The sequence below is a fragment of the Candidatus Dependentiae bacterium genome (assembly GCA_003511165.1).
GTDB lineage: Bacteria > Babelota > Babeliae > Babelales > UBA12411 > UBA12411.
The window spans coordinates 1-57,671 of sequence record DOJW01000002.1 but is presented as its reverse complement, the minus strand read 5'-3'; the positions used below and the strand labels follow the sequence as shown (position 1 = coordinate 57,671).

Annotated in this window: 46 protein-coding genes, 6 tRNA genes and 2 rRNA genes (1 of these 54 running past the window's edge); 24 read left to right on the top strand and 30 right to left on the bottom strand. The window is 32.2% G+C overall.

All coding sequences use genetic code 11. The features are described 5' to 3' along the window. Positions 1 to 131: the 5' end (the start) of an RNase adapter RapZ gene (locus tag DEA20_01120; protein ID HBS47784.1), read on the bottom strand. 772 nt of this gene lie to the left of the window's left edge; 131 of the gene's 903 nt are visible here — the first part of the coding sequence; the start codon lies at positions 129 to 131; its stop codon lies off the left edge, out of view. 19 nt (positions 132 to 150) lie between these two features. Then, positions 151 to 1,932: a hypothetical protein gene (locus tag DEA20_01115; GenBank protein ID HBS47783.1), complete on the bottom strand. Its 1,782-nt coding sequence runs from the start codon at positions 1,930 to 1,932 to the stop codon at positions 151 to 153. A gap of 33 nt (positions 1,933 to 1,965) precedes the next feature. Here DEA20_01115 and DEA20_01110 point away from each other — a divergent pair, with 33 nt between their 5' ends. From DEA20_01110 to DEA20_01090, 5 genes are all read left to right on the top strand, one after another. Further along, positions 1,966 to 3,648, top strand: coding sequence for a hypothetical protein (locus DEA20_01110; protein HBS47782.1), 1,683 nt, complete (start codon positions 1,966 to 1,968; stop codon positions 3,646 to 3,648). Positions 3,649 to 3,714: 66 nt separating this feature from the next. Beyond that, positions 3,715 to 3,790, top strand: a tRNA-His gene (locus tag DEA20_01105). 20 nt (positions 3,791 to 3,810) lie between these two features. Then, positions 3,811 to 3,886, top strand: a tRNA-Pro gene (locus tag DEA20_01100). A gap of 25 nt (positions 3,887 to 3,911) precedes the next feature. Continuing rightward, a tRNA-Arg gene (locus tag DEA20_01095) sits at positions 3,912 to 3,988 on the top strand. Between the two features lie 120 nt (positions 3,989 to 4,108). Next, positions 4,109 to 4,681, top strand: a complete 573-nt coding sequence (locus DEA20_01090; GenBank protein ID HBS47781.1) for a hypothetical protein — start codon at positions 4,109 to 4,111, stop codon at positions 4,679 to 4,681. Positions 4,682 to 4,905: 224 nt separating this feature from the next. Here the strand turns inward: DEA20_01090 and DEA20_01085 are convergent, their stop codons facing one another. From DEA20_01085 to DEA20_01070, 4 genes are all read right to left on the bottom strand, one after another. Then, positions 4,906 to 5,187, bottom strand: a complete 282-nt coding sequence (locus tag DEA20_01085) for a hypothetical protein (protein HBS47780.1) — start codon at positions 5,185 to 5,187, stop codon at positions 4,906 to 4,908. Between the two features lie 222 nt (positions 5,188 to 5,409). Next, positions 5,410 to 8,187, bottom strand: a complete 2,778-nt coding sequence (locus DEA20_01080; GenBank protein ID HBS47779.1) for a hypothetical protein — start codon at positions 8,185 to 8,187, stop codon at positions 5,410 to 5,412. A 44-nt stretch (positions 8,188 to 8,231) separates the two neighbouring features. Further along, positions 8,232 to 9,548: a hypothetical protein gene (locus DEA20_01075; GenBank protein ID HBS47778.1), complete on the bottom strand. Its 1,317-nt coding sequence runs from the start codon at positions 9,546 to 9,548 to the stop codon at positions 8,232 to 8,234. A 163-nt stretch (positions 9,549 to 9,711) separates the two neighbouring features. Further along, a complete protein-coding gene (locus DEA20_01070) occupies positions 9,712 to 10,899 on the bottom strand; it encodes a carbohydrate kinase (GenBank protein ID HBS47777.1) in 1,188 nt (395 codons plus the stop codon). A 431-nt stretch (positions 10,900 to 11,330) separates the two neighbouring features. On the opposite strand from DEA20_01070, the gene DEA20_01065 reads away from it, so the two are divergent. From DEA20_01065 to DEA20_01035, 7 genes are all read left to right on the top strand, one after another. After that, on the top strand, positions 11,331 to 12,578 hold the full coding sequence (locus tag DEA20_01065; GenBank protein ID HBS47776.1) for a hypothetical protein: 1,248 nt from the start codon (positions 11,331 to 11,333) through the stop codon (positions 12,576 to 12,578). Positions 12,579 to 12,687: 109 nt separating this feature from the next. Further along, on the top strand, positions 12,688 to 13,218 hold the full coding sequence (locus DEA20_01060; GenBank protein HBS47775.1) for a hypothetical protein: 531 nt from the start codon (positions 12,688 to 12,690) through the stop codon (positions 13,216 to 13,218). A gap of 67 nt (positions 13,219 to 13,285) precedes the next feature. Further along, positions 13,286 to 14,728 (top strand): hypothetical protein, encoded by a 1,443-nt coding sequence (locus tag DEA20_01055; protein ID HBS47774.1) that lies wholly within the window; start codon positions 13,286 to 13,288, stop codon positions 14,726 to 14,728. Next, on the top strand, positions 14,706 to 15,614 hold the full coding sequence (locus DEA20_01050; GenBank protein HBS47773.1) for a nucleoside-diphosphate sugar epimerase: 909 nt from the start codon (positions 14,706 to 14,708) through the stop codon (positions 15,612 to 15,614). Before DEA20_01055 ends, DEA20_01050 begins: the two co-directional genes overlap by 23 nt. 62 nt (positions 15,615 to 15,676) lie before the next feature. Then, positions 15,677 to 15,763, top strand: a tRNA-Leu gene (locus DEA20_01045). 135 nt (positions 15,764 to 15,898) lie between these two features. Further along, complete coding sequence (gene dnaJ / locus DEA20_01040; protein ID HBS47772.1) at positions 15,899 to 17,017, top strand: molecular chaperone DnaJ; 1,119 nt, start codon at positions 15,899 to 15,901, stop codon at positions 17,015 to 17,017. A 102-nt stretch (positions 17,018 to 17,119) separates the two neighbouring features. Next, positions 17,120 to 18,172, top strand: a complete 1,053-nt coding sequence (locus tag DEA20_01035; protein HBS47771.1) for a hypothetical protein — start codon at positions 17,120 to 17,122, stop codon at positions 18,170 to 18,172. Positions 18,173 to 18,216: 44 nt separating this feature from the next. On the opposite strand, the gene DEA20_01030 is transcribed toward DEA20_01035, so the two are convergent. The 6 genes from DEA20_01030 to miaB form a co-directional block, all read right to left on the bottom strand. Beyond that, positions 18,217 to 19,467: a type II secretion system protein GspE gene (locus DEA20_01030; GenBank protein HBS47770.1), complete on the bottom strand. Its 1,251-nt coding sequence runs from the start codon at positions 19,465 to 19,467 to the stop codon at positions 18,217 to 18,219. 6 nt (positions 19,468 to 19,473) lie between these two features. Then, complete coding sequence (locus tag DEA20_01025) at positions 19,474 to 19,872, bottom strand: hypothetical protein (GenBank protein ID HBS47769.1); 399 nt, start codon at positions 19,870 to 19,872, stop codon at positions 19,474 to 19,476. A 129-nt stretch (positions 19,873 to 20,001) separates the two neighbouring features. Continuing rightward, a complete protein-coding gene (locus DEA20_01020) occupies positions 20,002 to 20,274 on the bottom strand; it encodes a DNA-binding protein (GenBank protein HBS47768.1) in 273 nt (90 codons plus the stop codon). A gap of 226 nt (positions 20,275 to 20,500) precedes the next feature. Next, a tRNA-Leu gene (locus tag DEA20_01015) sits at positions 20,501 to 20,590 on the bottom strand. 54 nt (positions 20,591 to 20,644) lie between these two features. Then, positions 20,645 to 20,718: transfer RNA gene (locus DEA20_01010), tRNA-Cys, on the bottom strand. Positions 20,719 to 20,829: 111 nt separating this feature from the next. Next, positions 20,830 to 22,236, bottom strand: coding sequence for a tRNA (N6-isopentenyl adenosine(37)-C2)-methylthiotransferase MiaB (gene miaB, locus DEA20_01005; protein ID HBS47767.1), 1,407 nt, complete (start codon positions 22,234 to 22,236; stop codon positions 20,830 to 20,832). Between the two features lie 184 nt (positions 22,237 to 22,420). Here miaB and DEA20_01000 point away from each other — a divergent pair, with 184 nt between their 5' ends. After that, positions 22,421 to 23,146: a hypothetical protein gene (locus tag DEA20_01000; protein ID HBS47766.1), complete on the top strand. Its 726-nt coding sequence runs from the start codon at positions 22,421 to 22,423 to the stop codon at positions 23,144 to 23,146. 54 nt (positions 23,147 to 23,200) lie between these two features. Here DEA20_01000 and DEA20_00995 read toward each other — a convergent pair whose 3' ends face one another. Next, positions 23,201 to 24,598 (bottom strand): hypothetical protein, encoded by a 1,398-nt coding sequence (locus DEA20_00995; GenBank protein ID HBS47765.1) that lies wholly within the window; start codon positions 24,596 to 24,598, stop codon positions 23,201 to 23,203. 490 nt (positions 24,599 to 25,088) lie between these two features. On the opposite strand from DEA20_00995, the gene DEA20_00990 reads away from it, so the two are divergent. Next, positions 25,089 to 26,963 carry a hypothetical protein gene (locus DEA20_00990; protein HBS47764.1) on the top strand — a complete coding sequence of 625 codons (1,875 nt, stop codon included), beginning with the start codon at positions 25,089 to 25,091 and terminating at the stop codon, positions 26,961 to 26,963. 53 nt (positions 26,964 to 27,016) lie between these two features. Here the strand turns inward: DEA20_00990 and DEA20_00985 are convergent, their stop codons facing one another. After that, entirely contained in the window at positions 27,017 to 27,790 is a 774-nt protein-coding gene (locus DEA20_00985; protein HBS47763.1) for a cell filamentation protein Fic, read from the bottom strand. A 62-nt stretch (positions 27,791 to 27,852) separates the two neighbouring features. Next, the gene (locus DEA20_00980; GenBank protein ID HBS47762.1) at positions 27,853 to 28,428 is read right to left on the bottom strand and encodes a nitroreductase; all 576 of its coding nucleotides are present in this window, start codon (positions 28,426 to 28,428) and stop codon (positions 27,853 to 27,855) included. A gap of 136 nt (positions 28,429 to 28,564) precedes the next feature. Between DEA20_00980 and DEA20_00975 the strand changes: the two genes are divergently transcribed. Together DEA20_00975 and DEA20_00970 are read left to right on the top strand one after the other, a co-directional pair. Continuing rightward, complete coding sequence (locus DEA20_00975; GenBank protein HBS47761.1) at positions 28,565 to 29,695, top strand: redox-regulated ATPase YchF; 1,131 nt, start codon at positions 28,565 to 28,567, stop codon at positions 29,693 to 29,695. A gap of 10 nt (positions 29,696 to 29,705) precedes the next feature. After that, complete coding sequence (locus DEA20_00970; protein ID HBS47760.1) at positions 29,706 to 32,150, top strand: valine--tRNA ligase; 2,445 nt, start codon at positions 29,706 to 29,708, stop codon at positions 32,148 to 32,150. A 48-nt stretch (positions 32,151 to 32,198) separates the two neighbouring features. Here the strand turns inward: DEA20_00970 and rsmG are convergent, their stop codons facing one another. Continuing rightward, positions 32,199 to 32,834 carry a 16S rRNA (guanine(527)-N(7))-methyltransferase RsmG gene (gene rsmG, locus DEA20_00965; protein HBS47759.1) on the bottom strand — a complete coding sequence of 212 codons (636 nt, stop codon included), beginning with the start codon at positions 32,832 to 32,834 and terminating at the stop codon, positions 32,199 to 32,201. 96 nt (positions 32,835 to 32,930) lie between these two features. On the opposite strand from rsmG, the gene DEA20_00960 reads away from it, so the two are divergent. Next, positions 32,931 to 33,695: a hypothetical protein gene (locus DEA20_00960; GenBank protein ID HBS47758.1), complete on the top strand. Its 765-nt coding sequence runs from the start codon at positions 32,931 to 32,933 to the stop codon at positions 33,693 to 33,695. Positions 33,696 to 33,724: 29 nt separating this feature from the next. Here DEA20_00960 and DEA20_00955 read toward each other — a convergent pair whose 3' ends face one another. Together DEA20_00955 and ybeY are read right to left on the bottom strand one after the other, a co-directional pair. After that, the gene (locus tag DEA20_00955) at positions 33,725 to 33,964 is read right to left on the bottom strand and encodes a hypothetical protein (GenBank protein ID HBS47757.1); all 240 of its coding nucleotides are present in this window, start codon (positions 33,962 to 33,964) and stop codon (positions 33,725 to 33,727) included. A gap of 243 nt (positions 33,965 to 34,207) precedes the next feature. Beyond that, entirely contained in the window at positions 34,208 to 34,666 is a 459-nt protein-coding gene (gene ybeY / locus DEA20_00950) for an rRNA maturation RNase YbeY (GenBank protein ID HBS47756.1), read from the bottom strand. Positions 34,667 to 34,809: 143 nt separating this feature from the next. Here ybeY and DEA20_00945 point away from each other — a divergent pair, with 143 nt between their 5' ends. Then, positions 34,810 to 36,189: a hypothetical protein gene (locus DEA20_00945; protein ID HBS47755.1), complete on the top strand. Its 1,380-nt coding sequence runs from the start codon at positions 34,810 to 34,812 to the stop codon at positions 36,187 to 36,189. Here the strand turns inward: DEA20_00945 and DEA20_00940 are convergent. The 3 genes from DEA20_00940 to DEA20_00930 all read right to left on the bottom strand — a co-directional run bounded on the left by DEA20_00940 (position 36,186) and on the right by DEA20_00930 (position 40,392). Continuing rightward, positions 36,186 to 37,499, bottom strand: coding sequence for a hypothetical protein (locus DEA20_00940; GenBank protein ID HBS47754.1), 1,314 nt, complete (start codon positions 37,497 to 37,499; stop codon positions 36,186 to 36,188). The two genes, DEA20_00945 and DEA20_00940, sit on opposite strands and share 4 nt — an antisense overlap. Positions 37,500 to 37,520: 21 nt before the next feature. Beyond that, entirely contained in the window at positions 37,521 to 38,636 is a 1,116-nt protein-coding gene (locus DEA20_00935; protein HBS47753.1) for a rod shape-determining protein RodA, read from the bottom strand. 121 nt (positions 38,637 to 38,757) lie between these two features. Further along, positions 38,758 to 40,392, bottom strand: coding sequence for a hypothetical protein (locus tag DEA20_00930; GenBank protein ID HBS47752.1), 1,635 nt, complete (start codon positions 40,390 to 40,392; stop codon positions 38,758 to 38,760). A 122-nt stretch (positions 40,393 to 40,514) separates the two neighbouring features. On the opposite strand from DEA20_00930, the gene DEA20_00925 reads away from it, so the two are divergent. The 3 genes from DEA20_00925 to DEA20_00915 all read left to right on the top strand — a co-directional run bounded on the left by DEA20_00925 (position 40,515) and on the right by DEA20_00915 (position 44,157). Next, the gene (locus DEA20_00925; GenBank protein HBS47751.1) at positions 40,515 to 43,235 is read left to right on the top strand and encodes a hypothetical protein; all 2,721 of its coding nucleotides are present in this window, start codon (positions 40,515 to 40,517) and stop codon (positions 43,233 to 43,235) included. A 179-nt stretch (positions 43,236 to 43,414) separates the two neighbouring features. Further along, positions 43,415 to 43,717, top strand: a complete 303-nt coding sequence (locus tag DEA20_00920; protein ID HBS47750.1) for a nucleotidyltransferase domain-containing protein — start codon at positions 43,415 to 43,417, stop codon at positions 43,715 to 43,717. Then, positions 43,705 to 44,157: a hypothetical protein gene (locus DEA20_00915; protein HBS47749.1), complete on the top strand. Its 453-nt coding sequence runs from the start codon at positions 43,705 to 43,707 to the stop codon at positions 44,155 to 44,157. Before DEA20_00920 ends, DEA20_00915 begins: the two co-directional genes overlap by 13 nt. Here the strand turns inward: DEA20_00915 and DEA20_00910 are convergent. After that, the gene (locus DEA20_00910; protein ID HBS47748.1) at positions 44,143 to 44,988 is read right to left on the bottom strand and encodes a hypothetical protein; all 846 of its coding nucleotides are present in this window, start codon (positions 44,986 to 44,988) and stop codon (positions 44,143 to 44,145) included. The two genes, DEA20_00915 and DEA20_00910, sit on opposite strands and share 15 nt — an antisense overlap. Positions 44,989 to 44,999: 11 nt before the next feature. Beyond that, the gene (locus DEA20_00905) at positions 45,000 to 45,284 is read right to left on the bottom strand and encodes an HU family DNA-binding protein (protein ID HBS47747.1); all 285 of its coding nucleotides are present in this window, start codon (positions 45,282 to 45,284) and stop codon (positions 45,000 to 45,002) included. Between the two features lie 353 nt (positions 45,285 to 45,637). On the opposite strand from DEA20_00905, the gene DEA20_00900 reads away from it, so the two are divergent. Beyond that, entirely contained in the window at positions 45,638 to 46,162 is a 525-nt protein-coding gene (locus DEA20_00900; GenBank protein ID HBS47746.1) for a hypothetical protein, read from the top strand. A 17-nt stretch (positions 46,163 to 46,179) separates the two neighbouring features. Here the strand turns inward: DEA20_00900 and DEA20_00895 are convergent, their stop codons facing one another. The 3 genes from DEA20_00895 to DEA20_00885 all read right to left on the bottom strand — a co-directional run bounded on the left by DEA20_00895 (position 46,180) and on the right by DEA20_00885 (position 52,605). After that, complete coding sequence (locus tag DEA20_00895) at positions 46,180 to 48,084, bottom strand: hypothetical protein (protein ID HBS47745.1); 1,905 nt, start codon at positions 48,082 to 48,084, stop codon at positions 46,180 to 46,182. Beyond that, positions 48,081 to 51,533, bottom strand: coding sequence for a DNA polymerase III subunit alpha (locus tag DEA20_00890; protein ID HBS47744.1), 3,453 nt, complete (start codon positions 51,531 to 51,533; stop codon positions 48,081 to 48,083). Before DEA20_00890 ends, DEA20_00895 begins: the two co-directional genes overlap by 4 nt. Positions 51,534 to 51,648: 115 nt before the next feature. After that, positions 51,649 to 52,605, bottom strand: a complete 957-nt coding sequence (locus tag DEA20_00885) for a hypothetical protein (protein ID HBS47743.1) — start codon at positions 52,603 to 52,605, stop codon at positions 51,649 to 51,651. A gap of 428 nt (positions 52,606 to 53,033) precedes the next feature. Here DEA20_00885 and DEA20_00880 point away from each other — a divergent pair, with 428 nt between their 5' ends. After that, on the top strand, positions 53,034 to 53,273 hold the full coding sequence (locus DEA20_00880) for a hypothetical protein (protein ID HBS47742.1): 240 nt from the start codon (positions 53,034 to 53,036) through the stop codon (positions 53,271 to 53,273). Positions 53,274 to 53,318: 45 nt separating this feature from the next. Here the strand turns inward: DEA20_00880 and DEA20_00875 are convergent, their stop codons facing one another. Both DEA20_00875 and DEA20_00870 read right to left on the bottom strand, forming a co-directional pair. Then, positions 53,319 to 54,122, bottom strand: a complete 804-nt coding sequence (locus tag DEA20_00875) for a TatD family deoxyribonuclease (GenBank protein HBS47741.1) — start codon at positions 54,120 to 54,122, stop codon at positions 53,319 to 53,321. Between the two features lie 113 nt (positions 54,123 to 54,235). Beyond that, a complete protein-coding gene (locus DEA20_00870) occupies positions 54,236 to 55,678 on the bottom strand; it encodes a hypothetical protein (protein HBS47740.1) in 1,443 nt (480 codons plus the stop codon). A gap of 260 nt (positions 55,679 to 55,938) precedes the next feature. Here DEA20_00870 and DEA20_00865 point away from each other — a divergent pair, with 260 nt between their 5' ends. Then, positions 55,939 to 56,400: a hypothetical protein gene (locus DEA20_00865; protein ID HBS47739.1), complete on the top strand. Its 462-nt coding sequence runs from the start codon at positions 55,939 to 55,941 to the stop codon at positions 56,398 to 56,400. A 62-nt stretch (positions 56,401 to 56,462) separates the two neighbouring features. Here DEA20_00865 and rrf read toward each other — a convergent pair. Beyond that, positions 56,463 to 56,577, bottom strand: a 5S ribosomal RNA gene (gene rrf / locus DEA20_00860). A gap of 81 nt (positions 56,578 to 56,658) precedes the next feature. Continuing rightward, positions 56,659 to 57,671: ribosomal RNA gene (locus DEA20_00855) — 23S ribosomal RNA — on the bottom strand; the annotation flags it as partial.

Below are 57,671 nucleotides of genomic sequence, written 5' to 3'. Positions count from 1 at the left end.
TTATCAACACAATAAAAACCAAAATCTTCAAAAGCTCGCATAACAACATTTTTACCGGCGCCAGAAAGCCCCGTAACTATCAAAACTTGTCTTGTAAATTTTTTCTCAAAACTATCTATCATATAATTCATATCTATTCCTAAACAACCCTCATGGGAAACAATGAGGAAATTTACTTGCCACCGAAAGCTTTGAACATTTCATATCAAAAGGCCAAATAGCTCCAAAATAAAGTGGATAAAGCTGCGGTATAAATGATCTTACAACAAAAACTCCACTTTTTTCAAATACCTTAGGAGTAGTATCCACTAAATACCAATTAAAACCCTGTTTTTTCACTTTAACTTTCAATTCATCAAAGTTTTTGGGCCCATCACATTTAACATTTTCTTGACTCTTTGAATTTAAAATAACTTTTAAAAACTTTAAATGTGGCAAAACTTCTGGATGCTGATAAAAATAAAAATGATCTTCTGGGATATCAAATTTTTTAAAACTTTCTAAATCAATTCCTTTTTCAAGCCATTTTGGATCTTTTTGAAATCGTGCAATAAAGTTTAAAATACCTATTTTAAGCTCGCTAAATGCTTTCGTTTTTGCTGATTCGAGATCAAAATCTGCGGATGCCCCAACAATTATTGCCGGATATCCATCCTTTTGAGAAGAGGATAAATAAGCTAAAACTACAGGAACATTGAGTGGGGATGATAAAAGTAGAAATTTTATATAAGTTTCAACATTTAAATTGTCTTTAATAAAATTAACAATCAGATCCATCTCTTTTTGTAGCTTTTTTGCCACTTTCAAAACGATACAGTTTTCAGGTTTACTCCACCAGCGAATAAATGCATCTCGCTCGACAAGCTCCAAAACTGATTTTTCTGCAGCTTTTTCAAAATTTGAATGTGCCGCAAATCCATTACTTGTAGAAGAAATTGCACATTTATTTAAATCAAGTCTATTTGCCGTCAAAAATTTTTCACTATTAAAAATTGTTTGTAAAGGAATTAAAACAGCCTTTTCCGCAGTAACATCAATCGCTATAGTCGTATATTTTTCAAGATCATTTTCAAATTTTTTATCTACTAACTCTTTTTTAAATTGTTTTTTAAAATCACCCATAGATGCAAAATGCAAATCTTTTTCATCTTTATAAGATATAAAAATTGGCGAATTTAAAGATAAATTGCGCAAAGCATATCGCTCTACAAACTCCATCACAGCTTTTATAGCCGCAATCTTTTCATCTTTATCATGTCCACCACAAAGCATCATACTATCTTGCTGTGATTTGGCAGGTAAAACAGCAAGCAAAGTTGATAAATAACTATCCTTTAAAAAATCATTTTCTAAACCACTTCCACAAAAGGTCGCAAATAACAGACTATAAGGAGAACTTTTTGCTAAATATTTTTTTTTGAAAACTTCTAAATCAAATTGAGTTTCTTTTTGAGACAATTTTTGGCTAAAATTTTGCAAAGCACGTTTTGCATATTTTGGATATATCTTGTTTTGCAGATTTAAAATTTCTCTTTTGCTACACACACTACAAAAGTCTAAAACTACATCTTTCACTTTATCGATTTGCTTTGTATGCAAATCCAATATTGTCCAATATTTATCGCTAATTTTGTAACTTTGGAAAAATTCTAAAACTTTTTTCAAAACTTCTGCATCAATTTTTTTGCATAACTTTTTTTTGATTTTAATGTTTGGGTTTAAAAATGATTTTTTATTTTTTGAAAAGAAATAAATTTGATCAAAGCAGCAGCTACAAAACTTATTTTTCCCCTTCTTTAACCAAACCTGATCGCAATCACAAATAACAGATATCTCGTTTGGAATCATTTTGCCGCGAATCTTGAAATAATTATTTTGAAATCTTTCTAGAAGATATGAGTTTCTGTTAAAGTTAACTTTTAAGTTTTGCATAGTTAAAAACCAATTAAACAAAAAGGAAAGTGTATGAAGAAAATAAGAATTATTTTATATATTGCCGCAATTTTACTTTTACTGCAAAAAAATACCGTTTTTGCCCGAAACTTAACACAAAGTAGCGATTCGATAAAACTTAATTTATCAAAAAACAAGCTTGATAAAGACACAATTTTAAAAGAAACAGAACCAAAAACGCCACAAAATATTATTCTCCAAAAAGTTTCAATAAATAATGCTAAATTGCCTAAAATTCTATCTCAAAATAATAAACTTTTAGCAAATCAATCTAAAGCTAAACAACCTCAAACCGATAATAATAGCGAAATTTATCAAGGCCTACGGATGACAAGTGAAATCGTAGGAATTATTGAACGTAAAGCATTCCGAAAACCGCAGTTTCTTCCCTTTTTTGAAGAATGTTTCAAATCAGGAGTCCCTTACTGTGACCCACATTCTTCATTTTTTACAAAAAAAAGCTATGGCGAAATCATGGACTCCACGTCAGGTGAATTTAGTGGAATCGGTGTTAGCACAATCAGCAAAGATATTAGTGATGACTGGATTATAGTTACCGATGTTATCGAAGGTAAACCTGCCGACAAAGCAGGGATAAAACCTGGGGATAAAATAGTAGAAGTCGATGGTGAAAAATTAAAAGGATTATCATCTGACGAAGTAATTGCAAAATTAAAAGGACCTCAAGGATCTAGCGTCAAAGTTAAAGTAATTCGCAATAATAAATTAATGGAAAAAGATTTCGAGATAAAAAGAAATATAATCAAAAACGAAGTAGCAACCTGCTACCATTTCAAAAATTCAAATATATTTTATATTTCCTTGCGATTATTCTCTGAGAACGCTGCAGAAAATAGCACTAAATTCCTAAAAAAAGCTGCTGCATCCGGATGCAACGGAATAATTTTTGATTTAAGGAAAAATCCAGGTGGTATTTTAGAAGTTGCTGTCGACATGGCCGGACTTTTTGTAAAAAAAGATTCACTTGTCGTAGCAACCAAAGATCGTGACGGCGTAGTAACAGGGGAATACAAAACCTCATCCAATCCTGTTTACAAAACCTCTATTCCACTATTTATTTTGATCGACAATTTCTCAGCATCAGCATCCGAAATTTTGGCAGGAGCTCTAAAACATTATTCCGAAGAATATACACAAGAAAAAGACAAATCGTATCCATTGATGGTCTTTTTGCTAGGCACCCAAACTTTTGGTAAAGGTTCAGTTCAAGAAGTTATTCCTATAAGCAATGGTTGCGCTATCAAACTTACGACAATGCTCTATTACCTTCCCGATGGTACATCGATACAAGCAAAAGGAATCGAGCCCGATTTTCTTGTAAAATCAAAAATAATTTCTGAAGAAGAGTCCAAATGGTTCACAGCTTTTTACGGCAGTGAAAGCTCACTTAAAAATTATATAACACAGCAAGAAGCATCGGGTAAAAAAGAAACTGTTGCAAAAAAGGAAAAAGAGAAAGAAAAAGATGAGAAAGATCTTTCTTGGGAAGAAAAATTTAGAAAAGCAATGCAAAATGACACCCAGATAAAAACAGCGATAAATATGATAAATATTTTAGCTTTAGCAAATAAAATAGAACCACAGAAAATTTCCACAAGAAAAGACGCTATAAAATATATAAAAGAACATTTCTTGACAGATGATGAAATCGATATAAAAAAAGTAAAAGATTAGTTTGATTTTTGAATTATTGTAGGTATAATTACTTCATTAAATAAATTCTTTTATTGAAATATCTTGGTGGGCGTAGCTCAGTTGGTAGAGCGCCAGATTGTGGTTCTGGTGGCCGTGGGTTCGAGTCCCATCGCCCACCCCAAAAGAATCAAACGCTTATGTCGGGGCGTGGCGCAGTTGGTAGCGCACTCGCTTTGGGAGCGAGGGGTCGCCAGTTCGAGTCTGGCCGCCCCGACCATTTTTTCTTCATTATTTTAAATCTAGTGCCCGTAGCTCAGCTGGATAGAGCAACGGATTTCTAATCCGTAGGTCACAGGTTCGAGTCCTGTCGGGCACACCAGTCTTCGCTAAAGCTTTAGCTGGCAAGGCCAGTCATACTAAGAAATTAATTATAACTCTGACAGCAAAAATAAAGCGAAAGCTGTCCGCCGAAGCATAAGGCGAAAATCGTGGAACTTTTATGAAAAAAGAAATTTTTTATGCTACATCAAATCCCGGAAAATTCGATGAAGTTAACCGTTTTCTAAAATCTCATGTTTCTTCTTCGATAAATCTAAAACAATTCGATGGCGATCTTTTTGAACACCAAACAACAGATGCAAAAGCTATAGCAATCTCAAAAGCTAAACAAGCTTTCGAAATTCTCAAAAAACCAGTTCTTGTTGACGACGCTGGAATTTACTTCAAATGTTTCAACAATTTCCCTGGCACTATGACAAAATTTATCTTGAGAGGAATTGGATTCGAAGGCGTATTTTCTCTTTTGGGTAAAAATATGGAAGCATATTTTCTTTTGTATATGGTTTATATCGATGAAAATAATCTTGAAGTTTTTGAAGGCAGATGTGATGGCAAAATAGTTAAACCATCAAATTTTGATGCCCCAAAAGGGCTTCCTTGGGATGCGATTTTCGTTCCAGATGGTAGCGATAAAACTTATTCGCAAATTAGAGGAAGTGAAGATGAAAAAGAATTTGCTTATAGACTTATGGCTTTAAAAAAATTTATTAAATGGCTTCAAAGTCAATCATAAGGTATAGATCATCCCTTATTTATATCCCTATTTTTATAATTCATATTTTTTAAACTTAATTAATCAACTCTACTTACGATTATTTTTCTTTTTTATTTTATCAAAGATGTTACCCGCATGGGCCAAGGGTGCTGAATTTGAGCACCCTTGGATCCCCAAAACAAAGAGGTTTCTTTGTAATCTTCCTCCTTCGTTAAAACTTCGGCGGACAGGCTCTACGTAAATCAAGATGGACAGCAGCCAGCCCGCCATAACTTTAGTGACGGCGGGTTCAAACAGGTAGCGCTAATTTGGAATCCTACACTCTCATAAAGACGTTTTTCTAAATTTTTCAACACTTCAAATTTAGAAAAATAAAGGAAATATAAAATAGATTTTCGCAAATGTTCTAAACCCAGTAAATAAAATTTGTATATCCTTATTGCAACGCTACTATCGCAGTGCAACGTAGTTGCATCCAGATAGTTTAGCGTTGTAGGAAATCCAAAAGTGCTCTTTTGGCGCATGGAGGATGCAAGGAGGTTTTTGCGACAAAATCTCCTTGCCCCTCTGCGGGAGCAGGTAAAAATAAAATTAATAAAATAAAGAAACGGAAGAAGAAATAAATATCAAAAATTTTAAAATTTAAAAAATATTTAATTAAAAATTAGACAAAACATGGATTGTAACAAATAAATAGAAAGGGGCGGAAAATTCCGCCCCTTTCTATTTATTTGTTTTTTGCAAAACTATTCTAAGGAAATAACTCCGTTATCAGTTCCTGCTAAGATTGTTCCAATTCCTGAAATATTTTCAATCCAGTGAATTCTAGAAATATCTGCATTTACACCAATTTCTGATGGGGCAAATGGAGCCGACATATTCCACTCTGCTGAATTGTATGGAAGTGAATCTAATGAACTGTAAGTTAATGTTTCAGTCGGATCGAACCTTGTGAATAATCTTCTACCACCATCTGTGTAGAATGATAGTGAACGATCAAGATAGGTGATCGAACTGCTTGAGTTCGTATAATCACTTCTTACAACTGGAGAAGCTGCAAATGGTGAATTGATTATATTAAACTGACTGTTTTGATAGTAATTTTGGAGACCTGGATCCGAGAAGCTTATTCCAAATAGTTTTGTAGATTGTCCATTATAGTCCGGAATGCTTGATGTTGGTGTATGTTTTGGCGCATATAATGAATGATAACATCTTGTACTATCTATAGTAGTCCAACTATGTGCAAGAACGCCCATATCAAATCCAGTTAATGACACATTTGAATCAAAAACTCCGGCATTTGTAGATAGAACTCCGTAAACAAGTTGGCCTGTTGCATTAGTTACAATCTTAAATCCAGAAATTACAGCATTTGTAGGAATACTACGGGTTGCGCCTGATTCTGCGATTTTGGTTACAGTTGTCATGGCGGTAACATCATTTGCAAGAGTTATTCTCCACAATCTGCTCTTCAAGCTTCCAATGGATGTAATATCCTGTTCAACAACATAAATATAAACACCGTCACTTTCTATTTGAGAGACTGTTCCTTCAATTGAACTTGAAGACATTTTACGCCATGCATAAGTATCAGGGGTTGAGAAGAAAGTACCTAAATTATCAGAAATACCACCCGATCCTCGTGAAGTATCAAATCCTGCATAAGGACTAGCTGTTTTTGCATAAACATATAAACCATTATCGGTTCCTGCAAAGAAATATCCTTTTGTAGCAGCGGCTTCCATCATAGGTCTCGAGAACTGCAAACATCTTACCATTGCTGAATTTGGAAGAGTTGTTTTACTATAATACTGTAAAGGAGTTCCAAAATTATAATCCTCATAATTAGTTTCTCTTTGATTACCAAAAGAGGTCAAAGCCATAGCAACTTGCTGATAACCACCAAACAATGCCATTGAGTTATAAGGATTGCTTGGATTATAAAGAGATGTTGTACCTGCAACTAAATCCAAGCAACAAGAAATTCCATAATCGTTGAAAAATGAATCTTGATTTAATTTGTAAGGCAAAGAATCAGCGGTAAAACTTGAAGTTATCCAGCTTGTTCTATAAACAATTCTTGGATTTGTATCTGTAGATTCATTTACAACTTCCCAAACTTTTCCAGTTTTTGCATCAACAGAGAAGAATCTAGCTTTATCTTGATAAATATTTGGCGTATCGAAACCTCCAAAAGAAGTCATTACTCTTTCCCATTTTGTCCAGCCAATAATTGTTCCATTGTTATCAAAAAGAGCTTGCGAAGACCAAACACCAAAGTCATTATTTGCATCACGAGCGGCTAAAGAACTATGAAATGATACATAAACAGTATCGCCGACCACTTCCATATCAGAAGCATATGATGTACTTGCCCAAGGAGCTGTGCCACCACCAACAGTTAATGAATATGCAGAATCACCAGCCAATGTAACTTCGTTAAAGTTATTTGGTAAATTTACATAGTATGATTTGTTTTGTATGACTTGATATTCAGTTGTACTGTAACGTAAACAATAAATATTGTTACCAACAGAAGTTGTTGCTCCATACTGTTCAATTCCGCCATTAACAATTAAATAATTATTACCAGTTGATGTAGTCATTGTACGTATTTTATTAATATTAATAGAAGCTATACTTGCATTAGAGGCATTAGTATAAGCAAAAATTGTTTTTAAATTGCTTGCAGCAGGATTTACACCATAAGGCAAAATATCTCTTAAAACAAGAGTTCCTCCTGCTATTGTTGCAGTAGAAATAGCAGAATAATAATCAGTCGTTGCAGCGCCAACATTTCTTGCATTTACAGTTCCCGTAATAAATAAAGTTGCAAATGTTGGATTCCAATATAAATCATTTACATGTGGAGACAATGTCATAACAGAGTCAGCACTTGCAATACGCATAGGTGAACCATCACCATAATATGTTCCTTTAGCTGAATTCCATTTAACAGCATTGCCCATCAAATGAGGTGCACTTGTTCCACTAAACCAAACGGCGGTAATTCCAGATCCTAATGAATCAGTTCCTGGAAATCCATGAACACGCAAAAATGCAAATTCTGTAGAACCTACAACTGTATCAAAACTCGATGCATTACTATCAGTGCCGGTTAAACGAACAGCTAAACCTGTAGTTACATAATTTGCATCGGTAAGAACTACTGCATTCAAAAATGGGTTTGTTGTTGTAAATACCAAATGAGTTGCAGCTCCACCGCCATTATTTATTAATCCTAAACTTGTTGTGGTTATTGCATAATTGAAAGCATCATACGCTGCAGTTGCAAGCGGCGTAAATACAGTAGCATCACGACCAGCCATTGCAAGTGAGTAATTAAAATTTGGCTGCTGTGTTCCCAGATAAAATGTACCCGTATAACGGTCATAAGCTTTTGCAGATATATTTTGTGCAAAATTGGTAACACTGCTACTTTGACTAACCTGCACAACCGCTGCAAGCGATGTGAACAAGCATGCAGCGCCAAGCAGCGTCAAAATCTTAAGTTGCTTCATATTATTCTCCTTATTTTTTTTCATTAACTAATTAACATTTTTATTTAAAATTTCCAGCGAATATCCATGCCAAGTCCGGCTCCAATCATATCTGTTTTAAATGCATTCTTACCATCAAATGGATAGTTATAGAAAACATTTAAGCGAGGTGCCCATTTCGAATCTGACATGTGAACACTAAAGTCATAATCGACCATGAAGTGAATTACATGCATCGTAAAACCTTTAATCAAACTATCGCTATTGACTGCTGAATGATCAAAGAGTGAAGAATCTTTTGGAGTCAAAGTATCTTTTTCTTGTTTGTTGTAGGAATATCCGACAAGGGCTGAAAGACCTTTTAAAATATGGTCAAATTTGATATCGGTACCAAGATGCCATAATGTTCCTTTTTCTTCTTTTGCATTTCCTTGTGCTAGGCGAATATCACTTTGTTGTTTTGAGAAAGTTTTCATTCTCTTATTCATTGTTTTGTCGAAGAAGAATGCTGCGCTAGCTTGGCCGTCAATTGTAAGCCAATCATTTGGAATCATGTCAAATTGTACAAACAGAGGAATAGCCCAGTGGCCATTGTATCCAGTTGGAACTGAGAAAACATAATTTGTCTTCTCTTTGACACCGGTTGGGAATAACACTCCAGCTTTTGCTGTCAAATTAAATTTAATTGGGTCTTTGCCTTCAGTCTTGAAATCACCTTCCCAGCCAAGAAGTAAACTTACATCACCAAATGATGTCTTTTCATATTTTGAGCCATAAGAGTTATAGCCATAAGTGTTTAAAATCGTATTTAATTGATTTTTGAATTGAATCCACTCATGCGTTGTCTTTGAATAAATTCCATTGTCTGGTGAAAGATCTGTATAAGAAATGCTTCGTACACTTACACTACGAACTGGAACCTGTAAATTTACAAAGAATTTTGATACCAAATTCTGACGAAGATCTATGTTAACATCATGAATTCTGAATTTGCCATGGAAATCTAATTGACCAAAATTGTCGTTTGTTCCTGCATGGTTTGCTACAGCCATTGAAAAGAAATCGGCATAATATTGAAATGTTGAAAGTTTAGTAACATTTTCAAATAGATACAACATGTTGTGCGTACCGACTCTATTTAAAAGTGAGCCTGTGTGACCGTTTTTGTCCCAAGATGATCTTGCATCTCCATATGCATATGACAAATCTAATTTAGTAAACCAATTATAATTTTCATAGTTTTCTACTTTATCAAATACACTTGTTGTTGATGATCTATGCAGATGTGCAGCTTTATAAAAATGCGCGTTATCAATTGCTGCTGCGCTTGTCGTTAATCCTACTGCTAGGATCGTTATAAGCAGTTTGCGATTTTGTTTCATCGTCATCCTCTCCTTCTTTTTTTCTTTACTATTCTACCTGGCTTTATTTGAACTTTTAGCAACAAAACTACCTTTTCAAAAGTCCAAAACTTTTGCAATAAAAATATTTTTTTACTTTTTATTCTTTTTGCTACTTAATTTTGTCAGATTAAAAAATTAAAAATCAATAAATCAAGAACTGTGAAAAAAAATCTCTTCTAATTTCTAAAGATCGCTCTTCGATTTCCTTTTTTGACAAAAGACCACTTTTTGCATCTTCGACTCCAACCACCGATGCGCTATTAATTGTCGCAAACCTCATAGACTGCTCTATATTTTTCCCACTTAAAAAAGAACCTACAAATGTAGATCCAAAAGCATCCCCCGCGCCTATTGTGTTCACAACATTTACTGGTAAAATAGCATGATAAAAGACAGCCTTTTCACTAAAAGCATATGCTCCCGCGCTACCATTTGTTACCAAAACAATCTTTGGTCCCAGGGCGATTAAAGAGCTACAAAAATCTGTTAATGAAACCATCCTTTCCCCTTTTGCAAAAATCGGTTTCTGCAAAAATTCTGGAATATTTTTATTGTTAGAATTTTCTAATTGTTTATTAGATAAATTGAATCCACAATTGCAAAAAGTTTCTGCTAAAACTGCAGCTTCTACTTCATTCAAAATTAAAATATCTATAAATTTTAATCCATTCAAAATGCAATTTTTACCTCCCTTCAGCTGCGCAACTCCAGGATTGAGCGCAACCAAAATATTTTTTTCATGCGCCATTTGCAAAATTGGAAGCAAAATTTCCGCCGACTTACCGCTTAGCGCTGTTATATATATTCCATCAACTTCTTCAAGCACCGAAGACGCAAAGCTTTCCAATTTAATATTGGTATTAGCTCCACGATTAACAAGAATCGTCCGCTCGCCACTCTGTGATGAAATAATAAAAGAACTAGCTGTTGTAAGCTTTTCATCAACCAAAACATGTTTTGTAGATATTCCAAAATTGTTAAATTCTTCTAAAATAGATTTCCCAAAAGAATCGTTTCCTACTTTACAAAAAACTGCAGTTTCAACCCCCTGCTTGCTAAAAGAAACAGCCGCATTGCCCGCTCCACCGCCACTGTACTGATGCAATCCTGTCAAATCAACTTTATTCCCCTCATGAAATGCTATAAAAGAAACCCTTTTACCCTCATCAGTTAAAGAAATATAATCTAAACCCTTACCATCCATTTCAAGAAAAAAGTCACAAGTGACACCACCAACTGTTAACACTTTTTTAGTTTCAACAGTTGCAATCAAAAAAGATCCGCCCAAAAAGATTGTTGCTAAGCCTACTTTTGTAAAAAAATATTTCATAAATTTTCCTTTAAAAAACCATTTTATTATTTTAATCAATGGGGAGTTTAAAATAATTGGTATTAAAATTTAAAATTAATAAAAAAATAGTTCTTTTTATTCTTCTATAACTTCTTTTTATTATTTTTAAGGAATTATTATTTAATTTATTTTTATTAATTTTTTGAATATTCACCAACTCTTCTCTCGTTTATTTTAGTCTTTAATTTATTTTTTGATTTGCTACACGCAAGGTGACAGCTAGAGATAGAGTGAAAAATAAAGAAACTAAAGAAGAATGGAATTAAATTAAATAATTGGAATAATTTTTAAGGGATGATTAATCTCTTAAAATAACCTTTTAAAATAACAAAAACCTCAATGAAATTTATAACTAATGAAAATAGACTTCTTTATCAATTAAACTAGTTGATATAAAAAGGATAAAATTAGTGAAATTTAAAAAATTAATTCGAAAAAAAGTTTTTATTATTGCAATCGCAATATCAATAATACTTCACTTAATATTTCTATTTTTCTTTCTACAAACAAAATTCAAATCTGGAACCTTTTATTGGCCTAGAAACGACAAAAAGGTTGAAACCAAAGTTATATTTCTACCTGATGAAAATTTAAAAAATGAAACTAAGTTGGCGGAAAACAAGCTTCCTCCAAAAAAAGAAACTCCACAAACCGCTCCGTCATTACCACAGGAAGCTCAAAAACAAAAAGAAATCCCCCCGCTCAAATCAGATCCTAAAGAAAAAAAATACAAATTAGACATCATGTTTACACCAAATGGCGAAGTGGTAAAAGGATCAACTCTTGAAATAGCTCACAAAAAAAATGATACTCCAAATAAAGAATCCGAAAAAGAAACATTCGTTGAAAATGAAGATTTAAAAGAAGAAATAACACCAAAACAAATTGAAGAAAAATATTCTTCAACAAAAGAAGCAAAACTTAAAGAAAAAAAAATTAACCCTAGCAAATTAGAATTTGAAAATTTGAGCGAAAATGGAAATATCCCTGCTTCAAAACCTTCCAAAATAAAAAAAGAAACAATACCGCAAGATCAAGAAACAAAAGAATCAGAAGTCTCAGAAACAAAAGATGATCATGAGATTAAACTAAAACAAATGGCTTTAAGCAACCTATTCAAAAGTAAATCAATCCCAAACAAAACATCTAAAACTGAAAAACCCAAACTTTTTTACGATGAAAATGATTTTGTAGCAGAAAATGAAAAAACAGTTTTACCTCTGCCAAAAGATAGTAAAAAACAGATAATTAAATTAAATAGATTTAATGGAATAGGAAACATAACTCAAGATGGAGATGAAGATGCACCTTGGGAAGTAATACAGGAAAAAATACGTTACATGAATTATTTAAATAAAGTAGCAAATTCAATGATGCATTCTATCCGAATCGAATGCAGAAATTTAAACATCACTCATATATTAAGCAAGCCAACATCTGTGCAAATAACTTTTAATGACAAAGGGGAACTAGAAGATTCGCAAAAAGTAGAATCTTGCGGCAATGAAAATATAGATAAAACCTTTTACAAAGCTATAAAACATACCTTTCCGGTTTTAAAAGTTCCAGCAGACCTTAAATTAAAAAAATTATGTTATCTAATCGAATATGATTTTTTTAATTTTTCAATTTATGCCCTATCTTTAGAAAAAGCCTAGAACTTCCACCTCTAAAAATCTTTTTTTTATTTTTATTAAAATTATTTCTTCTATATTGCATCTCTTTGATAAACTAAATAAAAACATTCAACACAAAAGGTAGATTGAGATGAAGATGCTAAAAGTCGTAAAAAAAAGCGAACTAAAAATCTTAAAAAACTTAATAATATTTTTATTAAGTTTTCAAATTCAAACCAATCTAAACAGCCAAATATTAAACGAAAAATTTAGTCTCAAAACCACCTCCTTGTGGCAAGATCTAGGTGAACAAAATATCAAAACTTGCAACATCAAAGAAAAAAGAGCTTTAATTTTTGAGCTAATCTTTAGATCAAAAAAAGTATTAAATTTAAAAAAAATAACTTTAAAATGGAGCGGTGAACATATCGAAAACATCGCTGCTTCTCTTTATCAAAAAAAAGAATATGACCCTTTAATGTTAATCGAAAAATATTTTGTAAGTGATGGAATTTGGAATAAAAAAAAGCAAGAATTTACATTCTTACTTGATGAAAAACTTGTTGCGATAAATAAATATTTTCTTGTTCTAAACTTTGCAAAACAATTTGAAGAAAGACTCAAAAATGGACGATTCAATCTACAAAACGACAATGCAATCAAAATTTGTTATCTACAATAAATTTTTTTAAATTTTTCTTTATAAGTTCAAATAAAAAATTTATCCTTATCAAATCTATTAATTCAAAATAGAAAAAGGAGGCGTTGTGGCAAAAGTAGTAATCCTTGGAGCCGGCCTGACAGGACTGTCTACCGCATATCATTTAGAAGAAAAATTTTTTTTTGATTACAAAATATTTGAAAAAGATACACATCCTGGTGGCCTTTGCAGATCAATAAGCGTTGATGGTTTCACATTTGATTATACAGGTCACTGGATTCACATAAGCAATCAATATTTTCAAGAATTTCTAAATAAAATCTTAGAGAAAAATAAATCCAATTTTGAAAATACATTTAACCACTTCTCCCGCAAAGCCTTTATCTACTCGCATGACACTTTTGTTAAATATCCATTTCAAGTAAACCTTTCGCCTTTACCACAAAAAGTAATAATCGAATGCATCAAAGGATTTATTAATCGCAAAACAAATTTAAAACAACCAAAAAATTTTCATCAATGGGTTTTAAAATATTTTGGAAATGGCATTGGTAAACATTTTCTCTTTCCTTACAACGGCAAATTACTTGCAACAAATCCAAAAACATTGCATCACAGCTGGACCGGAAGATTTGTTCCTAAAATTACACTTGATGATATTCTGCAAGGATCTTTAGACAAAAATTTTGAAAATCAATTCGGCTACAATCAAAAATTTTATTATCCCAAAAACGGCGGAATTCAAACGTTAACAGATAACATAAAAAACTGTATTCAAAACAAAATTGAAACAAATTACAAAGCAACAAAAATAGATTTAAAAAATAAAATTGTTATTTTTGAAAATGGTCACAGCGAAAATTTTGACATATTAATAAACACCACTCCACTTAAGAATATGCTTTTAACACTACAAGAAAAACCTAATTCTAAACTACAAACAGCTGCTCACAATCTAAAAAATAACTCTGTAATAAACTTTAATTTGGGAATAAATAAATCAAACTTAACAGACAAAAATTGGATTTATATACCACAAAAGCAATATCCATTCTATCGAATAGGATTTTTTAGCAGTGTAGACGCACAACTAACTCCCAAAAATCAAAGTAGTCTTTACGGCGAGATTTCGTTCATAGCTGGAAAAAAATCAAAAATCCAAATAAATAATTTAACCCAAAAATCAATCAATTTAACTTTAGATTTTTTAAAATTAAAAAAAGAAAATATTTCATTAGAAAAAAATCTTTTCATCGAAAATGCTTATGTAATCTACGACAGCTGGAGAGAAAAAAACTTACAAAATGTTATTACAAACCTTAAAGAATATTCTATTTATTCAATCGGAAGATATGGAGAATGGAAATATTCAAGTATGGAAGAAGCTATACTAGATGGTAAAAATATAACGGATCAAATTTTTTCAAATTCAAAAAAATTATTTCAAGGAGCTACCAAATCAACAATCGACCGTAATGAAGAATTTTCCCAAAAAAAGGAGATAAAAAATGAACGCGTTTTACAAAAATAAACATGTTTTGGTTACTGGGGGTGCTGGTTTCATCGGATCTCATATAACAGAAAAGCTGGTTTCTTTAGGCGCAAAAGTTACAGTGCTCGACAATTTATCCAGCGGAAATGAAGATAATCTAAAAAATATAAAATCTAAAATTAAACTTATAAAAGAAGATGTTCTCTCTCAAGAAGCTTGCGAAAAAGCCACAAAGCATAATGATATTATTTTTCATTTAGCTGCTTTAGTTTCCGTTCCATATTCCATTGAAAATCCTTCAAAATGCTGGGAAATAAATGTTATGGGAACTTTTAATGTTTTATCCGCCGCTGTAAAAAACAATGCAAAAACCTTAATATTTTCCTCTTCTTCAGCTGTTTATGGAGATAAGCAACAACCTTGCAGCGAAAATGACGATACAAACCCAAAATCTCCTTATGCTGAAAGTAAAATTCAAGCCGAAAATATCTGCAATGAATTTTCTTCAAAATATGGAATCAAAACCGCATCTTTACGATATTTCAATGTCTTTGGTGAGCGCCAAAAATTTAACAGCGAATATGCTGCCGTTGTCGCAAAATTTGAAAAAGCAATCAAAAATAATGAACCCCTTGTTATTTATGGAGATGGCAAACAAACTCGAGATTTTATTCATGTAAGTGAAGTAGTAAATGCCAATTTATTTATCGCTATGCAAAATCAGATAAGTGGAGACATTTTCAATATCGGAAGCGGAAACAGCATGAACTTATTTGAATTAATAGAATATTTGGAAAACAAATTAAACAAAAAAAATAGCGGTATCTTTTTTAAACCTGCAAGAAATGGTGACATCGTATATTCAGCTGCAATCTGTGAAAAATATGAAAACTTAAAACAAACTTTAAATCAAAAACAGCTTTAAAATAAATAAAATCTAGGCTTTTACATCCAGCAAAAAGGTGTTAAAATTGCTAAAAACATTTTGCCGAAGTGGTGAAACTGGCAGACACGCTAGGTTCAGGGTCTAGTCCTAGAAATAGGGTGGGGGTTCAAATCCCCCCTTCGGCACCAAAAAACTCAAAAAAATATTAATTTTCTATATTTTTAATAAAATACCCTTGTTTTAAGCCGTTCATCTAGTTATAATTAATTTTCAAGATCTGAGTCGATTTGACTCAAATTTTTAAAAATTATTAAGAGGTAAAAATGCAAAAAAAAGATTTTTATGAAATTTTAGGGGTATCCAAAAACGCTGCTGCCGATGAAATAAAAAAGGCTTACAGAAAATTAGCTTTAAAATATCACCCTGACCGAAATCCTGGAAATAAAGAAGCTGAAGACAGATTTAAAGAAGCTGCCGAAGCTTATGAAGTTCTATCGGACGAACAAAAAAGAAAAAAATATGATCAATTTGGCCATGAAGGATTAGGACAAGGAGCCGGTTTTAGCGGCAACATGAACATGGATGATATTTTTGAACATTTTGGTGATATTTTTGGAGATTTTTTTGGCGGTGCTGCAAAAAGTCGTAAATCAAATAAAAGCGGACTAACTCCAAGAGCTGGTCACGACCTTTCAAAAAACATTGAAATCTCTTTAAAAGATTCTTATTCCGGTTGCCAGCAAATAATAAATGTTTATCATTACATTCCTTGCGAAAATTGCAATCAAACAGGATGCAAAAATACAAGCAAACCAACTAAATGTAGCAAATGCAAAGGAAGCGGCGAAATTAGTTATCAACAAGGATTTTTTGCATTTTCCCAACCCTGCAATCAATGCCACGGAGAAGGTTTTACAATTTCCGATCCATGTCCAAGCTGCAAGGGTCAATCTCGAATTCAAAAAACAGAAAATTTTACAGTCAACATTCCAGAAGGTATTTTTGATAGCGCCGAACTTCGCTTAAGCGGAAAAGGCGATGCCGGAATGTTCGGTGGCCCAACAGGAGATCTTTACCTGCGAGTAAACATCAAAGAAGATAAAACTTTTTATAGAAAAAACAACGATCTCATTCGCCACATCACACTTTCTTATCCAGAACTAGTTTTGGGCACAGAGATCGAAATTGAAAATATAAATCAAACAATCGAAAAGATTAAGATAAGCGCAGGAACTCCAGTCGGAAAAGAAATATCTATAACTGGAAAAGGTTTTAAAAATCTCAAAGGTTATGGACTCGGCAATTTTGTAATAATTATTGATTGCGATATTCCTAAAAAACTTGATGCTGAAAGTAAAAAAGCGCTGCAAAATTATGCTACAAAATTAGCCACTAACCAACCGGGTGGTTTTTCTAGCTTTTTTAAAAAAATATTAAATTAATTTTTTCAAAAAATTGCAAAATTAATTCATTTTATACTAGCTTTTAAATGCACAAATTTTAGACTTTAATAATTTTCTAAAATTACTTTAAAAGGTTTAGTTATGAATAAAAAAAGATTAGTAGTTCTACTGTTTTTATTAGGGTCATTTTCTGAAAATCTCATTTTTGCAAAATTCTCAATCATAACCTGCAATGTACTCCAAGATAGTGCATATCGTAGTTCATTTAAAAAAGAAATTACAACTTACGGAGAGCGATACAAAACAGAATGGGAATTAAAAAAAGAAAAAAGAATTGAACTGTTTAGAACATTTCTTTTCGATCAAATATTTAAACCAAATGTCGAAGTAGTTTGCATGCAAGAATGGCCTATCGTAAGAGATTCTTTAGACCCTCAGCCAAATGAAAAAGATATAAAAACAGTAAAAGATATAGAAAACGAATTTATTAAACAAGACTACCATTTCACAAAACAAGATTACGATACCTACTATGACAAACAAGATCCTGAAAATAAAAGTTTACGATTAAAACTTTTTACCGCATGGAAAAAAGTTTTTAAATTTATCTCTAACCAACCAATTTATATAAAGACCCCAACAACCGGAAATCAACCACGATGTCTACATGTCAGACTTCAAAATGCGCAAACGCAAAAATATCTAAATGTCATAAATTGTCACTTTCAAGAAACGCAAGATACCCAAAACTGGCAAGAAAATACAGCTCCACAAATAAAATCGCTCAAAACTTATATTAAAGAAAACAATCTTCAAAACGAAGCTACTATAATATGCGGTAGTTTCAATTATGACACTTATAATAACGCCACTAATTTTTCTATTTTGGAAACAGAATTTAAAGAATTAAACTTCATACCTCTTGATACAAATATAAAAACGTACTCATCTGATGTCACACATCCAGAAAAACTTAATAATATAGTTATTTCTAAAGAATATTTAAAAGAAATCGCACCACTAGAAAAATATTCTGAGCTTGATAATTTATTAAGTCACAGAAAAGACAAGAGCCAATCTAATTATTTTTCTGATAATATCTGGATAAAGGCTCATTTAGATTTTTCAACACCAAAAGAATCAACTTCATTTTGGGAAAGTATTATAAATTTCTTTAAAAATTTGTTTAGTTGATTTGTAATTTTTTAAAGTTTAAGGGATGTTTACACATCCCTTTTTTAATTTATATTGTTCAAAAATTCCTCAAGGGAAATCAAGCCTGATTCTAACTTTGACAATAAATCGTTTTTCATTAAAATCATTCCGGCTTTAGTAGCAATTTTTTCTATTTCGCTAGCATGCGATTGCTGCAAAATTAAATTTCGAATTTCATCAGTAATTAAAAGTAATTCAGCGCAAGCTATCCGGCCAAAATAACCAGTATTTAAACAATCTCTGCAGCCTTTTGCTTTAAAAACCTTTTTTAATTTTATATTTTTGTTTTCTAAATATTGTCGTTCTTTTTCATCGAGCTCTACTTCAACTTTGCATTTATCACATAATTTTCTAACCAAAGTCTGCGCAATAATTCCACTCACTGAAGCATTTATCAAAAAAGGCTCAACCCCCATTTCTATAAGTCTTACAATAGCACCCGAAGCACTTGATGTATGCAAAGTACTCAAAACTAAATGGCCTGTAAGAGCAGCTTCGATAGCCATTGATGCTGTCGGCTTATCTCTAATCTCTCCTATCATTATCACATCTGGATCTTGCCGTAAAATTGTACGCATTCCATTTGCAAAATCAAAATCAATTTTACTATTTACCTGGCTTTGACAAATTCCATCAATATCATATTCAACAGGATCTTCCATAGTTACAATATTCAGTTTTCGTTTATCCAAACCGGAAAGCATAGCATAAAGAGTAGTTGTTTTTCCGCATCCGGTTGGACCTGTTACCAGGAAAAACCCGTTTAATTTACCCAATAAATTATTAATGCCATCTAAAATATTTTTGTTGAATCCAAGTTGTTGTATGGTTACAACTTGATTAGATTTATCCAGCACTCGAATAACCACTTTTTCACCATAAATAGATGGAAAAGTCGATATTCGTAAATCAATAAAATTTGGATTTTGATTAATAGAAGATTTTGCAATAGAAACCATCAACTTCCCATCTTGCGGACGTCTACTTTCAGCGATATCAAGCCCAGACAAAACTTTTAGCCTAGATAAAACCAAAAAACGCTGCGCAAAACTCACAGCAGGTTGATCGTACAAAATACCATCAATTCTATATCGGACTCGAAGATCTGATTTAGTTGGCTCCAAATGAATATCCGACGCTCTACTCTCTATAGCTTTGTACAAAATTGAATCAACCACTGAAATAACCGGATCCTCTTCAACACCTTCAAGAAGTTTATCTTCATGCTTTTTTAGCTGATAGGTAATCTCTTTTTCATTTAAATCATGTTTCATGAAAAATCATCCCAATTTATAGCCGAATAAAAAAGCAACTGATGTCAGCAAAAATAAAATAATATTATTTTTTACCCAAGCAAAAAAGTTGATAAAAAGATTTTGCAATGTGGTTTTAGACGGATCAAAGTGTAATAAAGTTTTTAGCGCTTCAACATTTATTGACAAAATATTTTGCGAATGCAAAATTACTCCGATCAAAATCATCACAACCGCGCAAACAACAATAAATTTAAAATATTTTTTAAAAAAATATCCCACAAAAAACGCTATCAAAAAAAACTTTAAGTTGCGAATAACTTCTGGCGATTTTATTCCAATTTTTTCCAACCAAGAATTAATATCAATTTTATCCCAAATATATTTCATATTGCTCCCCATTCTTCCTAAAAAATTATCTTCCATAACATTCCCCCCGTTATTTAGAAGTTTAAACCTATTTTAGGATACAATAATCAAAAATTGGTTTTCAATAATAAAAAAATAAGGGGCTAATAATTTAGCCCCTTATTGCATTAAATTAACTAAAAGTTATTAAAGAACAACTTCTTTTAATTTCTTTCCAGGTTTAAATTTAGGAACTCTTTTTGCTGGTATTTGCATCTTCTTACCTGTTGATGGATTTATTCCAACTCTTGCTTTTCTTTTCATGATTGTGAATGTTCCGAATCCTGTTAAGATAATTGATTTACCTTTTTTCAAAGAACCTTCTACAGATTTCATGAAAGCTTCTAAAACATTTTTGCATACTGTTTTTGGAAGCTTAGTATGTGATGCCATTTGTTCAATTAACATCGCTTTATTCATAGTCAACCCTTATTTGTGAAATATTGTTTTTATTTAATAACATTATATAACATACGTTCGTTTAGATAAGGGAATCAATACAATAAATTAAGTAGCACTATTGAGGATTGTTGATACAAATTGTTTTGTCAAGTTTTCTGAACAATTAAATTTTTTTGAAGGAAAATTTAAAGTTTTTTTGACAGAGAATGAAAAAAGTTTTTTTAGAAATTTATTTTTTTAAATATGGTGCCGAGGGCCGGACTCGAACCGGCACGAGTTGTTCAAACCCGAGGGATTTTAAGTCCCTTGCGTCTACCAATTCCGCCACCCCGGCAACCAAATATTTCAAATTTTTATAACCAATTTTTTAAAAAATGATTTCAAATTTTGGAGGCGGCACCCGGACTCGAACCGGGGATCAAGGTTTTGCAGACCCATGCCTTACCACTTGGCTATGCCGCCATCTTAACAAACTATTTTTTAAACATCAAATTTAAAATTGGGATATATTAAAAATTTCAATTTAAACAGCTAATAGCATAGCTTTTTATAAATTTGTTTACAACTATTTTTTTAAACGATCTGACCATCTAAATTTGCAACATGCGCATCGATGATTTTAACATTTACAAACTTACCAATATTTTCTTTGTTATCATTAATAGATACAAGAATATTTCCGGTTGTTCTAGCTGCTAAATTACCATTTTCCATTTCACTTTCTACAAGCACTTTTAAAACTTTTCCAACATGCTTTAAATTATTTTCAAGATTTATTTTTTTTGACATTGCTTGTAGTTTTTCAAGTCGTTCCAGCTTTACAAGATTTGGACAATCGTCTTTCATAGCAAAAGCCTTCGTATATCTCCTAGGTGAATAGATAAAAGAATAAATCATATCGAATTTACACTTTTGCACTACATCAAATGTTTCTAAAAAATCATTTTCTTCTTCGCCTGGAAAACCAACAATAATATCTGTAGAAACAGTTGCTTGTGGCAAATATTTTCTTATCGTATCCACCAGTTTCAAAAAATGTTCTTTGGTGTAAGGACGATTCATTGCTTGCAATACGCGGTTCGAACCAGATTGAATTGGCAAATGAATGTAAGAACATAATTTATCTTGATACTGCTGCATAATTTTTAAAACATCTTCTGACATATCTTTTGGATGAGGACTTATGAAACGAACCCAAAATTCGCCTGGAATTTTTGCAACGTTTTCTAGTAATGCCGCAAAATTCGCACCAGTTTTTGGATCACAATAAGAGTTAACATTTTGTCCGATTAAAGTAATCTCTTTTGCACCGCTATCAACTTCTGTTTTCACCTGCATTAATATTGCGTCCATTTCATAGCTTTTTTCTATGCCACGAACAAAAGGTACTATGCAGTATGAACAGTAGTTGTTACATCCGGTCATTATGTTTACAAAAGATTTTTTAAACGCATTTTGTTTTATTTCAATCTTTTGCGGATTAAATTTATTTTTTAAAAATAGATTTAACGATTTTCTACTTTTTCTAAGATCTAGGATTTTTTTGATATCTCGATCCTGACCAACTTTATTTTCAAATTCTGTAGGATTTTTTTCATAAAAAGATTTTGTAGAAAAAATTGATTCAACAACATTACTTAAATATTCTTTTAATAAATCAATCTCTTCCCGCGAACCATGTACAAAATTTATATGATCAAAACGACTAAAAAGTTCATCTTTTTTGTAACTTGCAACACAACCAATTACCCCAATGCGAAGATACGGTTTTTTGCGCTTTAAATCTGCAAGTTGTCCTACATAAGAAAACATTTTTTGTTCAGCTTTATCACGAATCGCGCAGGAATTTATTATAATTAAATCCGCATCTATTTCGCTTTCAACAACACCTACTCCCAAACTTCCCAAAAACGACTGCAAATGCGCCGAATCTGCGACATTTGCTTGGCATCCATAAGTCTTAAAAAATAGATTAATCATATTCACACCTACCAAATAACTTTTTTAACAATATTTCTAAGAATACTTAAAGCTAAAAAATAGGCAATTTTAAAGTAGTTTTGAAGAAAAGCTTCATTGTTTTTTTTTATTATTAATCATATCTTAATAAGAACTTTTTTATTAAAAGTGTTGTTTTATGGGTTATTTTTAACTAAAGGACGCGATGAAAAAATATTTAGTTTTTTTGATATCAATTATTTTTTTTACAAGTGATTTAAAGCTACTAGCTATTAAACCATTAACTCTAGGAAATCGACTATATTGGACCATAAAAGTATCTGCTGATCTAGACGAAGCCAAACAATATTTACAAGCTAATCCCGAATTCATAGATTTGTCTTTAGATTTCGAGAGCTCGCTAATAAAAATCCCAGAGGATTTTTTTTCAGAATTAAATCTTCTTGAATTTTCTGTTATGAGATTAGGCACTAAGCTGCCAGAATCTATAGGAACCTTAAGACATCTTAAAGTGTTGTATGTTGTTCATTCCCGAATAACAAGCCTACCAGAATCAATAGGCAATTTGATACAGCTTCAAGAAATCCATGTTCATAATAACGGCCAACTTCTTAGCATACCAAAATCAATAGGAAATTTAATTAATCTTTTAGTGCTTGATTTTGGTATGAATCGTCAACTAACTACCGTACCAGAATCAATAGGTAATCTAATTAATCTTGTAGTGCTTGATCTTGGTAACGATCGAATATCTGTTCTGCCAGAGTCAATAGGTAATTTAAGAAGCCTTAAAAGACTTCTAATTCAAAACAACAAACTATCGAACCTGCCTGCAACTTTACCAATCTCATTGGGGCTAAAAATGCAAAGCGGTCAACTAATAATAAAAATGGATCACCAGAACGAAACCGACTTTTCACCATGGTTTTAAAAAACATCGAATAAAAAAGAATTAGGGGCCAAAATTTTGGCCCCTAATTCTTTTTTATTCGATAATCTTATTTTCTTTTTGCAGCTGATTAAATTTGTTTCCAACATATGTAGCAACAAATATCCAGAAAGCTACAAGCCCAAGAGATGCAAATGTTCCAAATATGAGTAAGGTTGAAAAATTACCCCTAAGAACACCGGTCACCGTTGCACCGACACTTTTAGCTGTTCTTCCGCCAAATCCATCAATCCAGCTTTTTGCCTTAAACCTGATATCTTTGCTTGTTGGAATATACATTATTTCAAATGATGGTTTATTTAATGTGTAACTAAGCCCTTTAAATAAAACTGCCGCTACGAAAAATGACCACATCAAGAAGTAAAGACTTGCTCCTACCATATAAAATACAAAAATCGATGCAATCACTATACCAATCATTGTAGGATACGAAATTATACAAAACTTTAGACCAAATCTTCGCATTAAAAAGCTTGTTCCCAGTAATGCAAACAACAAAGACAAAATTCCAAGCGACAAACCATTCATAGCCGAAAACCACCCGAAGGCTACTCCACCATCTAAGTTTGCTGGGTAAACTTTAAGTGCGCATGTATTCATCTGAAATTCAACAATCGTATTAATAATTTCGTACATTGTTGTAACAACCAAAAGTCCTGCAACGTATGGACGACTTAACAAAAGTTTTAATCCTTCCAACATGCCTGTTTTTGGAGGTTTGGGTCCTGAAGCGTCTGCTTTTTTTACTTTAACTACTGGTGAATGTTTTACATAGCACTTAAGAAAAAATGGCATTAAACAAATTGATAAACCACCAATTGCAAAAAGTACTCCGAATCCTAATGTTTTAAGATAAGTGGCAACAAGTCCCGTTCCTAAGATTAACCCTAGTTGGGCAAAGGTAAAAATCATTCCATAACCTTTTTTTGCCAACTCTGTCGTCATTGTACTTGCAACAATCGAAAGAAACAAAGCCGGCATAATTGATCCATAAGATTCAATGAAACAATACATAAACCATCCCAAAAACTTACCTGGAATGAATGATGTTACGCTGCTGAGAATTGAGCCTTGCGAGATGCTTATAATATCGGGGTGTACAACTAAATATCCAAGACCAAGAAAACTAATTCCAAAAAAAGTAGCGAAAATATAAAAAAGAGTGTCTCGCTTCAAAAGGTCGACCAGTTTGTTATAAAAAAGTACCGCACAAATAACGAAAACAAGCGATACCATTTTTGCAAACGGCTGATATCTACTATAACCAACAAGATTTTCGAATACTGCGTTTTTCATTGAACGAGTTAGCCAGTAGGCGCCTATCAATAAAAAATATGTTATTGATAAAATCCCAAAACGCTTGAGTTCATCTTTGCTCATTTCGCCCCAAAATAAACCTACCGCTTTTGACATAATTGAATTGATACTAAACATAGTAAAACCTTTCCATCAAATAAAAATACATCTTCACCAACGACTAAAACCGCAAGCTTTTGAAACTATGCAACTTTTCCGCTTGCACACTTACATTTTTTGGGTCAGCCCGCAAAAGATTTTGAATGTATTTTTAATGTTGATTTCTTTACGGGTTTTACCCTTGTAAAGAATCTTTTGATTTTAACAACATTTTGAATTGTTTTTCTGATAAGAATCCCAAAAAAGATTCCTTACAACTTATTATACTTCTCAAGACTTAAAAATCAATTACATATCGGAAAATTAAGGGAAATAATGAAAAATTTTTATAAAACCTAAAAAATCCGTTTTATAAAATTCAAAAAAACTAATAAAAATGCAATTTTCGCACATCTACCAGCAAACCAGTTGCAAATATAAATTTATCAATTTATATTAATGCATAATTAAAATTCAATTAGAACTTATAAACAAAGATGAATTAAAACATAAAAATGAGAGGTTTTTTATGAAAAACATGTCAAAAATCATTAAATTTACGTTACTTGGTTTTATTTTTATTACAAATTCAATAAATGCAGAATTATATTCCATCGAAAGTGCACAATCTCAATGGTCAATGTCTGTCGATTCCGAAATCTTATCCGTTTCCCCCGTGCTACAAAAAATGATGTCTAGCGGTTTTAGAGAAAGCATAAATAAAAGAATTTCTTTAACTTATTCAAAACAAAATATTATTATTTTTTTAAGCTTTTTAAACAAAATTCATAACAAATTAGAATCAGAACTTCTAGAAGAAATCAACTCTATTCAAGATCCAAATATTCTTCGAGATTTATTCTTAATGAGTGATTTTTTCCAAGTAGCTCAATTAAAAGAATTGCTATACAAATCACTCGCAAAAATTTTATGTTCTCAATCAATTTTAGATGCTTTTAAACAAAACCCTGAAGCTTTTGCTCCTAACCAATTTTTACCATCAAATTTCGATCAACAGTTAGCGAACAAAATAAAAGCACAAATTGCTTTATTTTCAAATTTCGAAATTCCAGGCCATCGTCATAAAATTATAGATGCCAAAATTGAAAACAATTTTCTTATTGTCTTGTTGGACGATCATGCCTACAGAATTTGCAAAATTAATGATGACTCAAGCTTACAACCTCTTATAGTTGAAATCCCAAGTCATCGAATTAGCGCTACCGAGATTAGTGAAGGATTTCTTATTGCCAAATTGGAAAATGATACCTTCAGAATTTGGAAAATTAATGACGACTTAAGTTTGCAACGAATCATAATTGAAACTGCTGGTCATCAAATTATATATGCAACAATTAAAAATGGATTTCTTATTGCCACATTAGAAGATGATACCTGCAGAATTTGGAAAATTAATGGCGACTTAAGCTTGCAACCAATTATGGTTGAAATTGCAGGTCATCAAATTATATATACAAATTTTGAAAATGGTTTTCTTATTACCACATTAGAAGATTATACCTGCAGAATTTGGAAAATTAATGACGATTATAGCGTACAACCAATCATAATTGAAGCTGAAGGTCATCGAATTATGTATGTAAAAATTGAAGATGGTTTTCTTATTGCCGGATTAGATAATAACACTTATAAAATTTGGAAAATCAACGACGACACAAGCTTGCAACCAATCATAATTGAAACTGATGGCCATCAAATTATACGTGCAACAATTGAAGATGGATTTCTTATTGCCCATTTAGAAAATGAAACCTATAAAATCTGGAAAATTCATGATGATTATAGTTTACAACCAATTGTAGCTCTCGGCCATAGAATTAAACAACCCAGAATTAAAGATAAAGTCCTTATTGCTGAATTAGATGATACCCCCAGAATTTGGAAAATTAACGACAATTCAATCTTGCAACCAATTATGGTTGAAATTCCCGGTCATCAAATTAAATATGCAAGATTTGAAAATGGTTTTCTTATTACTACATTAGAAGATTATTACACCGAAAAAATTTGGAAAATTAATGACGACTTAAGCTTGCAACCTGTCATGCTTGATGTCGATAAACATCATATTAGAAAAACCATTATCTGCAATCAACTTCTTATTACTCAATTGGACGATTATACCTACAAAATTTTTACCGATATTATTCCAAAACAAAACCTAACATCACAACAAATGCTGTTTATTAAATCTTGCATGCAAGAACCTATATATCTAGAATCAAATCCAGAATTTAAAACAATTTTTGATTCGTTAACACCTAAAATAAAACAAGTACTTTTAAAAAAGAAGTTTGTCAGACCCTCAATAATAATGAGGCCAATTCCAGCATTAGAAATGCGTAGCGATTTAAAAAGAACGAAACCATTATTTAGCAAATAAAAATTACTTATTAACCTTATCTTAAAAAAAGGGGACAAAATTTGTCCCCTTTTTTATTCAAGCGAATTAATCAATCTCAAATAATCTTTCATCGCTTCATAAACCATATTTGAAATAAAACTTACAAAAAGAGAAGAATCCCCTTTATTTGCTGCCCTTAAACAATCCATATAATCTCGACGTAAAACTGGAGGAATAATCGTAATAACATAGCCAGTTTGCATCAAAACTAAATTCATGAGTAATCTTGCCGTCCGCCCATTACCATCGACAAAAGGATGTATTTCAACAAATTCTTTATGTAAAATTGCTGCAAATTCTACAGGATGCATTGATTTGCGCAGTTGTGGGATTTGTTTAATAAATTGGGACATTAATTGTGGAACTTTATCAGGAGATGGTGGAATAAAGTCTGTGCCAGTAATAATAACTTTTATTTTACGATAAATACCCGCATTTTTCTCATCAATGCGATAATAAAAAAGCTTGTGTAACGTTAAAATATCTTCCTGAGAAATTTCATCCTTTTTTATCAAATCATATAAAAAATTATATGCTTCTCCATGACCAACAACTTCAAAATGCTCTTTTAGGGTTTTCCCACCGATTGTGATTCCATCTTCTAAAATTATTTTTGTTTCTGTTTCCGTTAAAGAGTTTCCTTCGATAGCATTACTAGAATAGGTCAAACCGATCTTAAAATATTCTTTTAACATTTTTAATGTTTCAAAACTTAGAGGTTCAAGCCGTTCAATTTGTTTTTTTAATTCATCAATTTTTTCGATTGTTTTTTGACAGATCAAAGAAACCCTTTCGCAAACTCCCATTTTAATTTAAGAAGATCGGTACACTATTAAATATAAATTATTCGATAAATACAAACGACCATTTATTTGCTAAATTCGCCTTCAAATACAATTTCTTTGAGTTTTTTACGGTCCGACATTACCTCTCGCTCTTGCATCTCTTTTGGTAGATCTTCTACTTTTCCCGGCTTTCCAATCGCAAACATTGCATTCACTTCGAATTTATCTGGCAGATTAATTGCTTTTGCTGCCCCTTCATAATCAAAACTTCCCATCGCGTGCACAACTAACCCATTTATAGATCCTTGCAAAGCCATATTTTCGCATGCAGCACCGGTATCAAAAGAATGTGTAACTGAAAATTTATCGTTGAATTCAAAATTTTTGCGCGAAACGACGATTATCAAAACAGCTGCATTTTTGCACCAGCCTTGATTAAAAGGAATTAACAGATCAAAAAAATTTTGCCAATTTTTACTATTTCGTTTTGCATAAATAAATCTCCAAGGCTGTGCGTTGTAGGATGATTGTGCCCATTTTGCAGCTTCGAACAAACTCATTAGCTCATCATTTGTGATTTCCTCACCAGACATAGCACGAGATGACCATCGGTTCAAAATTATTGGTGAAATTTTATACTCTGGTTTTCTTGAATTCATTTTTATCTCCTACATTTAATAAAAACTTAAGCAATCGACGCTTAAAAAATATCTAAAAGCTGCTAAGCTAAAAAAAGCTTTTAATTTTTCACAAAATTAGTAAATTTCACCTTCATAATGAAAGGTTTTTGAACTTATGGCAATTCAAGCTGGACTCGTTGGGCTTCCAAACGTTGGAAAATCAACTTTATTTAACGCGCTTACAAAATCTAGTATCCCTGCCGAAAATTATCCTTTTTGCACCATCGATCCACATTTAGCTATCACAGAAGTACCAGATGAACGCTTGGACAAACTTGCAAAAATATTTGGCTCCGGTAAAAAACTACCAACTGTCGTAAAATTCGTAGACATAGCAGGTCTTGTAAAGGGCGCATCCAAAGGCGAAGGACTTGGTAATCAATTTCTGAGCCATGTAGCAGAAGTTGATCTTATTTTGCACGTTTTGCGTTGCTTCGAAGACAAAAATATTACCCACGTCCACAACAAAATAGATCCGATCGAAGATTTTGAAGTCATCAACGCGGAGCTAATGCTAAAAGATCTTGAATCTCTAGAAAAACGTGAAGATAAAATTATAAAAAATATCAAAGCCGCTAAAAGCAAACAAAGTAATAGCCAAGAGATCGAAAAACTAGAAAAAGAATATGAACTTTTCAAAAAGATGAAACTTGCTCTAAGCGAAGGAAACTTAAAACAAATTCAGCAACTTTCACTTGAAGCAAAAGCTGAAGGCTTTCATTCACTTTCACCAATAAGTGGCAAAAACTTTTTGATCATCGCAAATGTCGCAGAAGATGAGTTTGGTGGAAAGGGCTATGAAAATAACCCGCACTATCAAAAATTAGTTGCAACATTTGGAGAAAAAAAGGTAACAGCAGTTTCTGCCAAAATCGAATCTGAGCTTTCACAATTAAGCGATGAAGAAGCAAGCGAATTTAAAGAATCTCTTGGCATAACAGAAAACGGCCTAACAAATATTATCAAAAAAAGTTACTGCGCTCTCGGTCTAATAACATTCTTCACATGCGGTCCCAAAGAAGCACATGCATGGAGCATTGTAAATGGTACCAAAGTACCACAAGCTGCAGGCGAAATTCACTCAGATCTACAACGAGGATTTATCTGCGCAGAAGTTTATAACTGTGAAGATATTTTCAAATACGGCAGCGAACAAAAATTGAAAACAGAAGGTAAACTTAGAACGGAAGGTAAAAACTATATCGTTCAAGACGGCGACCTGTTAAACATAAAATTTAACGTTTAAAAGGGAAATAATGGAAAAGAATTTTGATCATAAGATTTTTGAACCACAAGCAAGAAAGCTTTGGGAAGAAAATAAAATTAACGAATTTGATAAAGATTCAAAAAAAGAACTTTTTAGCATCGATACTCCTCCGCCAACAGTTTCCGGCAGTTTGCACATGGGACACATGTACTCTTATACCCAGCAAGATTTGATTGCCCGCTACAAGAGAATGCGCGGATTCAATGTTTTTTACCCAATGGGATTTGATGACAATGGGCTTGCAACAGAGAAATTTGTTGAGAAAAAACATCAGATCAAAGGCAAAATGATGAAAAGATCAGATTTCATCGAACTATGCCTAAAAGAATCACACGAAGCTGAAAAGCAGTTTGAAGAACTTTGGAAAACTATGGGGCTTTCAATTGACTGGAATTTAATTTATTCCACAATTTCTCCAAAAAGTCGTAAGATTTCTCAAATTTCATTTTTAGATCTTTATAAAAAAAATCTTGTTTATCGCAAAGATGAACCATCACTTTACTGCACAACTTGCCAAACAACAGTTGCTCAAGCAGAACTTGAAAATATAGATGTTTCATCAACTTTCAACGACATAGAATTTGAAACAGAAACCGGCGAAAAACTTACGATTTCTACCACAAGGCCAGAACTTCTTGCTGCATGCGTTGCTATTTTTTACAATCCTTCAGATTCTCGTTATTCACATTTAAAAAACAAATATGCAATCACACCAATCTACAACCAAAAAGTACAAATTTTACCTGATGAAAAGGTAAGCGTCGAAAAAGGAACCGGTCTAGTAATGTGCTGCACGTTCGGTGATCAAACCGACATCTGGTGGCAGAAAAAGTACAATTTACCGTTTATTCAAATCATCGGCTTCGATGGTAAATGGACAGCCAAAAGCGGACAGCTTGAAGGATTAAGAGTTCACGATGCACGCAAAAAGATTTTAGAATTACTCAAAGAAAGCGGAAAACTTTTAGCACAAAAACAAATTACACACCCTGTTAACACTCACGAACGTTGCAAACAAGAAATCGAATATTTAATTTTGACACAATGGTTTATCAAAATATTGGACCACAAACAAGAGTTTATAGACGCTGCAAACAAAATTGAGTGGAAACCAAAATTTATGCAATCACGCTACAACGACTGGGTAGAAAACCTAGCTTGGGATTGGTGCATCTCACGCCAGAGATTTTATGGCGTTCCATTTCCAGTTTGGCATTGTCAAGATTGTGGTTGCACATTGCTCGCACAAGAAAAAGATCTTCCAATCGATCCACAAGAAACTACATATCCTGCAGGAAAATGTGATAAATGTGGCAGCACAAATATAAAAGCTGAAACAGATGTCATGGACACTTGGGCGACATCAGCATTAACCCCCCAGCTAAACGCAAACTGGCCGCAAAATGATGTTGGTATAAAGATGCCTATGAGTTTACGACCACAAGCACATGACATCATTCGCACTTGGGCTTTTTATACAATCGTAAAAGCGCATTATCATAACAAAACATTACCATGGACAACCATTGCTCTTTCGGGTTATGTAACGGCGGATGGCAAAGAAAAAATTTCAAAGTCCAAAGGCAATGCAAAGTTCACTCCACAATCTATGCTCGAGCTTTACCCAACAGATACTATTCGCTATTGGTCAGCAAACGGAAGACTTGGATGCGATACAATACTAAATGATACACAGCTAAAAATTGGAAATAGACTTGTAACAAAACTTTGGAACGCATTTAGATTTTGCAAAGAACATATCGCAAATTATGAAAAATCAGAAAATATCAAACATGGTAAATTAAATCAGTGGCTTTTACACAAATTTAGCCAAACATATGCGCAGTACATAAAACAATTTGATACTTACGAATACACAGCAGCGCTCCAAGAAATCGAAACATTTTTCTGGCAAATTTTCTGTGATAACTACCTTGAACTTGTTAAAGACCAATTCTTTAATCCAGATAAGTATTCAAAAAAAGAGATTGAAAGCACACGCTTTGCACTTTATGAAGTTGGATTTGGAATATTACAACTTTTTGCACCATTTGTTCCTTACATCAGCGAATCTATCTACCAAATTATTTATAAAGACAAAGAAGATCACATCTCACTGCACCAAACAAAATTGGATGCTAAACGCTTTTCTTATGAATTTACAAATAGCGCAACTATCTTCGATGAATTAGTAAACATAATTGGTCAGGTAAGAAAACTAAAAAGTGAAAAAGCGCTCTCGCTCAAAACCGAGCTTAAAGAGTTACAAATCTTTGGAAGTGATAGCAAAACATTCGATCTAATTAAATCTGAAGAAAATGTGATTTTGGGTGTAACAAATGCAAAACAGATAATATACAAAGAAGAAAAACTAGAAGCTCCAAGTTTGCTACAAGAAGGTGAAACTTGGATGGCAAAAGTCTGTTTAAAATAAAATCAAAAGCATAAAAAAGGGGTGATAAAAATCACCCCTTTTTCTTAACTATTTTTTCAATCCAAAAAAGATTAATTTTCGATCCGCGTAACCAAGACTGTATTCTTTGGTATCAAGCACAAATTCCTGCAGTTTTTTATCAATTTCAAATTTGCTGGTTGCCCAGTAAACAAGCTTACTATTTTTGTATGGGCATGAAGGTTTAAACATTCGGCAAAGTTCTGCCGGATCCATAGTTGCACGGGAAACAAAATATTCGACTTCGCTTTCTGTTTTTCGCAAAAATGTTCGCCAATCAAGATCACAAATTTCAATGTTTTTTAATCCCAACTGCGCAATTAAAGCTTCTAAAAATTGAATTTTTTTATGATTTACTTCGATCAAAATCACACCCAAATCAGGATACACAATATTTAGAGGCACACCCGGAAATCCTGCACCCGCCCCAATATCACCAATAGACTTTACATTGTTCAAATCAACATATTTTCGCAAAGCTAATGAATCGATAAAATGCTTTGTCACTATTTCTTGTAAACCGGTAATGGCTGTCAAATTAAACTTTTTGTTCCATTCGATAAGCATATAAGCATATTTTTGAAACAATTCAAGCTGCTGAGGTGTCAATTTTTCTCTTTCAGCAAATATGTTCCAAATGGTTTGTTCTTTTTTATTTATTTCCATGTAAAAAGCCTTTTCAATCAAAATTTAATTTTGTAGAAGAATAAAAAATGTATTTGTTAAAATTTATAAATAAACCGTTAAATTAGGAGAATAAAAATGAAGATATCAAAGATAATCTGTTTTGTAATTATTTGCCTATGCATTGCAGTAATTTTCAAAATAAATTGTGACCCAAATATAATTTTGCAGTTGCAACAACCAAATGAAAAAGTCATCAAAGCGATACAAAAAGATCTTGAAAAAAACAAAGCTCAAAAAGTTGAAAAGTATTCAAAAGAGCAAATAGCTCCTCAAAAAATAAATAACAAATTAATAAAAGGAAATTTAAAAAACTCTATTGTGCCACCACTTAGCGGCGTCATGGCAACCTATGCCGGTTACACAGATTATTCCAGCACTGAAGGTTTTATAACATTCCTTTTGCGCCACACCCCGCCAACCAAAATCTATCTATTAATTACCGATCCGATCACATTAAACAAAATCCGCAGCAACACTTTTTCCACAGCGCAAATTGCATCTGACCAAGCCGTAATGTATTCGTATGAAAAGAAAAAAGACAAAAACGAGATGCTTTATTGGTCGGTAAAAAAGATAGCTTTACCAAAAGATAATAAAATTAGCGATTTAACGCTCACTATACTCACTAAGCCTAAAAATATTTTTGTTTTCGAAGGAGATTTGCCAGCACAAGAAAATGCTAATCTTTTGCTCCCAAACAATGTTTATTTAATTAGCAACGACGAAAACGCAAAAATGATAATACAATTTTTTGATATAAACAGATTTTTTGAAAATATAAGAATCGAAGAAAAGAAGGCGTCTGATTTGGTAAATCAACAAACTATTATTAACCAATAGCGGGCCGAATAGATTATTCGTGAATTATTTTATGCTTCTGCAATTTCATCAAAACCTGGGAAATATAAGATATCGGCAATCTCTTCAAAACCATCTATTTCATCATCCAAAGAGCTTCCATCTTCAATTTCTTCATCAAAATTGTCATCTTCTGAAATATCTGTTTGATGAATTACTGTTGCATAATTTGGATCATAAATAATGCTGTAAATTGGTTCATACCCACTCTCTAATGATAATTTTTGTATGTTTTTAAGTGCGATATTCATTTTTGTCCCTAAAGTCTCAACTTCTATATATTTACATGGAATTTTTATCAAAAGATCTTCAAATAAACTTGCTTCTAAAACTCCGTGGGGGGACTATTTTGGAAGAAATTTATTTGAAGACAATATTTAGGTTACTCGCTTTTATAGCTTTATCAATATTTATTTCTCAATTTAAAAAATTGTTTCTGCCGGAGAATTACCCCATTTTCAAAGGCTATTTGATTTGCTGCTTGGAATAGAATTTTAATTTTTTCCACAAATTTCTGACAAAAGACTTTTTTCAAACTTTTGCATCACTTTAAAGTCGCTATCAGTTTCATGATCATACCCAAGCAAATGTGCTATTCCATGAACAAGTAAAATATTTATATACAAATTGAAATCAACCCCATCCAACTCCGAATGTTTTTTCACAAATTTTAGCGAAATTATGATATCCCCGAGATTGTTATCTTCCTCAGTTTTTATCTCTATTTTTTGACCAGGTTTTAGATGAACATGGTAAGGAAAAGATAAAATATCGGTCGCTTTATCTTTTTTACGATATTTTTTATTAAACTTTCTTATCGTTGTGTCGGTTGTGAACCAAAGTGAAACATCAAAATCCTTCATTTTTAGAAAATTAAGCAGTTTTTGCAGCTTTTGTTCTATCTTATTTATGTCGATTTTGATCTTTTTTTGACTATTTTTTATAAAAATCATACTTTTACTTCCAAAACGTTAATTGCTATACCTACCCTTTTGACAAAAAAACACGATTTCTACATACTAAATTGAAATAAAATTAAATACAAAACTTTCAAAATATTTATATCTGAATCGACTATAGATGGAAAGGTTAATTAATGAAAAATTTAACAAATAATAAAAAAGTAAGAAATTTAGTACTTTTATCACTTTTTTGTGCATTTTCAACACAACAAATAAAAGCAGAATATTCAACACAAGCCAAAGTGGTCGTACTCACCGCTGCTGCAGGAGTTACAACAGTTTCAGCGGCAATAGCTGCATTTATTTATTCAAAATTTTCAGCTCAGCCTCCAAAGGAAATAATTGAAGCAGGGAAAAAAAATACTTCGCCACAACAATATGCTGTAAATAACAAACCATTACTCGGTTCTCAAAATCCAAATTTCGATTTAATACCGCAAACACAGAATGCTAGAACAGAAGAAAGTTTTCCAGCTAACGATCAAACTAAAAAAAATCTAAAAAAAGATACCGAAGGCCTAAAATTTTTAGCTAATTCACCAAAAAGTGAATATGAATTTCAGCAAGAACAAGAAGGACTTAAAAAACAACACGCCGAAGAACTTAGATTAAAAGATAGAAATTTAGCAGCTTTACAACAACAAGAAAAATTACTAAAACAACAAATTGAAGAAGAGCGACATAAATCTGTAATGCTCCTGATAACAGAACAAGATAAAAAAACAGACGAGCTATCAACATTGCAAGGAAAACTAGAAGAACAAGCACAAAAACATGAAGATGAATTATTTTTTCAAAAAAGAACTCTCCAACAAGAATTACAAAAAAAAGAGCAACAACATAGAACAGAACTACAAAGTCAAAAAGAAGAAGTTGTTAGAAACGAACAGTCAACTCAAATTAAGTTAAAAGAACTTAAATCAGAACAAAATGAACAATTAGGCATGCTAGAAGAAGATTTATTAGCTCAACACGCCAAAGAAACGGAGGCTTTAAGACTTCAACATCGAGAAGAATCACAAAAGCAAGAGCAACAACATAAAGAAGAAGATATCAGGCATGCTGAAAACCTAAAAAAATCGGAAGAGCTTCGAGCAGAATCTGAAAAAGATACTCAAATGGCAACTCTTTTACTTAGCGCAGTTGTACAACAATCAAAAGAACTTCAACAACAATCAACAGAACAGTTAGGTATGCTAGGAGAAGATACAGCTGCACAAAATTTAAGATCCAAAGATGCATTAGAAGATTTAATGTCGCAACGTGAACAAGATTTACAACAACACCTACAAAATGTTGCAGATTTATCTCAAATTGCCCAAAAAGATCTTATTACAGTTAAAAGAGAACAACAAAAATTATTAGAACAGAGGCTACAATATTATCAAAAAGAAATGGACGAATTGATTTCCTCTTCGCCGGACAAACCGCTTTCAGTATTTAAAGCACGCGTAATATCCGGGCAACTAGCACTAGATCTATTAAAAATCTCATTAGCAAAATTAGAAGATTAAACAAACTTCTCAACCAAAGATTTGATCCCGCATTCAACCCTTGCAGCTTCATCTGCAAGCCAATTTTTGGCTTTATCACCGCAAGTTTTGATCTGTGCTGAATCATTCAATAAATTTTGAACTTTTACAAAAAGATCTTTTTCATCACAAACGTCAAAAGCAGCATTTGCTGACAAAAGTTTTTTGGCGGTTTCTGCACAATTTTGAAAGTTTGGACCAAATATGGAAAGCTTTCCCCATGCAGCAGATTCCAAAAGATTATGTCCACCGACAGGTACGAATGTACCACCCAGAAAGAAAATATCGCAAAGCGGATAAAGCTTGAAAAGCATTCCAAGTCTGAAAACAACAATCAGATCCAAATCTTTTGAATGCAAAATTTCGTTTTCATCAAAAACTGTTTGCTCATTCCAAACTTTGAATTTTAAATTTTGCATTTTTACATTTGCTATAAGTTTTTCCTGCCATATGAGATGACGAGGAACCAAGATAAGCTGCAAGTTGGCAAACTGCTCTTTTAACTTTTTAAACATTTCAAGATAGATCAAATCTTCAGAGGGATGGATCGAACCTGCAAGTAGTACAATTTTATCTTGCGACTTTAAACTAAAAATTTGATTTTTCGTATCAAGCAAAAAATCTCTTTGTTTTTCAAAAACATTGTAAGATTTGATATCGCCAAGAACTGTAAGTTTGTTTGGATTCACACCAATTTTTTCAAATCTTTGTTTGTCTGCATCGCTCTGCGTATAAACAAAATCAAAAACATTTATAAGCGGCAAAAAAAATTGGCGCAAATCATAATATTTTTTTTCGGACTTTGGTGAGATGCGCGCATTGATCAAAAAGTTTTTCACTTTTTTCATCTTTGCAACAAGTAGCAAGCTCGGCCAATACTCAGCCTCTACCACAATAAAAAAATCCGGTTTTATTCTGCTAAAAGCAAGCCAAATAAAACCAATAAAATCAAAAGGTAAATAGCTGATACAATCTGCATCCAAATATTTTTTGGCCATTGCCATGCCGCTATCAGTTCCACATGTAACATAAATAGCCAAGCTAGAATTACTATTCTTTATCTTTTTTATTAAATTCTGAATCGACAAAATCTCGCCAACAGAAACAGCGTGAAACCAAACCACTTTTTGATCTTTTTTCAAACCAATAGATGGAACCAAACCTACCCTTTGCCAAAATGATCCAAAAACAACTTTGCCTTTTATTTTGCGTAGCAAAAGATAAAACAGCAGAAATGGCAATGCTATTATTTGAAAAATTTGATAAAAAATAAAAATTACAAAAATTGGCATTAAATTTTCCCTAAAAATTTTCTAGTAATAAAAACGCCTGATGGCAATGTTATTTAACCATCCAAGCGCAGCCATAGAGACCCAGAGATTACTACCCCCATAACTAAACAGAGGAAGCGCTATACCGACGGTTGGCAAAATCCCGACAACCATGCCAATATTTATAAAAACGGCGAGCATAATCGGCGCAAGTAGCCCAATTGCAAGAATCTGAATGGTAGGATCGATAATGGTAAGAATAATAATCAAAATTCGAATAAACAAAAGTAAGAATAAAAAAATCACAAGCAGTGAACCAAAAAATCCTAGCTCTTCACTCAAAACTGAAAAAATAAAATCTGTATGATCTTCAGGCACAAAAGCTAATTTATTTTGCGTGCCGTTCAAAATACCTTTTCCAATAATCCCACCGGAACCTACCGCGATTTTCGCTTGCTCGATCTGATATCTTTCTTTTCTAATATCGCCATAACCAAGCAAAACCAAAACTCGCTGCTGCTGATATGGTTTTAACGTTTTCCAAAGTATGGGTGCCCCCAGCACAGCTAAAAGTCCAAAAATTACAAAAATCTTTTTATCAAGGCCCGCAACGTACAAAGTAATCATTCCAGAAAACAAAATTAAGAGTGCTGTACCCAAATCAGGTTGCTTCAAAACCAATACAAAACTTAAAAGTAAAATCGAAAGTGGAAATAATGATTTTTTAAAAGAAATTGTTATATTTTTTTGAATTTTTCCAACCTTTGAAATCGTTGAAAAATAACATGCTATAAATGTCGGTAAAAATAATTTAGCAAGTTCCGAGGGCTGAAACTTCATAAAATATAGATTTACCCATCGTTTACCTCCCATTGCAACATGTCCCGCAACATGTGTATAAATCAAAAGTAAGATAATAATAAAATATGTCAGATAACCAATATCAACTAATTTGCGAACATCTTTGAGCGAAAAAGCAAAATATAAAACGAGACCTATGATTGCCCAGTAAAACTGTTTTTTAAAAAGAGGTGAAATAGGATGTTCTGGCGAGTAGGTCGCACTAAAAACAAAAAGCAACCCTAGCGACAAAAGAGCCATGATCAGACCAAAATTAATCCAATCAAAACATCGAAAAAATCTTTTACCTAAAACCATTTGTAATAAAACCTAATTTTTAAATTTTAAATAACTGCTAAATAATATAGCAGTGTTGTAGAAAATTACAGCACTGCTATTAAAATTTAAGCGTATTTTTAAATTTATTTCTTACTTTTAACTATTTTCCAGGAAAATATGGCAACGCTTTGTAGGTTGAAGCGGATGGTTTAGGTACATCGAGAACCTGTGCAAGCGAGTTAGCTAGTTGTGGTACATAAACTCTTTTTGCAACCTTTTTATGTTCAAATTTATCTTTTTGAAAAACAACAAGCGGTACCTGACTACTGTAAGCATAAGGAGATGTATGTCCCGTACCTGTGTCATATTTCTCTATGTACATGTAAGGATAAATGTGACAAAAAACTTGCCCGCTTCGCCCTGGAAACAAATCGTTTTTGTAAACGCTTTCTAAAGAATTTTCTGGGTAGTAAGCAGAAGATATCTCAGAAGCAGTCCAACATTGTTTTATCGCAGGATGCTGCCTCAAAATAGATTTTATAAAGCTTAAAATTTTTGCCCTTTTCTCCATATCAATATCTTTTAATTTTGATTCATCCAAATAAAATTGAGGAAATTTAAAATCTTTAACAAGTTCTTTGATCGCAAACTCTTTTTCAATTTCTACATTTAAATTTTCAATAATTTTTTTGATATCAAATCGCTCCGCATTCATTCCTTTTTTCTTCAAATTTTCTACGATCGACATCGTACCATGGTCTGCTGTCAAAACAAAAAGAACTTTCTGTGGATTTACTTTGGAATAAACAAACTGAATAAAATCAAATATCTGTTTATCAAGTTGGTAAATCGTATCAATGTATTCAAAGCTATCAGGTCCGAAAATATGCCCTACTTTATCCAAACTGCTGAGCGAAATCCAAAGTAAAAATTTAGTCTTGGGTTTATTTTCAAACTCTTTGTTCAAACATTCACGTGCAAGACCAAGCAAAACATCATCCGATTTTGGAGATTGTAAAAAAGCGTCATGTCCACTTTCATCTTTAGCCGCCTCATCAAAAAATTGTATTTTTTGACCAATCAGGGGTTTTTGAGCAACTTTGGCATAGTTACCAATATCATCAAAATTGTATGCGCCGCTATTTTTGTGATAACAAAGCGTCCAAAAATAATCGGCTACTGGAAATACTTTATTGTTAAAAGCATCAAGCCAAGCAGGCAACTCATCAAAATATGCTTTGCTAGAAGTAAATTTACCCACAACTGAGTCAAACCAAATAGTTTTTCCAAGCTTGCCACCCATCCCTATCGCAGCTCTATCTTTCATCGAAAGTGAAAACACTTTGTTAAATGGACTATTTTGCATAATCATTTGGTCTGATAAATTATCAACCATAATATTTGCTGCAGATTTAAATTTTGTATTTTTTTCATCTCGATAAAAAACTGGATATTTTTTGGAAAGGTCAGAAATAGATTTTATTTTTTTACCTTTTTCATCATACCAATAATTTGCAACAATCCCATGTTCTTTTGGAGTAACACCACTAGCAAGCGTCGCATGACCTGGTGCTGTAGAAGTATTCGCATATGGATATGTTGCATCTTGATAATAAATTCCATTTTCTGCCAAAAACTTTATCCCGCCTTTTAAAAAAGGTAAAAGCTGTTGAACTTTATGATTTGCAAGTTGATCGATAACTATGACAACCGTTAAATTTGGATAATCTTGGCAAAAAATATTACCTATAAAAATTAAACTTAGTAAAAATATTTTTTTTGAGACTTTAAGCATATAACTCCTTATAAAAGTTAGCTTTGGAAAAGTTAAAACCAATGTTAAGATATAGCCTACGAAAAAGTTGAAAAATAAATCTACAATTTAAGGTTTTATATTTGTAATAATTACTAAAAACTATGATTCCAAGAAAAATTGAACTAAAAAATTTTTTAAGCTATGGCAGTGAAATTCAGACAATTGATTTTAAAGATCATAAATTAATCTGTTTTTCAGGTAAAAATGGAAATGGAAAATCTGCGCTTTTGGATGCACTAACTTGGGGCATTTGGGGATGTGGGCGGAAAATTTCTACCGCCGCAAAAGCAGATAGCGGACTTATAAGACTCGGGCAAACTCAGATGATGGTTTGTGTCGAGTTTGAATTTAATAGCAACATCTATAGAATTCGCCGCGAATTTGCCAAAACTTATGGCCGCGACTATCAAGCTTTGGATTTAGAAATATTCGATAATGAAAAAAATGCTTTTTCATCTCTCTCCGACAAAACGATCAAAAAAACTCAGGAAAAAATAGAAACATTACTCGGGCTTGATTTCGAAACATTTGCAAACTCAGCATTTCTGCGCCAAGGACTTGCAAATGAATTTTCACAAAAAAATCCCCGTGAGCGAAAACAGATTTTGTGCAATATTTTAGGCTTAAATAAATATGAAAACCTCAAAAATATTGCTCAAGAAAAAGCTAGAAATTTTACGGTTGAAAAAGAAAAAATCCAGACATTGATCGACCAATTAAAATCTGAAATGATACATGAAGAAAAGCTCAAAGAAGAGCTTAGTAATCAACAACTTTTGCTAAGCAAAAACAACTTGGAATCACAAGCTACAAAAAATGAAATAATCTCGCTCAATAAAAAGATCCTAGAGTTACAATCAAAAGAACATGAACTCAAAACGCTGCAAAATAAATTAATAGAAAACAAACAGCTATCAGAAAACAAAAAAACAAAATACTTTGAACTTGCAACAGTTTGGCGAGATATTCACAAAAAAAACCTGCATTGCGAAAACACAGCAGAACTAGAAAAACAAAAAAATGAACTTTCAAAGATAGAAAAGCAGCTTCGCGGACAACAACAAGAAGATCTAAAACTGCAAGAAGAAATATTTAAAAATCAGATGCTTTATCAACAAAAACTAGATCTGATAAAGAAAAAATGTGAAAAAGAATTTTATGAAGAAAAGTTAACTCTAGACCGCAGCAATTTAGAGTTTAAAAATATAACATTCATCACGAGTGAAAAACTAGGACAAAAAAAAGATTTAGAACTCAAAATAGAACTTGCAAGAAATGAACTGCTTGAAGTAGAAAAAGAGCTTAAAAAACAGGACGATTTTAAAATCAAATTTGAAAAAACAGTAAAAGATTTTGATAAGCGCCGAACCTTTTACAATGTCTGGATCCAAAAAGGAAACTGGGTTAAAGAGTCACTAGTACAACTAGAACGAAAAAAACATGTGATGCATGATGAAAAGAATCCATCATGCCCGCTGTGCGACCAACTATTAACAGCAAGTCGAAAAAAGTATTTAATTTCCACTTTGGCAGAAGAAGAACTCTTCAAAAAACGTCGTCTTAAAAAGTTCTCATTTTTGATTTCAACGCTAAAAGATCTTTTGTTTGCACAAAATGAAGAGATTCAAAAATTAAAAGCTCAAGAAGACCATTTTAAAAAATTAAATTCATTGCAAGAACAATATCTAAAACAAATACTAGAACAACAAACAACTCTAAACATAATCTCAAGCGAAATTGAAAAACTTGAGAAGAACAAACAAGAAATTAAAACAAATATTTCAAACATTTCTATTCGCGTAGCACAAAAAGAAAAAGAGCTGCAAAACATCGATAAAAATGAGATCGAATTACAAGAAATCACAAATTTGATAGTGCAACTACAAAATCAAAAAACCGCTCTAAATTTCGACTACCAAAACTATCTAAAAGTAAGTGAACAACTTGAAAAAATAGAAAACTCTCTTAAAGCGGTCGATGAACTAAAAAAAGAAACCCAATCGCAAAAAGAACGTCGAATTAAATTAACGGAAATTTATCAAGAGTTAAAAGAGTTAAACAAGTTATCACAAAGCTTAGAAAAACAGATTTTAGAATTCGGTAATATATTTGAAGCAAAAATAAAATTAGAAAAAGAGCTACAATTTTCAAACGAAAATTTATTACTGTTCGACAATGAAAAAAATAAGATTTTGCAAGAAATTGGAAGTTTAGAAAATTCGATAAAAAGAATTTCAAATCTAAAAAACGAAAATGTTGAAAAAGAAAGTCGCTTAAACTTTGTTTTCCAAGAAATAAATGATTATCAAAAGCTTGCAAGCTATCTTGGAAAAGATGGAATTCAAGCAATTTTGATCGAAGAATCAATCCCAGAAATCGAAGAAGAAGCTAATTTGATATTGTCCAAACTAAGCGACAATCAAGCACAAATTTTCATTGAATCTCTGCGCGATTTAAAAAAAGGCGGCGTCAAAGAAACATTAGACATAAAAATATCCGATGCAACAGGAATCAGACCGTATGAAATGTTTTCTGGTGGAGAAGCTTTTCGTATCGACTTTGCACTTCGAATTGCGATTTCCAAAATGCTCGCACGTCGAGCAGGCACCGCGCTTCAAACATTAATTATCGACGAAGGTTTTGGCTCACAAGATGAAGAAGGATTAAACAGGCTAATGGAATCAATTTATTCAATACAAGATGATTTTTCTAAAATAATCGTTGTATCACATTTGAATTCGTTCAAAGATAATTTCCCAGTGCATTTTGTGGTAGAAAAAACACCAAGTGGATCCGTGGTAAATGTTGTTGAACGTGGATAAAATAAATTAAAGTCGAATATAAAAATAATGATTTTGCAAAATAATAACAAAATTAACTTCAATAAATTGACTTGATATTCTTTATTTTGTAATTATTTGCTTGGTTAATTAAATAAAACAAAAAACATAAGCGATAAAAAACGGTCCCCATGCGCAATTATTAAAATTATGGGTAAAAAATGGAATCAAACTCCTCTGCAATAAAGTATAAAAATGAAATTGTTAAAATAATTGAAAAACATTGCCCTGCCTGTAAAATTTATCTTTTTGGATCACAGGCTAAAGGAAAATTTAAACAAACATCTGATATAGATATCGCTTTAGAAGATAAAAATAAAATCGAAAAAATAACAATATCAAAAATAAAAGATGATTTGGATGAATCTAATATTCCATTTTTAATTGACTTAATAGATTTAAATGAAATTTCAAATGAATTTAAAAATAACATAAAAGGAGATTTGGTTTTATGGAAGCTCTAAATGGAAAGTATGAAACATGCATTCAAGCATTAAAAACATTAAAAGAAGGAATAGACAGCATCGATATTCTAAAACAGCAAACTTTTACAGGTATATCTAATGAAGATTTAAAAAAAATTTTTAGAGATTCCATAATTCAAAGGTTTGAATATTCTTTTGATTGTGTCTGGAAATATTTGAAATTATTTTTAGAAAATCAGAAAATAATTTTAGAAATAAAATCTCCTAAATATATATTTAGACAACTTATGGCTATCGGAATTATAAACGAAGAAGAATGCCTAACGGGCATGCAGATGGTTGATGATAGAAATCTTACGACGCATCTTTACAACGAAAAAAAAACAAACGAAATTGCCATAAACATTCTCCAATATCATAAATTAATGAAAACGATTATGGAAAAATCAAAACCCGAACTTTGTTTAGGAAGTAACTAATTTTTTATAATTCCTACAAATCAAAATTATAATAATCAATATAAAAAACAGATGTACCAAAAAAGATTGTCGCAAATCTGCGCTTACCCAAAAAGGTAAAACCTCTTCCGATGCAAAAACGATAAAAGGTGCACGTCTAAGAAGAACTTTGAATGCCACAAGTCCCATATGAGATGCGATTGAAATGTACAATTTCCCAGATAAAACAAAAATCAGATTTAGTAAAAAACCAAGTAAAAATAAACCAAGACCTAATTTCCAATTTTTTGTAACCAAATTCAGCGGATTTGTAAGATCGTGCGCTAACATAAAAATAAATGATGTAACAAAAATTGATCGAAGTGGTGTAAAAAACTGATTGAAATAGTTATAAACCATCCCTCTAAAAATTGCCTCTTCGCTCCATGCAAGCAAGAATACTACGAAGAATGCAAACGATATTTTCCAAATTAATTTTAAATTAAAAAATCCCCACTCGGGGTTGTAATGTGCAAAACCTAAAAATAAGAAAATAAATTGAGTTGTCGCATGCAAAATAAAAAATATAGAAAAGAATAATAAAAACTTTTTTAACATTCCTTTGTCAGCAAATGAAAAAATTGCAGCATCAAGAAATTTATTTAAAAGGGGTTTCGAATGAAAAAGAAGCATCAAAATAATTTGATACAAAACCATAACGGAAAATGCAATTTTCCCACATCCTCGATTTGCAAGCAAATTAAACGAAGGATCAAGATAAATTGCAATTGGTTGAACAATAAAAAAAGAGATTATAAAAGAAAGGGCCGATAAAATTATCGGCCCTAAAATCGTGCTTATTTTTTTAAGCATATTTAAGTTCTTTAAACCTTAGCTGCTCGAACTTCTTCTCTCAAGCGCTTGCCTGGTTTAAATCTTGGAACATTTACTGCTGGAAGAGTAATTCTCTCTTTTGTTGCAGGATTAATTCCAATTCGAGCTGGTCTTCTTGATAACCAATAAGTTCCAAAACCTGTTAATGCTACTTTGTCACCTTTTCTCAAAGATCTTTCTATGATTCTTGTGAATGAGGACAAAATTTTTGTGATATCTTTTTTGCTAAATGCTGTTTCTTCGCTTAATGCATTTATCAATTCGTTCTTATTCATAATATAAGACTCCTATTTATTTTATAATGGTTGAACAACTGCGTTAAACGAAAATTTAGATATTGTTACATTCTTTGTCAAGAAAAATAAGTTATTCCTAAGGCACTTTTAACTTCATAAAAAAATTTTATATTCAATTGCATTAATCTTATGACGCATTAATAAAAGTAAATTTTAAATTTTTTATTTATGCCTATTTAAGAAGTAAATTTTTTAATGTAATTAATTTTTATTGATTTTAATAACCAATATTGTTTGTAATATATTTTTAGTTAAATATCATATATTGATTTTATTTTTCTAAATGTAGAAAATATCAGAAAGGAAAAATGTTCGAATAAAAGGAATTAGGAATGCAAGCAAAAGAAAAAAACGGAGCTTCGAGTATCGCGTGGTTTAAACTTGCTCAATTTGTAACCACGAAAGAGAAAGAAAAAGCTTTAGGTCTTTATAAATTATTATCTTATTCCATTGATAACAAAGCGTATTCGCTTCAAGTAGAAGCGGATTTATTTTTAGCGTTTGAAGATTATGAGGTTGCCATGACAAAATATCAACAAGCCGCACTGCTTTATAAAAAAGAAAAAAATCTTGTTTTAGCCGCATCTGTTTATGAACATTTAACAACTCTACAACCAGAAAATCCACATTTTTTAAGTACGCTAATCGAGGTTTATGCAAGATTAGAATGGGAAGAAAAAGTAGAAGAACGATTTAATAAATTAATTGAAAACTATAAAAACAATAAAATTAATAAAGACGTTTTATTAAATACTATAGACCAAATTCGCAATGTTTTTGCTGACGAAAACAAAGAGTCTTCACTTAAAAAATTTGTAGCCTTTGTAAATATAAAAGCACCAGAATTTGCAACTTAAAAAACAAATAAATTAAATCAATTATTTAACTCTTCGAATAGTTTCTGCCACATCTCCAACTGTTGCAGAAGTTGTTTTTCTATCTCTTGCAGCTTAGCTGTTACAGAATCAAACTCACGAGTTCCATATGGAAACTTTTCAAAAAGCTGAACCGTTTCAGCTTTTTCTTTTTCTAAACTGGCAATTTTCTTTTCAAGATTTAAAAGTTTATGTTGTTTGGATTTTAAATCTTTAGTTTCTGAAAAATCTTTTTTGTGATCTTCTTTTTTACTAAAACCTTTTACTTGCAAGTTTGACTCTTTTATAACTTTATCTTTTGATTGATGTTCTTTTTGATAAAGATAATCTTCATAATTTCCGCTGTAGCCGAATAAACCATCAGGAGTCAATTCTAAAATTTTTGTTGCAAGATTATCCAAAAAATTGCGATCGTGTGAAACAAATAAAACCGTTCCAGGATATTGTTGCAAAGCTTGTAATAAGTTATCTTTTGATTCCAAATCCAAATGGTTTGTAGGTTCATCTAAAATTAAAAAATTTGCATCCTGAAGCAGAACCTTTACCATTGCAACACGATTTTTTTCACCACCGCTCAACACTGCAATTTTTTTATAAACATCATCTCCGCTAAAAAGAAAAGCTCCTAGCATCGAACGAATTTTTGCTCGTTGCTGCGATGTTTTAGTAGCCTTTTCACATTCTTCTAAAACTGTATTTTTTTTATCCAACACTTTCTCTTGGTCCTGTTCAAACGTTACAAATTTGACATTATGACCAAATTCAAAAGATCCACTATCGGATTTTAGTTTTTGGGAAATCAAATTAAGCAATGTAGTTTTTCCAACTCCATTTGCGGCAACTATTGCAGCTTTTTCATCTCGTAAAAGCTCAAATGAAACATTTTTAAAAATATAATGATCATTATATTTTTTAGATAAATTTTCAGCTTTTAAAACCACTTTTCCAGGTTTTACAAAGTCCTGAAAATTTAATTTGATTTTACCTTGCTCGGTACCTATTTGAATTCTTTCAACTTTTTCTAAAGATCTGAGCATACTCTGCGCCATTGAAGCCTTGCTTGCTTTTGCTCGGAAACGATTGATCGTTTCCATTTTCTTTTTTATGTCGCGTTGCTGCTGCTCAAATGCAACTTCCAATGCTGCTTTTTCACCTTCTTTTTGCTGCAAAAATTGTGAGTAGTTTCCTTGAAAAATTCGACCTTTTCCCCTATCAAGTTCATAAATATAATCACAAATATTATCCAGAAAATATTTATCGTGACACACAAGCAAAAAACCAAATTTCGCATTTTTTAAAAAATATAAAAACCAATCTTTTGTAACAATATCCAGGTGATTTGTTGGTTCATCAAAAAGATAAAAATCTGCATTTTGCAAAAGCAATTTAGCAAGAACGACTCTCATTTTGAAACCGCCACTAAGATGTTCTACCGATTTTGTAAAATCTTCTTGTTTAAACCCTAAACCTATAAGAATTTTTTTTGCATCTACAACCAAACGATCAAAATCATTGTTAAAAAGCTCTGATTGAATAAAAGCCATTCGTTCAATAGCATGGCCTTTTTCGTCTTCTTTTAAATTTTCAATCCGATTTTCAAGCTCATCAAGCTCTTCTTTTAATGTAAAAAGTTCCTCAAAAGAATTGAGTGTTTCATCTAAAATTGATTTATTAGAAACTAAAACAACCTCTTGCGGCAAATAAGCAATTTTTGTTCTACTTGCAGTAGTAATTTTACCTTCATCGATTATCTGCTTTTTACTAAGAATTTTCAAAAGAGTAGATTTTCCACTTCCATTTCTTCCGACAAGTCCGATTTTATCTTCCGAAGAAAAGTTGAAAGAAATGTGATCAAAAATTATTTGCTGCCCAAAATTTAAACAAAGATTTTCTGCTTTTATCATACTAAGTTACACTTTACTGCCAACCCGGCATCCTCTAATTTTTTAATATTTTCTATGTTAACTACAATTTTATAACTCGATCGCAATTGCAATCTTTCATTATTCTCTCTGAAAAACAGATTAAGCGGAACTCCTACGGATCCAGTAAGTTCTTTAATTTGTTTACATCCTTCTTCATGAATATCTTGCTCGAAATCAATCTCCACATTTTGCAAGTTTTTGTTATCATCAAAAACTTTTTCTAAAGGTATAATACTATTTGCTTTTATTTTACATTTATTAATACCAGCTAAATCAACAAATCCTTTAATAATGAACACTTTGTGGTCGGAAAGATGTTTTTCAAATTCAGCAAAAACTCGTGGGAAAATAATAATTTCACTTATTCCTGACAAATCTTCTACTTGAGCAAAAGCCATTCGATCACCTTTTTTGGTATTTATTACTTTAAAGGTTTGCAAAATTCCGCAAGTCGAAACTTCAAACTCTTTTTGTCCTTTAAAATTTTGAACTTTTAACAAAGTATCTGCAAAGGACTCGAATTTAAAAAGTTTTAAAAACGAATTGTACGCTTTCAGTGGATGTGAACTTAAATAAAAACCTGCTATTTCTTTTTCTTTTTCAAGCTTCTCTTTTTCGCCCCACTCTTCACATGGTTCAAAAGAATAAAATGTTTGCATTTGAGAGTTTGTCTCTTTTGCAGTTGCACCAAAAAGGGACATTTGACCAGTTCTTGCAGCTTCTTTTTTCAAAATTGCAAGATCAATAATTTTATCAAGCTCATTCATTTTTTGCGCACGATTTCCCGGCATGCAATCCATAGCTCCGGCACAAACCAAACTTTCAATAACTCGTTTGTTAACAACACGCAAATCAACTCGCATGCAAAAATCTAAAAGATCTTTGAAATCTCCTTTTTTTCTTTCTTCAAAAATATTTTCAAGCGCAGCAAGACCAACATTTTTTATTCCCTGCAAACCAAATAAAATACCGTTGTTAACTGCTACAAACTCTCCTTGCGAAATATTTATATTAGGGGCTGTTACTTCAATCCCCATCTCACTAACTTGTTGCAAATAAAGTGAAAGTTTATCGGGATCATTGGTTTCAAACGAAACTAATGCAGCCATAAATTCATGTGGATAATTTGCTTTCAAATATGCAGTGTGATAAGCAATTAACGCATATGCGGTCGAGTGTGATTTGTTAAACCCATATCCTGCAAAATAAGCCATAAGATCGAAAAGATCTGCCGCTTTTTTCTCATCCAGATTTTTCTCTTTTGCACCTTTTACAAACTGCTCTTTTTGGGCAGCCATAACATCTGCTTTTTTCTTACCCATTGCTCGGCGAAGTAAATCTGCACCACCAAGAGTATATCCCCCAATGACAGATGCGATTTTCATAACCTGCTCTTGGTAAACAATAACACCATAAGTTTCTTCTAGCACTTCTTTGAGCGCATCAAAAATATATGTTACCTTTTTTCTACCATGTCGACCTTCGATAAAGTCGTCGACCATTCCAGATCCAAGTGGACCCGGACGATAAAGCGCATTCACAGCTATCAAATCTTCAAATTTATCAGGTTGCAGTTTACGTAAAACATCTTTAATACCATCCGATTCAAATTGGAACACTCCAGTCGTATTACCTTTACACAAAAGACTAAAAGTTTTGGGATCTGTTAACTCTAACTTATCAAGATTTATTTTTACGCCATGATTTTTTTCGATAGATTTCAGTGCGCGCTCAATCAAAGTTAAGTTTTTTAAACCCAAAAAATCCATTTTCAAAAAACCTAAGTATTCCAAATCGGTCATTGTGTATTGCGCAACGAGTTCATCTGTTTTGGGCGGAATATAAACAGGAAGCATTTCTTCAATTGGTTTTGGAGAAATCACAACGCCCGCCGCATGCTTTGAAGCATGTCGAGTTAAACCTTCAAGTTTTAAAGCTACATCCATTAATCTTTTTACATTTGGATCATTATCAATCATTTCTTTGAGGCGAGGCTCTTGAGTAATAGATTCTGCAAGCGTAATTTTTAATTGCTCAGGGATAAGATCTGAAATTGCAGCTGCATCTTTGAAAGGGAAACCAAGTGCTCTTGCAATATCTTTTATGACACCTTTTGCCATCATGGTACCGAAAGTAATAATCTGACATACACAATCAACACCATACTTTTGGCGAACGTAATTTATAACATCTTCGCGGCGCTCTATGCAAAAATCTATATCTATATCAGGCATGGATATTCGTTCTGGATTTAGAAATCGCTCAAAAAGCAAATTGTATTTTAGAGGATCAACATTTGTGATGGCAAGTGCCCATGCGACAAGCGAACCTGCTGCGGAACCTCTTCCTGCGCCTACCGAAACTCCATTGTTTTTTGCCCAGCGAACAAAATCACTAACAACCAAAAAGTATCCTATGAATCCCATGCTTGTTATAAGATCGACTTCGATTTTTAATCGTTGATCATAAATTTCATATTGATCTTTTGGGATTAAATCTTTTTGCTTTAATTCTTCTAAACCTTCAACGCACAAATGTTTAAAATATGATTTTTCGTCATGCTCCGCCGGAATCTCAAATTTAGGAAAAAACAGTTTTCCAAAAGTGAATTTGAACTCGCATCGATCGGCAATCTCTCCAGTTTTCCAAACTATCTCTTCTCTACCAGGAAAAGCATCTAACATTTCTTGTGTTGTTCGCAAATAGCAGTTTGCATCACCAAAAGTATATCTATCAGGATCAGAAAAAAGACCTCGCGTTTGGACGGTAAGTAAAATTTCATGAGCTTCACGATCTTCTTTGTGCAGGAAATGAGCATCACATGTTCCTATGATTGGCAAATCATATTTGCTAGCAAGCTCGAAAATTTTTTCATTTGATGCTATTTGCTCTTTATAATCTGGAGGCTGAACCTCCATCAAAAAATTATTTTCCCCAAAAACATCCAAAAACCACTCCACTTTATCTTGCGCAGCCTCCCAATTGTTTTCACTAAGCAATCTTGGAATCTGTCCACCGATACATGCAGAGGATGCTATCAGACCTTTGGAATATTTTTTTAAAACTTCATAATCGATTCTAGGTTTAAAATAAAAACCTTCTTTGTAAGAAAAAGCCATTAAATGGCAAAGATTTCTGTACCCTTCTTCATTTTCAACAAGTAACAAAAGATGGTGATATTTTTCTTTCACATCTTTGATTTTGCAATCATTTGTTATATACATTTCACAGCCAAGGATTGGCTTGATTTCTTTTTTTGCACATTCTTGGAAAAACTTAACAGCACCAAAAACATTTCCATGATCTGAAATTGCTATAGATTTCCATGCTTGTTCTTTTGCAAATTTAACAAGTTCTGAGATTTTTATAGCACCATCAAGTAGTGAAAATTCAGTATGAAGATGTAAATGTGAAAAATGCTTTTCCATTAAAACTTTCTATAAAAATTTAGGGGCTAGAAATAGATTCTTTAATCCCCAATTCTAGCCCATTTTTAGCTTTTTTAAAACAGCAAAAAAGAATAATTTCCAGTAAAAATGATCCTCATTCAATAAAATAATCGAATAAACTTCTAGCTATTCTTGCAATCGCAAGAGCTCTATCATCAGTAAGTCGCATAGATTTATTTGAATAAACAGCTAAAACAAGATGCCCCTTACCTCCAGGCAAGGTTATAACCCCAACATCGCTGATAATTCCATCCATAGTTCCAGTTTTATGATAAACCTTTACATGTTTTGGCAAAAGGTGGACCATGCGCATCGAACCAGTACAGCACTTAGCCATACACGAAAACAAAAAACTGGTTGATCGTTCACTTACCAGTTTCCCTTCAAAAGCTTGCGCCAACAAGTCAACCATTACCCGAGGTGTTGTAGTATCTCTCTCATCAACATAAAATTTTTGTATAGCATTTATACGCTTTTCTCTATTTACAAGACTTATTTTTTTACCATTTCTTCCTCTGGTATAAAGTTTCCCTCCTGTAAAATTTGTAATCCCCGCAAAATCTTTACGCATTTTTAACACAGGTCTATCAATACGCATCCCATAAATTTGATGCCTACTAAGCCAACTATTTACAGCAAATGGACCGCCCGTCATTTCCAAAACTCTATCCGATGTCGTATTATTGCTTCGCGCAAGCATAAGCTCTATACATTTCCTCAATGTAACTCGATAAACTTTTTTTACATTCGGAGTTTTTTTACTTCGCCCAACAAATAAAACATGTTGATTTAAACTCAACCTACCGCTATCGACCAAAGATAAACAAGATAGTGCTATTGGAATCTTATAGCTGCTCGCCATAGGAAAAGCTTCATGCGAATTAAACTCAACTCGCCGCCCACTTTCAATATGAAGAGCTGCAACCCCCATCTCCCCAGGAACCGATGTACATATTTCTTGTACTTTTTTTTGAATATCAAAATCGCAAAATAAGAAAAATGAATTTGTATTTAAAACAAAACTTAAAACTATTACTTTTTTGAATTTCATTACTTGCTTCCTTTTTTTATTTTTACCTAAACAACTTCCCCCCGATTTAGATAAAACTCTATATTCTTAAGTTAAAATATGATGAAAGAATTTACTATGAAATTATAAAAAAGATCTATTCAATCTTATAAAAAAACATTTTTTCAAAAATATAGATTTTCAAAGGCCATGAGAGCTAAATTAAATGTAAGTAAACAGTGATAATAATTAATCAAAAGAGGAATAAATGTAATTGTTTGTATAACTAATTATTGGGGGAGGAAAGTCTAATGAATGCAAATATTTTATATGGGGCAATTTGCATTATCTTACTCTGAACAATCTCACAATCATATGCTGGAAAAAGGCATGCTCGAAGTGATGCATTCGACCGACCGATAACAAGACAAAAATCTGCTGAATTAGAACAAGAAAGTCAGCAGGCTAAAATGTTAGTAGCTCAATCTGCTGAAGAATCAATTATAAAGATGACAGATGAAGAAAAAGAATTATTAGCAGAAGGCGTTAAACTTTTTAATCTTGGTAAATATTTAAAAGCTTTCGAAATTTTTTATCCTTTGGCAAAAGAAAAAGAAAACTTTCTTGCAATTTATTATCTTGGAATGCTTACGGTAAAAGAATTTAAAGCTCCTTTTACTAATCCAATACCCGATGAAATGTATATCTAAAAAATAAAAGGGGTGAAAATATCACCCCTTTTTAATTTCATTAATTTATACTCCAAATAGTTTTTGCACATTTGCAGATGTCATCATCGCAACATCTTCTATAGAAATATTACGCAATGCTGCAATTGCTTGTGCAATTATCGGAATGTATTTGGGATGATTTTGTTCTCCCCGAAACTGTTGCGGTGGCAAAAAAGGGGCATCCGTTTCTAAGATTATATGTTCAAGTGAAATGTTTTTAACTACTTCTCGAAGCTTGTCATTTTTGGGATAAGTAATAGGACCACCAATTCCTAAAAAAAATCCTAAATCTAAAAATTTATCTGCTATATTTTTGTCATAAACAAAACAATGATTAACTCCGCGCACCTTTCCTTTAAATTCAAATAAAATTTCTAAAACTTCACTCAATGAATTTCGAATATGAACTTCAACGGGAAGATCATATCTTGCAGCAAGCTCTAACTGTGCTATAAAAACTGTTTTTTGCAAATTTTCATCAAATGGTTTATGAAAAAAATCTAATCCAATTTCACCAATCGAAACTATCTTGTTTTTATCTTTTTCTTTTACTAATTTTTCAATTTCATTTAAATCTCGTTCCCAATTTTCATCACAATCACAAGGATGGATACCAACTGCAGCAAAAACGTTTTTACATTTTATAGCTATAGCTACCGAATTTAACGATTCATTTAAACTAGTTCCCATATTTATTATTTTTGTAACCTTAGCAACAGCAGCATCTTGTACTATTTTTTCAATTTTGCTTAATTCTTCTGCATTTAGAATTTCATTAATTTTCTTGCTAACCATCATATTTAACTGGCAATGTGAATCTACAAACATTTAACTCCTTTATAAATTTTATGATCAATATTTATTTTTAAAGAGCATACAAATTTCATAAAAAAGGAGCGAATTAATTCGCTCCTAAATCTTTTTATTTTTACATTATTAATTTAACTAATAGGCTCGCTCATCTGTGAAATAAGACCTCTTAAAAACCTATCCACGTTGCTACCTCTATCATTTATATCTTTTTTCCCATATAATTTTCTAAAATCAGCATGCTCTTTATCGCTAAATTCACGCTCTTTAAGCACTTGATTTGCAATTGCACCTTCTGGCGAAACATCATATCTAATAACTAATTGCGAAAAAGATTTTTTACCCTCATGCACATCAATATTCAAAGTTAAACTTCTATGAATTTTGTAAAATTGAATTTTTTGATAAATTTCGAAAAAATCTGAAAGCATCGATTTCATATAAGAATGATTAGGATCATTTCCATTTATTTTTGTTGCAACATTGTACACAGAAATATCTTTTTTAGAACTAGCTTTTCTTGCTGCCCAATTTTTTAACCAAATATCATGAATTGGGTCTATATTTCCAATAAGTTGAATAGCATCTCCTAGAGAATAAAAATTTAAAACAACAGTAGCATAAGAAGCAAAATTCTTATCAACATTCTGTCTAACAGGAGTTCCAATGTTTATCATCAAATCAATAGAATCAACAATAGAGCCACTTAACCTCTGTACAAAATGCCTTTTTCTCAAAACATTCGATGCAAAATTAACAACGTTTCCGCCATGACTATGTGCAATTGTTATAACCTCGCTAACATTATCTCGGACTGACCTAATATATTGAGCCAATAAAGCACCTCCAATCATGCGATGTATATAATCATTTTTGCCACTCCAAAAAAAGGAAATTACATAAATTGGCCGCTGTTTTGCATTTGAATACAACATTGCAAAATCTTTTATAGAGCTAAAAATAAAACTTTTATCATCTACTTTTGATAATTCAGGAGAATCTGACGCAAAAGTACCATGAACTAAAAATAGAATTATTGGGTTTTTGTTTTCAAAATTTTCATTACCACAATAATATAAAATTCTATTTATACCCTCGTTTTTACTATAAGATTGATCCTGCAATAAATTTTTATTAAATACTACATCAAACCAATTCTTATTGTTTTCTATGCTTTTCTTTTTTGAATGAACTAAAAACTCTTTCCATAAGTCAATCTTAGGTGTAGCAAAATAAGCATCTTCAATTATGTCATCCAAAACTTGATCTATTTGACCTATTGAATTTTTAAAAATGTTCTTTAAATTTTCTGCATACTCCGAAATAGTTCTTTTTTTTGTAATATATTTTTTAGCAACATCACTCAAAAATAAAAATTGTTCCATTTCCTTTGCAGTAAAACTTTTTACAGCTTCTATTTTACTTTTAACACCCTGTTTTACGCTTTCATAAGCAGTTTTAGCTTTTTCAATTACCCCACTAAAAAAACCTTTAGGGGATAAATTTAAAGATAAAAAAGAAGAATATAATAAAATAATAACAAATTTGATAAAAAAACTATTTTTAATATTCACATAAACTCCTATTTTGAATAAAAAATAAATATTAAAAATAGTTTAAAAAAAATGAATTTATAAAATCAACTTTAACAGAAATATGTAAAATACCTTCATTTTTGCCATGTTTTAACAATATAAATATTTTATTGCAATTTGAAATATTTTTTTGATATATTAAGTTTAACAACTAGTAAAATTGATATAATGTTTTATATTAATCACATAATGTATCAATAAGTATTTATTTTTTTAATAAAAACGAAAAAGGAAATATAATGAAAAACGTATTTAGAAAATCGATTATTGTTACCTGTGCATTAATTTCAATGCACTCTTCAGTTATGTTCGGAATAACAGAACAAGAAAATAGAAAACTTTTGGACTTACAGTCAGTAGTATCATTTATTAAACAAGGATCACAAGAATTATTACATCGTACGAATTTACCTAATAATAAACAAAGTTTTATCCATTCTTTAACAAACATAACAGACTTTTATTTTCGTAATGAATATATGAGTATGTCATTTAATCGATTTTTAGCATTTCATGGGGAAGATAGAGAACTAAATACTGAAGCCTTATTAAAAAGAGTTACAACTCTTACTCAAGGGATATTAAGAAGAATATCTGAAATTGAAGCAGGACCTAGTTATCATGGGCTTGCTCCAGAACTCGTAGGTTCTTTAAATACTGTAAAACAAGAAGTTCAAGCTTCATTAGCATTAGAACGATAATTTTTGAGATATTTAATTTATCAACAAAAAAGGCTCCGAAAATTTTCGGAGCCTAATTTTAATCCTGGCAGTACCTATTTTACCGTGCCGTCTCCAGCAGAGTATCGTCGGCGTGATGAGCTTAACTGCCGTGTTCGGAATGGAAACGGGTGTTTCCTCAACACTATCACCACCAGGAAATTTTCAAAATTTATCTGTGATTGAAATATTTGTAACGTAAAGCCTTATAATTTTCTCAATTAAAAAATCAATGTAGACAAAACCCTCGATCTATTAGTACTGGTTAGCTCAATACATTACTGTACTTACACACCCAGCCTATCAACCTTGTAGTCTTCAAGGGATCTTACATGTTAATTTTCATTACTCAAACCGAAGCTCAAATAAATCTAATTAACGGGGTATCTAATCTTGAGGTGGGTTTCCCACTTAGATGCTTTCAGCGGTTATCCCATCCAAACTTGGCTACCCAACGTTGCTTTTGGTAAACAATTGGAACACCAGAGGTTTGTTCATCTCGGTCCTCTCGTACTAGAGACAAATCCTCGCAAATACCCTACGCCCACGATGGATAAGGACCGAACTGTCTTGCGACGTTCTGAACCCAGCTCNNCCGGCGTACCTTTTATCCGTTTAGTGATGGCCCTTCCATATGGTACCACCAGATCACTAAATCCTGCTTTCGCACCTGCTCGACCTGTATGTCTCGCAGTCAAGCTCCCTTCTGCTTTTACACTCTATATGACGATTTCTATTCGCCATGAGGGAACCTTTGAACGCCTCCGTTACATTTTGGGAGGCGACCACCCCAGTCAAACTGCCCACCAGACAATGTCCTTCTTCCGGATCACGGATAGAAGTTAGATTTTCGAATCATTCAGGGCGGTATTTCAATGATGACTCCGCTACAGCTAGCGCCATAGCATCAAAGTCTCCCGCCTATGCTACACAGACTAAACCAAAAATCAATGTCAAGTTGCAGTAAAGGTGCACAGGGTCTTTCCGTCCTATCGCGGGTAACCGGCATTTTCACCGATACTACAATTTCACTGAGTCTATCATTAAGACAGCGCCCAAATCGTTACGCCATTCATGCGGGTCGGAATTTACCCGACAAGGGACTTCGCTACCTTAGGACCGTTATAGTTATGGCCGCCGTTTACCGGGGCTTCAATTCAAGGCTTGCACCTCTCCTCTTAACCTTCCGGCACCGGGCAGGCGTCAGTCCCTATACGTCGTCTTGGACGACTTTGCAGAGACCTGTGTTTTTG

Coding starts and splice junctions, on each gene's coding strand:
- DEA20_00945 (HBS47755.1), top strand. CDS start 34,810: ATGAAAAATTTAACAAATAATAAAAAAGTAAGAAATTTAGTACTTTTA.
- DEA20_00890 (HBS47744.1), bottom strand. CDS start 51,533: ATGGAAAAGCATTTTTCACATTTACATCTTCATACTGAATTTTCACTA.
- DEA20_00905 (HBS47747.1), bottom strand. CDS start 45,284: ATGAATAAGAACGAATTGATAAATGCATTAAGCGAAGAAACAGCATTT.
- DEA20_00940 (HBS47754.1), bottom strand. CDS start 37,499: ATGCCAATTTTTGTAATTTTTATTTTTTATCAAATTTTTCAAATAATA.
- DEA20_01000 (HBS47766.1), top strand. CDS start 22,421: ATGAAAAAATATTTAGTTTTTTTGATATCAATTATTTTTTTTACAAGT.
- DEA20_00960 (HBS47758.1), top strand. CDS start 32,931: ATGAAGATATCAAAGATAATCTGTTTTGTAATTATTTGCCTATGCATT.
- DEA20_00980 (HBS47762.1), bottom strand. CDS start 28,428: ATGAATTCAAGAAAACCAGAGTATAAAATTTCACCAATAATTTTGAAC.
- DEA20_00875 (HBS47741.1), bottom strand. CDS start 54,122: ATGTTTGTAGATTCACATTGCCAGTTAAATATGATGGTTAGCAAGAAA.
- DEA20_00985 (HBS47763.1), bottom strand. CDS start 27,790: ATGGGAGTTTGCGAAAGGGTTTCTTTGATCTGTCAAAAAACAATCGAA.
- DEA20_01050 (HBS47773.1), top strand. CDS start 14,706: ATGAACGCGTTTTACAAAAATAAACATGTTTTGGTTACTGGGGGTGCT.
- DEA20_01030 (HBS47770.1), bottom strand. CDS start 19,467: ATGAAACATGATTTAAATGAAAAAGAGATTACCTATCAGCTAAAAAAG.
- DEA20_00865 (HBS47739.1), top strand. CDS start 55,939: ATGAAAAACGTATTTAGAAAATCGATTATTGTTACCTGTGCATTAATT.
- DEA20_01070 (HBS47777.1), bottom strand. CDS start 10,899: ATGAAATATTTTTTTACAAAAGTAGGCTTAGCAACAATCTTTTTGGGC.
- DEA20_00990 (HBS47764.1), top strand. CDS start 25,089: ATGAAAAACATGTCAAAAATCATTAAATTTACGTTACTTGGTTTTATT.
- DEA20_01090 (HBS47781.1), top strand. CDS start 4,109: ATGAAAAAAGAAATTTTTTATGCTACATCAAATCCCGGAAAATTCGAT.
- miaB (HBS47767.1), bottom strand. CDS start 22,236: ATGATTAATCTATTTTTTAAGACTTATGGATGCCAAGCAAATGTCGCA.
- ybeY (HBS47756.1), bottom strand. CDS start 34,666: ATGATTTTTATAAAAAATAGTCAAAAAAAGATCAAAATCGACATAAAT.
- DEA20_00920 (HBS47750.1), top strand. CDS start 43,415: ATGGAATCAAACTCCTCTGCAATAAAGTATAAAAATGAAATTGTTAAA.
- DEA20_01085 (HBS47780.1), bottom strand. CDS start 5,187: ATGCGCCAAAAGAGCACTTTTGGATTTCCTACAACGCTAAACTATCTG.
- DEA20_01110 (HBS47782.1), top strand. CDS start 1,966: ATGAAGAAAATAAGAATTATTTTATATATTGCCGCAATTTTACTTTTA.
- DEA20_00880 (HBS47742.1), top strand. CDS start 53,034: ATGTTAGTAGCTCAATCTGCTGAAGAATCAATTATAAAGATGACAGAT.
- DEA20_00995 (HBS47765.1), bottom strand. CDS start 24,598: ATGTTTAGTATCAATTCAATTATGTCAAAAGCGGTAGGTTTATTTTGG.
- DEA20_00925 (HBS47751.1), top strand. CDS start 40,515: ATGATTCCAAGAAAAATTGAACTAAAAAATTTTTTAAGCTATGGCAGT.
- DEA20_00885 (HBS47743.1), bottom strand. CDS start 52,605: ATGAAATTCAAAAAAGTAATAGTTTTAAGTTTTGTTTTAAATACAAAT.
- DEA20_00975 (HBS47761.1), top strand. CDS start 28,565: ATGGCAATTCAAGCTGGACTCGTTGGGCTTCCAAACGTTGGAAAATCA.
- DEA20_00900 (HBS47746.1), top strand. CDS start 45,638: ATGCAAGCAAAAGAAAAAAACGGAGCTTCGAGTATCGCGTGGTTTAAA.
- DEA20_00970 (HBS47760.1), top strand. CDS start 29,706: ATGGAAAAGAATTTTGATCATAAGATTTTTGAACCACAAGCAAGAAAG.
- DEA20_01075 (HBS47778.1), bottom strand. CDS start 9,548: ATGAAACAAAATCGCAAACTGCTTATAACGATCCTAGCAGTAGGATTA.
- DEA20_01025 (HBS47769.1), bottom strand. CDS start 19,872: ATGGAAGATAATTTTTTAGGAAGAATGGGGAGCAATATGAAATATATT.
- DEA20_00915 (HBS47749.1), top strand. CDS start 43,705: ATGGAAGCTCTAAATGGAAAGTATGAAACATGCATTCAAGCATTAAAA.
- DEA20_01035 (HBS47771.1), top strand. CDS start 17,120: ATGAATAAAAAAAGATTAGTAGTTCTACTGTTTTTATTAGGGTCATTT.
- DEA20_00930 (HBS47752.1), bottom strand. CDS start 40,392: ATGCTTAAAGTCTCAAAAAAAATATTTTTACTAAGTTTAATTTTTATA.
- DEA20_00910 (HBS47748.1), bottom strand. CDS start 44,988: ATGCTTAAAAAAATAAGCACGATTTTAGGGCCGATAATTTTATCGGCC.
- DEA20_00895 (HBS47745.1), bottom strand. CDS start 48,084: ATGATAAAAGCAGAAAATCTTTGTTTAAATTTTGGGCAGCAAATAATT.
- DEA20_01080 (HBS47779.1), bottom strand. CDS start 8,187: ATGAAGCAACTTAAGATTTTGACGCTGCTTGGCGCTGCATGCTTGTTC.
- dnaJ (HBS47772.1), top strand. CDS start 15,899: ATGCAAAAAAAAGATTTTTATGAAATTTTAGGGGTATCCAAAAACGCT.
- DEA20_00955 (HBS47757.1), bottom strand. CDS start 33,964: ATGAATATCGCACTTAAAAACATACAAAAATTATCATTAGAGAGTGGG.
- DEA20_01115 (HBS47783.1), bottom strand. CDS start 1,932: ATGCAAAACTTAAAAGTTAACTTTAACAGAAACTCATATCTTCTAGAA.
- DEA20_01060 (HBS47775.1), top strand. CDS start 12,688: ATGAAGATGCTAAAAGTCGTAAAAAAAAGCGAACTAAAAATCTTAAAA.
- DEA20_01020 (HBS47768.1), bottom strand. CDS start 20,274: ATGAATAAAGCGATGTTAATTGAACAAATGGCATCACATACTAAGCTT.
- rsmG (HBS47759.1), bottom strand. CDS start 32,834: ATGGAAATAAATAAAAAAGAACAAACCATTTGGAACATATTTGCTGAA.
- DEA20_00935 (HBS47753.1), bottom strand. CDS start 38,636: ATGGTTTTAGGTAAAAGATTTTTTCGATGTTTTGATTGGATTAATTTT.